The 54,546-nt window shown below is 68.6% G+C and carries 44 protein-coding genes and 3 pseudogenes; 22 read left to right on the top strand and 25 right to left on the bottom strand.

Annotated features, from left to right (window positions below; translation table 11 throughout):
• Positions 1-361 precede the first annotated feature (361 nt).
• Complete coding sequence (locus ACGFR7_RS35100; protein WP_393327415.1) at positions 362-535, top strand: hypothetical protein; 174 nt, start codon at positions 362-364, stop codon at positions 533-535.
• 352 nt (positions 536-887) lie between these two features.
• Here ACGFR7_RS35100 and ACGFR7_RS35095 read toward each other — a convergent pair whose 3' ends face one another.
• From ACGFR7_RS35095 to ACGFR7_RS35065, 7 genes and pseudogenes are all read right to left on the bottom strand, one after another.
• Positions 888-1,505: an ATP-binding protein gene (locus tag ACGFR7_RS35095; protein WP_393327412.1), complete on the bottom strand. Its 618-nt coding sequence runs from the start codon at positions 1,503-1,505 to the stop codon at positions 888-890.
• A 212-nt stretch (positions 1,506-1,717) separates the two neighbouring features.
• Positions 1,718-2,454, bottom strand: a pseudogene (locus tag ACGFR7_RS35090) (class I SAM-dependent methyltransferase).
• A gap of 56 nt (positions 2,455-2,510) precedes the next feature.
• Positions 2,511-3,902: a hypothetical protein gene (locus ACGFR7_RS35085; RefSeq protein ID WP_393327423.1), complete on the bottom strand. Its 1,392-nt coding sequence runs from the start codon at positions 3,900-3,902 to the stop codon at positions 2,511-2,513.
• A gap of 2 nt (positions 3,903-3,904) precedes the next feature.
• Positions 3,905-4,669, bottom strand: coding sequence for a hypothetical protein (locus ACGFR7_RS35080; protein ID WP_393327410.1), 765 nt, complete (start codon positions 4,667-4,669; stop codon positions 3,905-3,907).
• A gap of 40 nt (positions 4,670-4,709) precedes the next feature.
• Positions 4,710-5,294, bottom strand: coding sequence for a hypothetical protein (locus ACGFR7_RS35075; RefSeq protein WP_393327407.1), 585 nt, complete (start codon positions 5,292-5,294; stop codon positions 4,710-4,712).
• A gap of 164 nt (positions 5,295-5,458) precedes the next feature.
• Entirely contained in the window at positions 5,459-5,758 is a 300-nt protein-coding gene (locus tag ACGFR7_RS35070) for a hypothetical protein (protein ID WP_393327405.1), read from the bottom strand.
• A 79-nt stretch (positions 5,759-5,837) separates the two neighbouring features.
• On the bottom strand, positions 5,838-6,347 hold the full coding sequence (locus tag ACGFR7_RS35065) for a nucleoside-diphosphate kinase (RefSeq protein ID WP_016578924.1): 510 nt from the start codon (positions 6,345-6,347) through the stop codon (positions 5,838-5,840).
• A gap of 401 nt (positions 6,348-6,748) precedes the next feature.
• On the opposite strand from ACGFR7_RS35065, the gene ACGFR7_RS35060 reads away from it, so the two are divergent.
• The 3 genes from ACGFR7_RS35060 to ACGFR7_RS35050 all read left to right on the top strand — a co-directional run bounded on the left by ACGFR7_RS35060 (position 6,749) and on the right by ACGFR7_RS35050 (position 8,519).
• The gene (locus ACGFR7_RS35060; protein WP_052861815.1) at positions 6,749-7,408 is read left to right on the top strand and encodes an NUDIX hydrolase; all 660 of its coding nucleotides are present in this window, start codon (positions 6,749-6,751) and stop codon (positions 7,406-7,408) included.
• The gene (locus ACGFR7_RS35055; protein WP_393327400.1) at positions 7,405-7,818 is read left to right on the top strand and encodes an NUDIX hydrolase; all 414 of its coding nucleotides are present in this window, start codon (positions 7,405-7,407) and stop codon (positions 7,816-7,818) included. Before ACGFR7_RS35060 ends, ACGFR7_RS35055 begins: the two co-directional genes overlap by 4 nt.
• Positions 7,819-7,961: 143 nt before the next feature.
• A complete protein-coding gene (locus ACGFR7_RS35050) occupies positions 7,962-8,519 on the top strand; it encodes a flavoprotein (RefSeq protein ID WP_393327398.1) in 558 nt (185 codons plus the stop codon).
• Here ACGFR7_RS35050 and ACGFR7_RS35045 read toward each other — a convergent pair.
• From ACGFR7_RS35045 to ACGFR7_RS35030, 4 genes and pseudogenes are all read right to left on the bottom strand, one after another.
• Positions 8,520-10,228, bottom strand: a pseudogene (locus ACGFR7_RS35045) (relaxase/mobilization nuclease domain-containing protein). It abuts the gene before it with no gap.
• Positions 10,225-10,566, bottom strand: a complete 342-nt coding sequence (locus ACGFR7_RS35040) for a plasmid mobilization relaxosome protein MobC (RefSeq protein ID WP_393327395.1) — start codon at positions 10,564-10,566, stop codon at positions 10,225-10,227. The pseudogene ACGFR7_RS35045 and the gene ACGFR7_RS35040 overlap by 4 nt, the downstream one beginning before the upstream one ends.
• An 846-nt stretch (positions 10,567-11,412) precedes the next feature.
• Complete coding sequence (locus ACGFR7_RS35035; protein WP_393327392.1) at positions 11,413-12,111, bottom strand: ATP-binding protein; 699 nt, start codon at positions 12,109-12,111, stop codon at positions 11,413-11,415.
• Entirely contained in the window at positions 12,108-13,001 is an 894-nt protein-coding gene (locus ACGFR7_RS35030; RefSeq protein WP_393327420.1) for a hypothetical protein, read from the bottom strand. Before ACGFR7_RS35030 ends, ACGFR7_RS35035 begins: the two co-directional genes overlap by 4 nt.
• A gap of 260 nt (positions 13,002-13,261) precedes the next feature.
• Here ACGFR7_RS35030 and ACGFR7_RS35025 point away from each other — a divergent pair, with 260 nt between their 5' ends.
• From ACGFR7_RS35025 to ACGFR7_RS35015, 3 genes are all read left to right on the top strand, one after another.
• Entirely contained in the window at positions 13,262-13,546 is a 285-nt protein-coding gene (locus ACGFR7_RS35025; protein WP_393327389.1) for a helix-turn-helix domain-containing protein, read from the top strand.
• Between the two features lie 421 nt (positions 13,547-13,967).
• The gene (locus ACGFR7_RS35020; RefSeq protein ID WP_393327387.1) at positions 13,968-14,270 is read left to right on the top strand and encodes a helix-turn-helix transcriptional regulator; all 303 of its coding nucleotides are present in this window, start codon (positions 13,968-13,970) and stop codon (positions 14,268-14,270) included.
• A 128-nt stretch (positions 14,271-14,398) separates the two neighbouring features.
• Entirely contained in the window at positions 14,399-15,571 is a 1,173-nt protein-coding gene (locus ACGFR7_RS35015; protein WP_393327385.1) for a tyrosine-type recombinase/integrase, read from the top strand.
• Positions 15,572-15,692: 121 nt separating this feature from the next.
• Here ACGFR7_RS35015 and ACGFR7_RS35010 read toward each other — a convergent pair whose 3' ends face one another.
• Complete coding sequence (locus ACGFR7_RS35010) at positions 15,693-17,222, bottom strand: helix-turn-helix domain-containing protein (RefSeq protein ID WP_393327382.1); 1,530 nt, start codon at positions 17,220-17,222, stop codon at positions 15,693-15,695.
• Between the two features lie 97 nt (positions 17,223-17,319).
• Between ACGFR7_RS35010 and ACGFR7_RS35005 the strand changes: the two genes are divergently transcribed.
• Together ACGFR7_RS35005 and ACGFR7_RS35000 are read left to right on the top strand one after the other, a co-directional pair.
• A complete protein-coding gene (locus ACGFR7_RS35005) occupies positions 17,320-18,330 on the top strand; it encodes a DUF1648 domain-containing protein (RefSeq protein WP_393327380.1) in 1,011 nt (336 codons plus the stop codon).
• Between the two features lies 1 nt (position 18,331).
• Positions 18,332-18,691, top strand: a complete 360-nt coding sequence (locus ACGFR7_RS35000) for a GntR family transcriptional regulator (RefSeq protein WP_328383791.1) — start codon at positions 18,332-18,334, stop codon at positions 18,689-18,691.
• 186 nt (positions 18,692-18,877) lie between these two features.
• On the opposite strand, the gene sigJ is transcribed toward ACGFR7_RS35000, so the two are convergent.
• The gene (gene sigJ, locus ACGFR7_RS34995) at positions 18,878-19,762 is read right to left on the bottom strand and encodes an RNA polymerase sigma factor SigJ (RefSeq protein ID WP_393327377.1); all 885 of its coding nucleotides are present in this window, start codon (positions 19,760-19,762) and stop codon (positions 18,878-18,880) included.
• A 285-nt stretch (positions 19,763-20,047) separates the two neighbouring features.
• Positions 20,048-20,221 (bottom strand): annotated as a pseudogene (locus ACGFR7_RS34990) (DUF4232 domain-containing protein); the annotation flags it as partial.
• Between the two features lie 337 nt (positions 20,222-20,558).
• Here ACGFR7_RS34990 and ACGFR7_RS34985 point away from each other — a divergent pair.
• Positions 20,559-21,281 (top strand): dienelactone hydrolase family protein, encoded by a 723-nt coding sequence (locus ACGFR7_RS34985; protein ID WP_393327374.1) that lies wholly within the window; start codon positions 20,559-20,561, stop codon positions 21,279-21,281.
• Positions 21,282-21,676: 395 nt separating this feature from the next.
• Here ACGFR7_RS34985 and ACGFR7_RS34980 read toward each other — a convergent pair whose 3' ends face one another.
• On the bottom strand, positions 21,677-22,579 hold the full coding sequence (locus ACGFR7_RS34980) for an aminoglycoside phosphotransferase family protein (RefSeq protein WP_393327373.1): 903 nt from the start codon (positions 22,577-22,579) through the stop codon (positions 21,677-21,679).
• Positions 22,580-22,929: 350 nt separating this feature from the next.
• Entirely contained in the window at positions 22,930-23,859 is a 930-nt protein-coding gene (locus tag ACGFR7_RS34975; protein WP_393327370.1) for an NADP-dependent oxidoreductase, read from the bottom strand.
• Between the two features lie 87 nt (positions 23,860-23,946).
• On the opposite strand from ACGFR7_RS34975, the gene ACGFR7_RS34970 reads away from it, so the two are divergent.
• Entirely contained in the window at positions 23,947-24,327 is a 381-nt protein-coding gene (locus ACGFR7_RS34970) for a winged helix-turn-helix transcriptional regulator (RefSeq protein WP_393327367.1), read from the top strand.
• A 383-nt stretch (positions 24,328-24,710) separates the two neighbouring features.
• Here the strand turns inward: ACGFR7_RS34970 and ACGFR7_RS34965 are convergent, their stop codons facing one another.
• The 5 genes from ACGFR7_RS34965 to ACGFR7_RS34945 all read right to left on the bottom strand — a co-directional run bounded on the left by ACGFR7_RS34965 (position 24,711) and on the right by ACGFR7_RS34945 (position 29,523).
• On the bottom strand, positions 24,711-25,061 hold the full coding sequence (locus ACGFR7_RS34965) for a hypothetical protein (protein WP_393327364.1): 351 nt from the start codon (positions 25,059-25,061) through the stop codon (positions 24,711-24,713).
• A gap of 127 nt (positions 25,062-25,188) precedes the next feature.
• A complete protein-coding gene (locus tag ACGFR7_RS34960; RefSeq protein ID WP_393327361.1) occupies positions 25,189-25,824 on the bottom strand; it encodes a hypothetical protein in 636 nt (211 codons plus the stop codon).
• Between the two features lie 5 nt (positions 25,825-25,829).
• Positions 25,830-26,879: an ATP-binding protein gene (locus ACGFR7_RS34955; protein WP_393327358.1), complete on the bottom strand. Its 1,050-nt coding sequence runs from the start codon at positions 26,877-26,879 to the stop codon at positions 25,830-25,832.
• Positions 26,876-28,402 carry a Mu transposase C-terminal domain-containing protein gene (locus tag ACGFR7_RS34950; RefSeq protein WP_393327417.1) on the bottom strand — a complete coding sequence of 509 codons (1,527 nt, stop codon included), beginning with the start codon at positions 28,400-28,402 and terminating at the stop codon, positions 26,876-26,878. Before ACGFR7_RS34950 ends, ACGFR7_RS34955 begins: the two co-directional genes overlap by 4 nt.
• Before the next feature lie 368 nt (positions 28,403-28,770).
• Positions 28,771-29,523, bottom strand: coding sequence for a TnsA-like heteromeric transposase endonuclease subunit (locus ACGFR7_RS34945; protein WP_393327355.1), 753 nt, complete (start codon positions 29,521-29,523; stop codon positions 28,771-28,773).
• A gap of 293 nt (positions 29,524-29,816) precedes the next feature.
• Here ACGFR7_RS34945 and acnA point away from each other — a divergent pair, with 293 nt between their 5' ends.
• Entirely contained in the window at positions 29,817-32,531 is a 2,715-nt protein-coding gene (acnA, locus tag ACGFR7_RS34940) for an aconitate hydratase AcnA (protein WP_393327352.1), read from the top strand.
• Between the two features lie 166 nt (positions 32,532-32,697).
• Here the strand turns inward: acnA and ACGFR7_RS34935 are convergent, their stop codons facing one another.
• Positions 32,698-36,141: a GH92 family glycosyl hydrolase gene (locus tag ACGFR7_RS34935; protein WP_393327349.1), complete on the bottom strand. Its 3,444-nt coding sequence runs from the start codon at positions 36,139-36,141 to the stop codon at positions 32,698-32,700.
• A 434-nt stretch (positions 36,142-36,575) separates the two neighbouring features.
• Between ACGFR7_RS34935 and ngcE the strand changes: the two genes are divergently transcribed.
• From ngcE to ACGFR7_RS34890, 9 genes are all read left to right on the top strand, one after another.
• Positions 36,576-38,015 (top strand): N-acetylglucosamine/diacetylchitobiose ABC transporter substrate-binding protein, encoded by a 1,440-nt coding sequence (gene ngcE, locus ACGFR7_RS34930; protein WP_393327346.1) that lies wholly within the window; start codon positions 36,576-36,578, stop codon positions 38,013-38,015.
• Between the two features lie 89 nt (positions 38,016-38,104).
• Positions 38,105-39,028, top strand: coding sequence for a carbohydrate ABC transporter permease (locus ACGFR7_RS34925; protein ID WP_393327343.1), 924 nt, complete (start codon positions 38,105-38,107; stop codon positions 39,026-39,028).
• Positions 39,028-39,993 carry a carbohydrate ABC transporter permease gene (locus ACGFR7_RS34920; RefSeq protein WP_393327340.1) on the top strand — a complete coding sequence of 322 codons (966 nt, stop codon included), beginning with the start codon at positions 39,028-39,030 and terminating at the stop codon, positions 39,991-39,993. Before ACGFR7_RS34925 ends, ACGFR7_RS34920 begins: the two co-directional genes overlap by 1 nt.
• A 404-nt stretch (positions 39,994-40,397) precedes the next feature.
• Positions 40,398-41,597: an ROK family protein gene (locus tag ACGFR7_RS34915; protein ID WP_393327338.1), complete on the top strand. Its 1,200-nt coding sequence runs from the start codon at positions 40,398-40,400 to the stop codon at positions 41,595-41,597.
• A gap of 140 nt (positions 41,598-41,737) precedes the next feature.
• On the top strand, positions 41,738-42,832 hold the full coding sequence (locus ACGFR7_RS34910) for a sugar ABC transporter substrate-binding protein (RefSeq protein WP_393327335.1): 1,095 nt from the start codon (positions 41,738-41,740) through the stop codon (positions 42,830-42,832).
• Between the two features lie 427 nt (positions 42,833-43,259).
• The gene (locus tag ACGFR7_RS34905; RefSeq protein WP_393327332.1) at positions 43,260-44,060 is read left to right on the top strand and encodes an ATP-binding cassette domain-containing protein; all 801 of its coding nucleotides are present in this window, start codon (positions 43,260-43,262) and stop codon (positions 44,058-44,060) included.
• Positions 44,057-45,382, top strand: a complete 1,326-nt coding sequence (locus ACGFR7_RS34900; RefSeq protein ID WP_393327329.1) for a sugar ABC transporter permease — start codon at positions 44,057-44,059, stop codon at positions 45,380-45,382. Before ACGFR7_RS34905 ends, ACGFR7_RS34900 begins: the two co-directional genes overlap by 4 nt.
• 226 nt (positions 45,383-45,608) lie before the next feature.
• Positions 45,609-47,624 carry a 1-deoxy-D-xylulose-5-phosphate synthase gene (gene dxs / locus ACGFR7_RS34895; RefSeq protein ID WP_393327327.1) on the top strand — a complete coding sequence of 672 codons (2,016 nt, stop codon included), beginning with the start codon at positions 45,609-45,611 and terminating at the stop codon, positions 47,622-47,624.
• A gap of 246 nt (positions 47,625-47,870) precedes the next feature.
• Positions 47,871-49,349, top strand: a complete 1,479-nt coding sequence (locus ACGFR7_RS34890) for an amino acid permease (RefSeq protein ID WP_393327324.1) — start codon at positions 47,871-47,873, stop codon at positions 49,347-49,349.
• 205 nt (positions 49,350-49,554) lie between these two features.
• Here the strand turns inward: ACGFR7_RS34890 and ACGFR7_RS34885 are convergent, their stop codons facing one another.
• The 3 genes from ACGFR7_RS34885 to ACGFR7_RS34875 all read right to left on the bottom strand — a co-directional run bounded on the left by ACGFR7_RS34885 (position 49,555) and on the right by ACGFR7_RS34875 (position 53,474).
• Positions 49,555-49,947, bottom strand: coding sequence for an NTP pyrophosphohydrolase (locus tag ACGFR7_RS34885; protein ID WP_393327321.1), 393 nt, complete (start codon positions 49,945-49,947; stop codon positions 49,555-49,557).
• Positions 49,948-50,115: 168 nt separating this feature from the next.
• Complete coding sequence (locus ACGFR7_RS34880; protein WP_393327318.1) at positions 50,116-52,251, bottom strand: 3-hydroxyacyl-CoA dehydrogenase NAD-binding domain-containing protein; 2,136 nt, start codon at positions 52,249-52,251, stop codon at positions 50,116-50,118.
• On the bottom strand, positions 52,248-53,474 hold the full coding sequence (locus ACGFR7_RS34875; protein WP_393327315.1) for a thiolase family protein: 1,227 nt from the start codon (positions 53,472-53,474) through the stop codon (positions 52,248-52,250). The genes ACGFR7_RS34880 and ACGFR7_RS34875 overlap by 4 nt, the downstream gene beginning before the upstream one ends.
• 247 nt (positions 53,475-53,721) lie before the next feature.
• Here ACGFR7_RS34875 and ACGFR7_RS34870 point away from each other — a divergent pair, with 247 nt between their 5' ends.
• Positions 53,722-54,405 (top strand): PepSY domain-containing protein, encoded by a 684-nt coding sequence (locus tag ACGFR7_RS34870; protein ID WP_393327313.1) that lies wholly within the window; start codon positions 53,722-53,724, stop codon positions 54,403-54,405.
• Positions 54,406-54,546: the final 141 nt, after the last annotated feature.

Here is a 54,546-nt window from a genome sequence, read left to right as displayed (position 1 = left end):
TCCTCCGGCTCGCACGCCAACGCATCAGCGTCCTGTTCGCCATGCTCCGCGACGGCACCTTCTACGAACCCCGAACGCCCAAGGACATCGAGCTCACCGCATAACCCCAGCAACCACAAACCACCGCAAACCCGACCCAGACGCCTTGACGAAAGACATAGAGGCACCCCCCGAACAGGGCGCCATGATGACGCTGACCGAAGGCTTTGCTGAAGCACCGGGCGCTACGTCGGTCATCTTGCTCCCCGGCCGGTTGGTGACTGCGGGACAAGCTGCTGGTTCGTACGCCCATGGCGTTCCCGTACGGGTGATGGCACGGCAGAAACCCCGTTTGGGGACCCGGCTTTCATAGCGTGCTGGAGTGACGGTCGAGTACGAGAGCCATGGGTTGCCTCTGGACGCGTATCAGCTTTCGCCGGCTGATCGCCGTCGTCAGGGGGCGGCCGAGGACATAGCCGCGTGGGTGGAGCGGCAGGCCGCCAAGTCCCCTCCCTTGTCTGCGGAGCAGTTCCGCCAGGTGCAGGAGCTTTTTTGATAGCCATACGGCACCACCCGCTTGCGAGTACATTAGATGGCGCGTGCGTCTCTACTGCGGGCATATTCAAGAGGGTCGAACGGCACTGCCGCGAAACCCGCCCCGATGTGGGTATGCAAGATGAATGCTGCTCGGAGTGCGGCAAGAACCCTGCAGTGGTCGTGGCTTTTGAGGTGCTCGGGCCAGCGGCTGAGCCGCCGAATGCGCCGCGGGCGAAGTCTCGGAATGCGGTGTCACGGCGTGGCAGCGCAGGTCGCCGCACGAAGGCCGAACTGGAGGCGGAGAATTCCGCGCTCCGTGCCGAAGTCGAGCGTCTCCGCCGCACAGCGGGTGGCTAGCTTGTCCCGTGGGCTCACCGATCCGCTGCCTCCTGATCACGGACCTGCGGCCGCTGCTCATTACCAGGCCGCAGGGCTGAGAGTCTGCGCGGAACGGCCCGCGCATGGCGCCCATGACCAGTACGGCTTCCTGCGCGTACGGTCGTCAGGGGCTGGCGGGCTGCGCCCAAACGCCGGGCGATAGCTCGGGCGGCCCGTCGGGGGCGGAGAATGAGCCGTTGACGGGTGACCCGCTGCGGAGGCATGGCGATCTCCGCCCAGACGCATTTGCCGCAGGTGGTGTGCTCGGCCCCGTGGCAGAGGGACAGGCGGTCGATCAGTGCCATACCGCGCCCGGACTCGTCCTCCGAATCCGCCCAGTGCGGAACAGGGAGGACGAGCGAACCGTCGTAGACCTCGACGAGGATTCGCCGTCGGCTGAGGTTGGCGGACACCGTGATGGTGAGCACCGTGCCGGTGCCGTGCCGCACCGCGTTGGTGACCAGTTCCGAGGTGATGACGGTCAGTGCGGTATCGGAGGACTCGTCGAGGCGGAGCCCCCACTCTTTCACCAGATCCTGGAGACGGTGACGGCTGATCGGCACCGAGGTCGGATCGCGGACCAGAAGGAAGCTTTGGCTATGGCAGCGCATGACAGAGACCCTTCGACGGTTCTTCAGACCGGGGCTTGAGGCGAGGGGAGCCCCTGAGCGGCAGGCCGACGTGATCACGGGGGATGCCGCCCTCAGCGGGGCCGGCTGTGCGTGGGTGGGCGCCGCATGCCGACCGTTGCCGGTACGACAGCACGCAGGGGGAGTGCGGCCGGGGAAGTCGCTATCCGGGCGGTCAGTGGTCTACGTCGTCGCTACTTCGTGGCGACGACGTAGACGCTTCCCCAGCGACGCTTCGGATTGGCGATCTTGGTGTCGAAGGTCCACGGCTCTACGGTGGCGAAGCCCGCTTCGGTGAAGAGCTGGACGAGCTTCTCGTAGTCGTAGGCCCAGAGATGCGGGGTGTACTTGGGGTCGTCGTCCTGGTCGCGGAAGACGAGGTTGACGAGGTCGAGCCGGGTGTTGATGTCGTTGCGGCAGTCGCGCCTGGCATACCAGCGCTCGACCATCTCGTCGGCGGGGTTCAGCGGCCCGGGGTACTGGCTGAGAGCGAAGGCGGCGTCGGGGACGCCGGTGATGATCTTGCCGCCCGGTGTGAGTGCGCGGTGAGCCTCGCGGACGTAGTTCTTGGCGGAGCGGGGGTAGTCGATGTGCTCCAGGAAGTGCTCGGAAAGATCAGCTCGACGGTGTCGTCGTGCAGAGGGATGCCTTCGCGGACATCCCAGAGCAGGTCGGCCGGCGGGACGGCGTCGATGTTGAAGAAGTCCTCGATGCGGTGAGTTCCGCCGCCGATCTGGACCTTGGTGGGCTTTTGGTCGATGCGGCTGTCGGGCCAGACCCGTCGGCTGGCGTGGTGGTTACGGTGGAGTTCGATCTCCCAGGCCGCTGTGCGGAGTGATCGGGCCAGGCCGTGGGTGGTGGAGGGCGCGCTCAGTACGGCGTCGATCTGCTCGCCGAGGAGGTCGACGGAGGGCATGCCGAAGTAGCTCATGGCGGGGCTCCTGGGAAGAAGAGGCAGCAGAGCAGCTGCTGGTGAAGGTGCAGTGGTTACGCGGCGCTGGGCGCCGGGGCGGTCCACTGGTTGTTGCGCATGAGGGTGTACTTGATGTCCACCAACCGCGGGGCGATGGTCAAGGAGAGCTGCTCGGCCGGGTGGAGGTGGCCGGCGTCGTCCTGTTCGGCGCGCCAGACGCGGTAGTCGAGGTTGGGGTAGGCGGGGTTGATGCCGATCTCGCCCTTGGGCATCGTGCCGTTGAACGGGGTGACGATGTCCATGTGGTTCCAGTAGTTCCAGGCTTGCAGGGCCTTGTACTGGTCGAAGTAGAAGTAGAAGTCGGGGTAGCGGCCGAAGGTGCGCAGTTCCCGGTGGATGAGGTGGCCCAGCAGGGGGCCGAGCTGGGTGGAGAGGGCGTCGAATTCCCAGCGCTTGTGATGCCAGGCTTCCGGGGCCTCCCCAGGGGCGAAGAGCCGGGCAGCGATGATGTGGCTGATTCGTTCGACCAGGTAGTCGGCCGCGTGGTTGATCTCGATGGTCGGGTCGACCTGGTGGATGAGCTCGGCCAGCCGGCCGGGCCTGGGGCGGAACCTCGCGAGGTCGAACTTGCCGGCCATGTCCGGGTAGGAGGCGAAGAGCATCTCCTTGTACAGCCAGTTGTTCAGCTCTCCGATGTCGGCCAGGCGTCGCGTGTGCTGCGAGGTCGAGTGGAGCATCAGGTACTCCGCCAGCGCCTCGAAGTACAGGTAGCCGAGGATCGGTAATCGAGGGATGGTCTCGTCGAGGAGGCCGAGAAAGGGCCTGGGGGCGATGTGCGTGCCTCGGTAGGCCACGGCCGCCGCGGTGGCGAGGAAGGCGGCAGAGTTCTTCACCCTGGCTACGACGGTCTCGCGTAAGCGGTGGCGCTCGCCCTTGCTCAGCAGGTATTCGAGGTGGCAGTAGATCCGTAAGTGGATGAGGCCCAGCCGGAGGTAGTCCACTCCCGCCAGGCCCTGGTACGCCTGCGGTGGGGTGTTGATCTCGAAGATCAGTGGGGTGGGTACGCGGTCGGTGACGCCGAGCTTGGCCAGGAAGGCCGGCGCCTCCTTGGTCAGGACGTACGCAGCCAGATTGTGCATCCGCAGGCCCCGGTCCGTAGCCGTGAGCGGGGCGCAGTAGACGCTCCCGACGAGGCAGCCGCCGGACGGGTAGAGGACTCCTTGCTCGTTGATCTGTTCAAGGGCGTGGGTGACGTGGAGGAGGTGCAGTCTGCTGTTGCCGTTGAGGGCGTCGAAGAGGGAGTTCTGGCGCAGCAGGCACCCGTTCGGTGTGGCGGCGAGACGCTCGTCCCAGGCTGCCGACTGCTGGGCCAGCGGGTCGTTTGTGTCGGCAGCGCTGGGGATGAGGGTGGTGTCGTAGAAGGCGTGGGCGTCGGCCCAGAGGTGGTAGGCGTCGAGGAAGTCCATGGTCACGCCAGCTCCTTCTCTGCGAGCGCGTACAGGACGGCCGCCGGGCTGTGGGCACCGGCAAGGTGGGCCTTCTCGGAGATGCTCACGAGGTCGAAAGCGAGGCTGCGGAACGTGTCGAAGGCGGGCTCTTTGACGTGCTGGGCGTTCGGCCACCACCTGGTCTTCGGCAGGCGGTACCGGTCCAGGGCATCGGCGGCCTTCACCACGTCGCAGATGATCTGGCTCCGCAGATAGTCGGCCTGGTCGTCAGGGCTGAATGCGCCGTAGGGCACGTCGTGCAGTCGTATGGCGGTGGCGGCCCTTGTGACACGGCGTGGTGTGGCCGTGAGGTCGAAGCGGCCCCAGACGGTGTCCGCGTTGGCGGCGAGCCATATCGCCGCGCGTTCCCCGTGTCCGCGGTCGTCCTTGTCGTGATGGCGCTGGCAGTCGTGGACGGCGGCGGCAACGATGGCGGTGGTGGTGTCGGCGTCGTCCAAGCCGTTCGCTTCGGCGAGGATGGCGGCCAGTGCTGCGGTGCGCATGGCGTGCCGAACGCCGTGGATCGAGTCGTACAGCCGAGGCTCGGTCATCCAGTCGCGTGGTAGCCCGGTCCGCCGCAGGAGGTACTGCGCGATCGGCCGAAGGGCCGGTTGTGGTGAGGGCTGGAGGTCAGGCCGATTGGCGGTGATCCAGTCGATGGTGGCCCGGTCCATGTACTGGTGGAGTGGTAGCTGCCCTCGGGCAGCCAGGTCGATCAGGCTTGCGGTCGTTGGGGTCGTGCTCATCAGTGCCCACCCCCTCGGTGGTCTCCGCGATGACGTGCTTCTACCGGATGGGCGCGGCCTGCCGCTCGCGCTCCTTGCGTTCCTTCTCAGCGGCTTCGAAGGCGGCGGTGAACTCGGCCAGCTCCTGCTCGGTCATCAGGGTGACGCCCAGCTCATTGGCGACGTCCGGAATCTTGGCGGCTGCCTCGGCACGAGCGGCGTCGGGGGCGTCGTCGTCCAGCAGGACCTCGAATTCGGCGTGGTAACCCCATGCCTCGCTCCACTTGACCGCGATCTCGACACCGTCGAAGCGGAAGTTGTGCCGAAGATTGGACGCCTCGTGCATCGCTCCCTCGAACCCGAGAGCGTTGAACACCTTCACCGCGGCGCCCACGTCGGCCGGGGCGATGGCGAACTCCGTCTCTGCGAATGCGACGCCCTGGCCGATCTTGCTTCCCTTGAGGGTGATCTTGGCAGTGCCGACAGCCGTGTTGTCGGTGACCTTCAGCAACTGGTCCGGCAGCACGTAGAAGTAGATGTGCTTGTCGTCGGGCCCCAGGTCCTCGCCGTCCCTCCGCAGACGGCCGACGAGCTGGTCACGGGTCTCCTTGCCGAAGCGGGCACGCATCTCGATCTCGATGGGCATGGGCGTATCGCCTCCTGAATCAGGCATGACGGAGCCAGCCGGACCGGCGCCAAGGAGGTGGGTCGCCGGTTCGGACGGCTGCTGCTTCTTCGGTTGTGGGTCAGGGGCGGGGCGGTGCGGCCGTCACTCGGCCCGGCTCACCACCCCGCCGGATGGATCACTGGTCAGTCCAGGCCGCCGAAGCGTTCCCGGACTACGCCCTCGTGCAGGTAGGTGGGGAGCTGAACACCGCCCACCGAGGTGCGGCTGGTGGCCACCTGCTCTTCGGTGTCGCTGGGGAAGCCCTCCAGGAGTCGCAGGCACTGCTGCACCCACTCACGGGACTTGGGCCGGTCTCCCAGGTCGCGGTGGCGTACGGCCAGGGCGTATGCGGTCTCGGTGGCGGCCCACCGGTCTGTCGTCAGTTCGCGCTGGAAGACGGACTCCAGCTCCTCGGCGGAGGCCAGGCGGGTCTGGATGGTCATGGTTTCCCCTCTGAAGTTCGGTCGTGCACTGGTGGTGCTCAACGCATCGGCGTCCCCGCGGTGACGCTGTAACCCGCCGCTAGTAGGTGTAGATCTCCGCAAGGGTCTTGTAGTCGTGCAGCTCGTCCTTGTCGAACCACAGCTCAAGCTCCTGCTGCGCTTCCTCCTTGTTGCCGGAGGCGTGCACGAGGTTGGCCACGGCCTTGCCCGAGGCGATGCTGCCCGCGGCGCTGTAGTGCGAGAAGTCGCCTCGGACCGTCCCCGCCGGCGCCTGGTTCGGGTACGTGCTGCCGACGATCTTCCGCACCGTGGCGATGGCGTCGAACCCTTCCAGCACCAGCGCGATGACCGGCCCCTGCTGCATGAACGTCGACGTGACGCGATAGACCTCCGACCCCAGCCGCTCCTCCAGATCGAAGTAGTGGCGCCGGGTGAACTCCTCGTCCATCGACTTCATCTTGGTGCCGACGATCTTCAGTGCGGCTTCCTCGAAACGGGTGATGATCCTTCCCGCCAGGCCACGCACGAGCGCATCGGGCTTGAGCAGGACGAGCGTGCGCTCAACGGGGTGTGCCTGATCCTCAGCCATGGAGTCCCTTTCGCTTATATGCATGAAAATTGACGACTGATCAGTCGCCAGATAGCTGAGGTTACCGGCGTCTACTCGCTCGACCGGACGCTCGGACCACCCCTCGAATGGCGGGCACCGGAAGGCGGAGCGATAGGGCTGAAATCAGGGATCTGTTTCAGCCAAGTTCGTTGGCCTGACTACCCGTTGGGGGCGCTCACCTAGACTCTCCCTTTGGTCGCTCGGTGCTCTTGGGCGCAGTCGGATTGGCCGCTCAGGGCGATTCCTGCGGCTCACTCCGCCCTGGTGACCATCATTCTTCCGAGTCACCTACGGGACGGCCATGAACCGCCAATGCAGCCGGAGTGCACCTTCAGTGCGCGACTTCCTGCACTGAGGACGGTGGCGAAGGAGGGGGAGACGTGGATGTGATCGAACTCTGGAATGGCCGTCACGCCTGCCTGCTGCAGTCCGCCCTGCGCCTTACCAATGAACAGTTCGCGGCCCGGCTCGGCATCGCGGTACGGACCGTGGCGGCCTGGCACTCCGACCCGGCCGTAGTGCCGCGCAAGGAGATGCAACAACTCCTCGACACCGTCCACGAGAAGGCCCCGCCAACAGCACGACAGCGGTTCGCGCTCCTGGTCTCCGCTGAACGCGGCTCATCCGCACCGGGCCCAGCAGGTGCGCAGGCCCTGCGCGTCGCGATCGCCGTGGTCATACGTGACAGCGAGGTGCTGCTCGTCTGCCGGCGAGACGATGACGCAACGGGCCTCAGCTGGCAGTTCCCGGCAGGCGTGATCAAACCAGGCGCCAGGGCCGAGACAGCGACCGTGCGAGAAACGCTGGACGAGACCGGTGTGCATTGCGCGATCCGGCAACATCTCGGAAACCGGCTTCACCCGGTGACCGGCGTCCAGTGCGAATACTTCCTGTGCGAGTACCTCGCGGGCCAGGCCACCAACTCCGATGCCGTCGAGAACATCGACGTGATGTGGGTTCCCAGAAACGCGGTGACCCGTTTCATCCCCGTCGATACGATCTTCCCACCCGTGCTTGCCGTCCTGGAGGAGCAGACGTGACGCAGCAGACCGCCGATGAGCGACCCGGCATTGCAGCGGCCATCATCGTGCACGAGGGACGCGTTCTGATGGTCCGGCGCCGGATCAGCGAGGGGAAGCTCTCCTGGCAGTTCCCGGCTGGAGAAGTCGAGCCCGGCGAAACCCGCGAGGACGCCGCCGTGCGGGAGACCAAGGAGGAGACCGGACTGAACGTCTCCGCCGTCGAGCTGCTGGGCGAGCGAGTCCACCCGGCAACGGGCAGGCTGATGTCCTATACCGCCTGCGAAGTGCGCAGCGGAACCGCGCATGTCGCGGATACCGAGGAACTGGCCGAGCTTGCCTGGGTGGCCCACGGACAGATCCCCGACTACGTCCCGTACGGACTGTTCGGGCCGGTGCAGGTGTACCTGGATTCAGCTCTCGCCAGCTAGTCGGCGACCCTACGTTGTCTCCTGCGTACGGCCTGAGAGGCGACACAGGAAAGCCGGATGTCCTCCTTCGGGACGAGCGGGAAGGACATCAGCAGCGCCGTGTCTGAACTGCATGACTTCTGCCAACAGCTTGGACTCCCCGCGTGAGCGATCAGCCTGAACAGCAGACCAAGAAGCGGTTCCTGTACGTCGTCGTGTGCGCGGCAGGAATCGCCGGTGACGTTGGCAAGCTGATCACGGCTGCCCAGGAAGCGCACTGGGACGTCGGCGTCATTGCCACCCCACAGGGACTCGGCTTCATCGACGCCAACGCCGTGGTGGCCCAGACCGGCTACCCCATCCGCTCGGCCTGGCGCTCACCCGGCGACCCCCGCCCCCTGCCGCCCGCCGACGCCATCGCAGTTGCTCCAGCCACGTTCAACACGATCAACAAGTGGGCGGCAGGTATGTCCGACACCCTGGCCGTAGGCATCCTGTGCGAGGCGTACGGCTTCGGTCTCCCCACCGCGGTCCTGCCGTACCTGAACTCGGCCCAGGCTGCTCACCCCGCGTACCGGCAGAGCTTGGACCGGCTGCGCGAGATGGGCGTCCTGATCGGTGGGGCCGAGCCTCATCGACCGAAAGCCGGCGGTGGGGCCGACCGCTTCCGGTGGGAGGAGGCGCTGGAGCTGCTCACACCGGCGGTGTCGGGGCGGGCGTGATCAACCGTGTCGCGGTCGGGGCGTCAACAGGCGGACGGCTGCCGCTGCGGCAGGAGCCGTAGCGGGGCTGCTACGCGGACGCTGCGGCCGGGGCGCGGGCGGGGTGATGTAGCCGAGGTGGTGCAGCCGCCAGACCAGGACGTCGCTGATCGACTCGGCACTGTCGAGTTCGCGGGGTGCGGCGGCTTGGGTCAGCAGAGCGGCGGTGTCATGACCGGCGCGCTCGGCCTGGTCGAGGACAGCAGTCAGCGCGTCCCGGCCAGGCTCGGCTTGGAGACGGGCGGCGAGGTGGGGGAGAGCAGTGCGGATCGTGGCGGCGTGGCGACTCCGGGCCGAGGCGGGCAGACGTTGTCCGTAGGCACGCATGGCGGTCAGCGGACCGGCGGCGGTTGCTTGGTAAGCGGTGCGTAGGCGGTCTGCGGCTGCTGAGCGGCCTCGGCCTGTTGGGCATGGCCGCGGGCGGCGTGCCAGCGGGCAGCGGCGATGACGGCCAGGATCATGACGTCGAGGACCAGGGCGGTGGCGGCACCGTCCTGACCGTGGCCGAGGGCGGGCCCAGAGTGGACGATTTGGTTGGCTGCGCGGCGCAAGGCGTACATCTCCTCGTTCTTGGCGCGGATGTGGGAGCGAGTGGCACGCTCGAAGTACCGAGCGGCTTCTCGCAGTTCTGCCTGTGTGGGGCCGAGCGAGGTTTGGGCGAGGGCGTCGAGGACCTCGCCGACTCCAATCAGCTGGGCGGCTGCCGCACTGTCGTCGTCGGACGACATCGACGCCAGGGCCGAGTCAGTGGCCTCGGCGGCGACGTGGCGGGCGCGGACCGGTGCCGAGGCTCCGCTGCGTCCCAAGATCGCAGGAGGCTCGGGCATGTCCGTCGTGGCCGCGAATCGCTTTCGGATCCTGGGCAGGGACAGGTCCGGGGCGAGCTTGGAGCCGGAGAACCAGACCGGCTCGTTGTCTTTGTTGCGGTCGCCGACCTTGGCGACCGAGTAGCCGAGCACATCGCCGGAGGGCGCGATCCGCTTCTTGACGCGTACGCCCTCTGCGGCGAGTCGGTCGAAGAACTCGGCCTCATTCATCGCCCCGGCCAGAGCCCGATGGACGCGTTCACGAAGGAGTTCGCGTGAGGTGGTGTCCTGACCGCGACGTTTGGCCTTGTGGCGTTCGGCGCTGGTGGGGCGTTTGGCGGCGGTGCCGTCCCCTGGAGCGATGCGGCGGAGGTCGTAGTCGGCCTCGATGCGGCGAGCCTCGGTCTGGGCGCGGCGGGCTCCGTTGTGGAGGCGCGGGCGGCGGCCGTCGTCGCGGACGAGGGTGGCGATGATGTGGATGTGGTCGTCGGCGTGACGGACGGCCGCCCACCGGCAGGCTTGCTCGTCGCCTTCGGGGGCGATGCCGGTGGCGGCGACCGTGCGGCGGGCGATGGCGGCCCAGTCTTCGTCGGACAGCACCGGGTCCTCGGGGCTGGCCCGCACGGAGATGTGCCACACGTGCTTGTCGGGGCGACGGTTCTTGGTCAGGGCGTTGACGGGCTGGTCGAGCAGGCGCTGCAGCTGCTCATAGGTGGCGCTGAGGTCGCGGCCGGGGTCGGGGGTGAGCGGGTCGAAGGCGGCGACCAGGTGCGGGTCGATGTGCTCCTCGTGGGTGCCGGGGCCGTAGAGGTAGCGGATCAGGCCGATCGTTTCGCTGCCGCGCTTGTGGATGCTGGGGATCACGCCGACTCGCCGCCGTCGCGGTGGGTGAGGAAGGCATCGGCGGCATTGTCCATGCGGCGGGCCGCGTCGTGGACCGCCTTGGCGGTGGCGTCGAGGTGAAATGCGTCGGTGCCGGAGTTGAGGGCCTTGGCGACCTGGTTGAAGAGGCCGTGGATGCGGCCCAGGTGCCGGCGGGCGGCGAAGATTTCGTCGAGGACTTCCCGTTCGGTGGCGATCTCGGCTGCGGTGCGGGTCAGGTCGCGGGCAGCCTTGTCGACGGCGTAGGCGAGGAAGGCGGCGTTGGTCATCTTGCAGTGGGCGGCTGCGGTGGTGAAGCGCGCGTACTCGGGCTCGTTCATGCGGCAGCTGGGCTGGCGCAGGCGCTTGAGCGGCTTCGGCTGACGGGTGCGCTGACGCTTCGGCGAGAGGGCCTCGGGCCGCCGTTCCCCTCCAGTTTGCGGTCCGCCCTCGGCCGCAGCTTGCCGGTCCGGTGCCTCCTGGTGCCGGTCCGCTCCCGCCACCTCCGGGGCGGGAACTCCGGGAGCATTGCTCCCGGGACAACTTGCTGCGTCTGAGGCCGGGGTGGCGGTTTCCGCGCTGGGGTCGGTGGGGCCTTCGGGGGTGCGACTGGTGCATGGGGTCTCTCTGGGCGGTGGGGCACGTGGGGGTTCGGGCTATGAGTGCACGGTGGTTGCGTGCAGGAGGGCTCGTTCGGATTGGGGGAGGGCGCGGTCGTCTTCTGGTTTGGGATGGGGATGGGGACCGGTCCCCGCAGCTCATGGCGTTTGGGGACCGCGCGTTTGGCGGTTGGTTTCCTCGTCCGGGCGAGGACGGGAAGCGGCGGTGCCGCGATGGTCCCCGCCCCCGGTGCACGTCTCCGGCTCCTTGTTTCGGGGACCGGGCCCGGGGGCCGCGCGAGCGGTGGCCTGCGTCTTTGCTGGGACCGGTCCCCGCATCTGCTGTGTCCGATGGGGACCGGTCCCCGAAGCGTCCGGGGACCGGTCCCAACTTTCGACCGGGACCGGTCCCGGTTCGTGGCGGGACCGGTCCCCGACGGAGTGTCAGGGGGACCGTCCGAGGCGGGGACCGCGAGCGGGACCGGTCCCTTTCGAGTCCCCGCTCGGTCCCCTGCGTTGGTGGTGCACGGTCCTGAACCGTCTGGGGCTTCCGGTCCCTTGTGTGGTGGGGACTGGTCCCCGGGACCGTCAGTTTTGGGACTGGCGCCTGCGGTCGGGGCCGGTGAGGATGACGCGTTCGGTCATCTCGACGAGGCGGGAGGCGATGCGGTCTCCGAGGGCGGTGCGGAGGGCGTCGGTGGGGAGGTTGGTGGTGATGAGTGTGGGGCGCATGTGCTCGTACCGGTGGTTGATGAGCCGGTAGGTGAGCTCCTCGGTCCACTCGCTGTTCTTGGCCGCGCCGAGGTCGTCGAGGAGCAGCAGCGGGCAGCGGGCGAGGGTCTGCAGGTCGCGTTCGGCGTCGTGGCCGGAGCGGGGGCGCAGGCGGGCGTACAGGTCGGCAGCGGTGACTGCCTCCCAGCGCAGCCGCACTCCGGAGGCGAGCAGGGTGCGGACGGCGCCGTATGCCTGGTGGGTCTTGCCGGTGCCGGTGGGGCCGACGATCAGCAGGGACGGGCCTTCGGCGATGCCCGGTGCGCCGCTGGGGCCGGGACGCCCAGCGGCGGCGATTGCCTTGGTCCAGGCGGTGACCTGCCGGTGGTCGCCCAGGGCGTGGCGGTATCGGGCGGGGATGCGGGCATCGGCCAGCTCCAGGGCCGTGACCGGCTCGCTCGGCGGCTCCTGCGTGCTTGCTGCCTCGGGGTCGATGCCGCGTGCGGTGAGGATGGCGCCGAGCCGCTCGGCGAGCGGGCCGATGCGGTCCGGGGCGTGGGCGAGGGTGGCGGTCACAGGTCACCCCCGTAGGCGGCGGCGACGTCGGCCGGATTCGTCCACGACCGGTGGGCGGCGCCGGATGAGGTCGGGGCGGCGTTCATAGCCTCGTGGACGAGGCTGGGCAGGGTGCTGGGGTGCAGGCCCTTGGCTCGGTGACGGTCAAGACCCGCACGTATGTGTGCCGGGTCGATGCCCTCGTCGAGGAGCTTTTTGACTTCGCTGCCGAGGTGTCCGAGCACACCCGCAGGCGGTCGGTGGCTGCAGGCGGCCGCGTACTCGCCTATGAGGTCCTTCGCCGAGACGGTCTGGGGTGCGGGGGCGCTCGCGCCCCCCAACGGGGTAGTTCCTAGATCCCTGTTCCTAGATCCTAGATCCGGACCGTGAGCACTCGTCGAGGGCTCCGTGAGGCATCCCTGCATTGGCGATGAGGGCTCACTGAATAGGTTCTGACCTGCGGATTCGTCGCTCATCGCGTCCTGCGTGACACCTCCGGGTGCCGGCGCGGAGGGCTCAGTGAGGGGTGTGTGCGTCGGCGGTGAGGGCTCACGCGGAATGCCCTGATCGTGGTGGGGGCAGGCAGGGTGGCGTACCCCGCTGGGACGGTTGACCTTCTGGTGCTGGGCGAAGGTGACGACGTGTAGGTACTGCTTGCCGTTGGCGCCTTGGTAACGGCAGATCAGCTCGGCGGTATGGAGCTGGGCGAGGTCGTCTTCGACGCCCAGAGCGCCGTGTTCGGGGCGCAGGGACCACAACAGGCCGGCGATGACGGCGGGCTGGTCGCGGAACCGGCCGTGGTCGTCTGCCTGGGTGAGCAAGCCGAAGAACGTCCGCTCGGCGGACAGGGAGACCGCCGCGAGGGACTCCGAGTGGAACGCCTCGGGCTTGATGGTGCGGATACGGGCGATGTCGATCGACCACCTTCGTCGCAGATCGGGGGCAGGGAATTCGGCGGTGCCGGGGGCATGGACAAGACAGCCACACCAGGGGCGTAAAAGTCCAGAGTTGGTTCTAGAACTCTGTACTACTTCCGGGCTGGTCGAAAAACAGTAGACGCGGACCTCCGGTTGCCGAAATCGGCCCTTCGAAATCTCCGACGGTCGGCACATCGCTCACGGCAGACGGGAAAGGGTTCCCGTCGCCGGAGAACGCAAGCTACAACACATCCATGCCACCGCGTTCCCTTGAAATCGGCCCCGCAGGAAAGACCGCCGCTCGGGCCATCGTGCGCGCCCGCACCGCCCGCGGCTACTCCCAGCGTCAGCTCGCCGCCCGCGTCCACGCCCTCGGCCGGCCCATGACCGCCACCGCGCTCTCCCGCATCGAACGCACCGTCCGACGCTGCGACATCAACGACCTCGTCGCCATCGCTACCGAGCTCGGAGCCGCCCCGCACACCCTCCTCGCCAGCTCTCCGCGAGACCGGGGCCATGCGGAGCGGGCGGAAACATAGCCGACGATCGCCGGTTGGCCAAACCGGCGATGCTCCGCATCATTGAATATCCCGGCACCCCGTCGTGCCTTCTTTCGGTAATCCGCTCTATCCGTGCGAGGAAACCCTTTGCCCCGACCCCTCATAAGCCCTGCCCGAAACCCCATCGACAACGAGGAAGCGGGGTGCTGATGAATGGCTCCAGCCGCTCGCGCGAAAAAATGACCGTGGACGAACTCTGCGCCGAGCTTCAGGTCTCCCGGTCAGCTCTCCATGACTGGCACTAAAAGGGTCAGGCGCCCAGCTGGGTGAATCTTCCAAAACGCCATTCTGCGTATCCTCCGCAATCATCTGGAGAACCGGCCCACCGATTGCCAGTGCCGCGCATGACGAACCGGTCCTTCAAGGTCCGCTCCCTCCCGTACCTCACAGAGAACCTCCTATGCCTGCCCGATCTTTGCGTGCCCCCACAGCTTCCCCGGGCGCCCTACACACGGCCTTCCTGACCGTGAAGGACGCCGCCGAGTACCTCGGCCTCTCACCCCACACCCTCTACGTCTGGCGCCACCGTCGACAGGGACCTCCGAGCTTCCGCATGGGTCCACGAGGCCGCGTGATGTACCGACTGGAAGCCCTCGATGCCTGGGTCCGCGAGCAGGAGCAGGCCGACTCGCGCTCAAACGAGGCTCTCAACCCGCTGAACGCTCCTCGTCAGGAACGGTCCACCCGCCTCACCAGCGCCTGACGCTCCAAGCGCCGTAGAACGCCGTCTCCATCCTCTACATCAAGGAGTTCCACCTGACCGGCTACATAGAAGACCGGTGGCTCAAGAAGCGCCCCAACCCGACGACCGGCAAGCGCGAACGCACGACCATGTACGGCAAGTGCACCCGCTACCGCGTCAAGGGCATCCCCGGCGTCAAGGACCGTTCCTTCGACGTACTCCAGGACGCCAAGACCTGGCTCGCCCAGGCTCAGACCGACGCACGTCGGGGCGAGTTCGTCGATCCACGCGATGGAGCCATCTCCCTCAAGGACTACATCGCGACTCACTGGTGGCCCACCCAGGGTGGCGACCCGTCCACCCTCGAACGCATCGAGCAACGGGTCCGCCGGCACATCGTCCCGCACCTCGGTGCCCTGCCGCTCAACAGCGTCGGTACCGAGGCGCTGCGGAGTTGGAAGAAGCGACTCGAGAAGGACCTGGGCCCCACCTCCATTCGTCTCGTCTGGGCCACGCTGTCTGGTGTTCTCCAGGCTGCGGTCGAAGACCGACGCCTCGCACGTAACCCGTGCCGTGCGAGCACAGTTCGCCCTCCGGCGGCTGCACCGGGCCGGGTCGAGGCATGGTCGCCCGAGCGCGTGCTGGCCGTACGCGCAGCTATCCCGGACCGCTATCGCGTGCTTGTCGAGATTGGTGCTGGACTCGGCCTGCGTCAGGGAGAGGCGTTCGGCCTGTCGATGGAGGACATCGACTTCGACGCGGAGATCGTCCATGTCCGGCGCCAGGTCAAGATGGTGCGGACGAAGCTCTGCTTCGCGCTTCCCAAGGGGCGCAAGGTACGCGAGGTGCCCCTGCCTTCAAGCGTGGCCAAGGCGCTGCGGCAGCATGTGGAGTTCCTCGCACCCGTGCCGGTCACCATGCCGTGGGACGATCCGCGCCCGCCGCAGACCCCGGTAGAAGCCAAGCACCGTCGGCCCAGGACGTACAACCTTCTGGTGACGGGCCGAGAGAATAAGGCGATCAATCGGAACTACTTCAACTCCTACGTCTGGAAGCCCGCCCTGGCCGAGGCCGGCGTGATCGCCGCGCTGGAGGAGAGCGCACCGGACGGATCCCGAGCCTGGGAGCCCTCCCGGGAGCACGGTTATCACGCCCTGCGTCACTTCTACGCCTCCGAGCAGTTGGAGGCCGGCGAGTCGGTCGTCTCCCTGGCCAGGTGGCTCGGCCACTCTGACCCCGGCTTCACGCTCCGGAAGTACGCGCATTTTCTGCCCCGCGCCGGTGCGCGCGGCGGCGCCGCCATCGACGCGGTCTTCGCGTAGCCGCAAGCCGACCGGCAGAAGCTCGGTCCTGGCGCAAAGTCCCAGAGAAGTCCCAGAGTGCCGCCGCATCCCCTCCTGGCCCATCCACGCAGGTCAGAAAGAGTGCGGCGGCATCCGTGGTTCAGATGTCCCGGAAGATCTCGATCTGCGCCCCGATCGAGTTGAGGCGTTCGGCCAGGTCCTCGTAACCCCGGTTGATGACATAGACGTTGCGCAGGACGGAGGTGCCCTCGGCGGCCATCATGGCCAGGAGGACGACGACGGCCGGGCGCAGGGCCGGGGGGCACATCATTTCCGAGGAGCGCCAGCGGGTCGGGCCGTCCACCAGGACCCGGTGCGGGTCGAGCAGTTTGACCTGGGCGCCGAGGCGGTTGAGGTCGGTGAGGTAGATGGCGCGGTTGTCGTAGACCCAGTCGTGGATGAGGGTCTGCCCCTGGGCGCTGGCCGCGATGGCCGCGAAGAAGGGGACGTTGTCGATGTTGAGGCCCGGGAAGGGCATCGGGTGGATCTTGTCCAGCGGGGCCTGGAGCTTGGAGGGGCGGACCGTCAGATCGATCAGCCGGGTGCGGCCGTTGTCGGCGGCGTACTCCGCGCTGCGCTCGTGGTCCAGGCCCATCTCCTCCAGGACCGCCAGTTCGATCTCCAGGAACTCGACCGGGACCCGCCGGATGGTCAGCTCCGACTCGGTGACCACTGCCGCCGCCAGCAGGCTCATTGCCTCGACCGGGTCCTCGGACGGCGCGAAGTCCACATCGCGTTCGATGTGCGCGGCGCCGTGGACGGTCAGCGTGGTGGTGCCGATTCCGTCGACCCGGACGCCCAACTCCTCCAGGAAGAAGCAGAGATCCTGGACCATGTAGTTGGACGAGGCGTTGCGGATGACGGTGACGCCGTCGTGCCGGGCGGCGGCCAGCAGCGCGTTCTCCGTGACGGTGTCGCCGCGCTCGGTCAGGACGATCGCGCGCTTGGGGGCGACGCTGCGGTCCACCTCGGCGATGTAGGTGCCGTCGGTCGCGGTGATCTCCAGGCCGAAGTGGCGCAGTGCCGTCATGTGAGGCGTGACGGTACGGGTGCCGAGGTCGCAACCGCCCGCGTACGGCAGCTTGAAGTGGTCCATGCGGTGCAGCAGCGGGCCGAGGAACATGATGACGCTGCGAGTGCGGCGGGCCGCCTCGGTGTCCATCGAGTCGAGGTCGAGCTCCGTGGGCGGGACGATCTCCAGGTCGTTGCCGTCGTTGATCCACCGGGTCCGTACGCCGATGCTGCCCAGCACTTCGAGGATGCGGTAGACCTCCTCGATACGGGCCACCCGGCGCAGAGTGGTGCGGCCGGCGTTCAGCAGCGTGGCGCACAGCAGCGCCACACAGGCGTTCTTGCTCGTCTTGACATCGATGCTGCCGGACAGCCGGCGGCCGCCGACCACCCGCAGATGCATCGGCCCGGCATAACCGAGCGAGACGATTTCACTGTCGAGTGCTTCGCCGATACGGGCGATCATCTCAAGGCTGATGTTCTGATTCCCGCGCTCGATGCGGTTGACCGCGCTCTGGCTGGTGCCGAGAGCTTCGGCGAGCTGCGTCTGTGTCCAGCCACGGTGCTGCCGGGCGTCACGGATGAGCCTGCCGATACGTACGAGGTAGTCGTCTGCCATGGCGTGACCGTATCTCAGATATGAGATGGGTGTGCAATTGTCGATGGCCTGGTTGTTCTACTACTATGCGAACAACTGAGAGGTGGTCGCCACGCCCATGAAGAGTGCCCCGCGTTCTTCCTCGCCCTCAAAGCCCCGTCCGTGGGCCCTGATTACCGTCCTGCCGTTCATCGCTGCCGCCGCGGCCATCGCCGCCGTCTACTTCTCGATCTCCGCCCGTTTGCCCGAGCCGCTGGCCACCCATTTCGGTGATGGCGGCACCAAGGCCGACGGTTTCACCTCCGCCCGCGCCTTCCTGACGCTCACGCTCACACTGCTGCTCGTCTTCGGTGCCGTCCTCGGCCTCCTCGTGCGACTGCCGGAGCCTTCAGAGGGGACGCCCTGGCTGATCGCCGGCGGCTATGCCCTCGCGGCCGCCATCGGTTATCTCACCTGCCTGACTCTGTTCGGCAACGCCGGCGTCACGGATACCTCGACGGTCCGGCTGCCGCTGTGGGAGCTGGCCGCAGCACTCGCCGTCGCTCTGCTCGCCGGCGCGCTGGGACGCCTGCTGGCGGGCCCGGTGCCCCTGCCGTCCGACCGGGCAGCGGGCCGGACGGCGGGCCAGGCGCCCCGGCTCGACCTCCCGGCGGGTATGTCGGCGGGCTGGTCACGCACCATCAGCTCGCCACCGATCGTCGTGCTCGGCGTCCTGCTGCTCGGCGCCGGGCTCTTCTTCCTCGTGGTCGCCGAGTGGCTGACGGGCATCAGCCTGTTCATCGGCGCGATCGCGGTCCTGCCCTGTGCCGCCGCGCGGGTCACCGTCGACCACCGTGGTCTGACCGTCTCGTCGACCGTGCTGCCGCCGCCCCTCCGCATCCGGCACCTCCCCCTCGACCGCATCACGGAGGCCACCAGCCGTCCGATAGGCGCCTTCCAGGAGTTCGGCGGCTGGGGCTATCGCATCCGGGCCGGCGGCAGCGGCCTCGTACTGCGCTCGGGCGAGGGCATCGTGGCACGGCTGAACAATGGCAAGGAGTTCGTGGTGACGGTCGATGATGCCGCTACCGCCGTTGCCCTGCTCAATACGTACCTGGACCGCGCGCGCTCGCGGAAGAAGGGAGACTGAGGTGCTCTTCCGTGTGGACCCCGGCTCGCCCGTCCCGCTCGGCGACCAGATCGCGGCCTCGGTCCGCGGCGCCATCGCCGACGGCACGGTGGACGCCGGGGAGCGGCTGCCGGCCGCCCGTGCCCTCGCCGTGTCGCTCGGCGTGAACGTCCATACCGTGCTGCGCGGCTATCAGCGCCTCAAGGAAGAGGGCCTGATCGAACTCCGGCGCGGCCGCGGTGCCGTGGTCACCGGCGCGGCATCGCCGGCCCGCGCCCGCCTCGGTGAGACCGCCCAGCGGCTGATCGCCGAGGCCCGCAACCTGGGACTCTCCGATGAGGAGATCGTGACGGTGGTCCGTACGGGGCTGTCGGGGTCCTGAGGCGGGCCGGTGGCCGGGGAAGTCCGGGGCCAAGGCCGGGCGCAAGCCCGGTGACGTGGCCGCGTCGCCAGCCGCTGGCCGCCAGCCGCCAGCCGCCAGCCGCCAGCCGCCAGCCGTCAGCGGCCAGCCGCCAGCCGCCAGCGGCCAGCCGCCAGCCGCCAGCCGTCAGCCGTCAGCCGTCAGTCGTCAGTCGTCGAGGACCGTCAGATCCAGCCGGCTCAGCCGGGTGAGGTCGGCGAGGATGTTGATCTCGATGATTTTCCCGTGCGCGACCGTGAAGCCCATGACGGAGAACGGTCGGCCGCCCTGTGTCGTGACGAGCCCCGGCGCGCCGTTGACCAGCGCCGGCCGGGAGAACGCGGCGAACCGGGAGAAGGTGAGCGCCCGCTCGACCACCGCGCGCGCTCCGCGGACCAGCGTCGATACGCCCTCGGGCGCGTCACCGGCGTCGGCGCGCAGCACGACGTCCGGATCGAGCACCGCGAGCAGCGCCTCGAAGTCGCCCCCGCGCGAGGCGGCGAGGAAGGCGTCGACCACTTCCCGCTGGCGGGCGAGATCGGTGTCGGGGGCCGGGGCGGTGCCCTGGACGCGGCGCCGGGCGCGGCTGGCGAGCTGCCGGGCGGCCGCGGGGGTGCGGTCGACGAGTGGCGCGATCTCGTCGAAGGGCACCGCGAACATGTCGTGCAGGACGAAGGCCAGCCGCTCGGCGGGGGTGAGGGCTTCCAGCACGACGAGCAGCGCCAGCCCGACCGAGTCGGCGAGCAGCGCCTCGTGTTCCGGGTCGACGGTGTCCAGGCGGTCCACGATCGGCTCGGGGACATGGACCTCCAACGGGTCCTCACGCCGCGCCTTGCGCGTCCGCAGCTGGTCCAGGCACACCCGCCCGACGACCGTCGTCAGCCAGCCGCCCAGGTTCTCCACACCGTCCGCACCGGACCGGCTCAGCCGCAGCCAGGCTTCCTGGACGGCGTCGTCGGCCTCGCTCACCGAGCCGAGCATGCGGTAGGCCACGGCCCGCAGATGACTCCGGTTCTCCTCGAACCGCTCCGCCAGCCACTCGTGGTCGTTCATGGGCCTCATTCCTCCCCCGTCGAGTTCCGTCACAGTAATGACGGAGGTCACGGGCCGGATGTGACACGCGCGAGCGGGAGGACGGCGGGCAGGCCCGCCCCTGGGCCCTGCCCCTGTGGCCCGCGCCCCAGCGGCAGGGCACCAAGGGCCGCTGGACGCGGACGTCGGCGGGACCGCTCTGACCGCGCCTGGCCGGTTCCGGCCGGTTCCCGTGCACCGTGCCCGGCCGGTTCCCGTTGGGCCGTGCCCGGCCTGTCCAGGGAAGCCCGGAGGCTGTCCGGTTGGTTACCGCCCGACCGGGTTGAGGTAGGTGGCCGGGTGGGTGGCGCCGTCCTGCTTGAGGATCTGGCCGCCGAAGGGCCACTTCAGGGTGGAGTGCTCCGTCTCGTTCGGCGGGGTGACCAGGAACTTCGCCGGAACGAACTTCTCCTTCTGCGGCGTGGACCCGGCCACCCGGAGCCGTGACCTCGTTCGGGGGCCGGGCCCGGCGCAGCGGGTCCGAAAAGGAGCCCAGGACGCGCCCGGCCCCTCACGGACGCCTGTGGCGGCGGCATCGTCGCCGGTGTACCCGGCCCGGACCGGCCTGCAGGCGAGTGGTTGCGTGGCATCCGCCGGAGCCTCCGCAAAACCCGTTGGCGGGCCACGGCGACCACTGCTACGTTCCCGGAGGCCGTGCGAAAGAAACGAGGAGGTGGTACCCGTGAACGCAGTATCGACATGGGTGCTCCCCTCCGGGGTCACGGTCGGGCGATAGGTCGTCCGGGAGTGCCGTTCAGTACTCCCGAAAGGCACGACCATGCACTTCACTTCCGAACAGCGCCTCGACGACGGCGTCCTCGAACGCGAATTCACCCTCGGCGAGATCCCCGGCACCCTGTGGACGCCTGAATCCGCCGCACCGGCCCCGCTGATCCTTATGGCCCACAACAATGGCCTGCCCAAGCGGGAACCCCGGCTGGTGGCCCGTGCCCGGCACTCCGCGGCGTACGGCTACGCGGTGGCCTCCATCGACGCCTCCGGGTGCGGTGACCGGCCCCGTTCCGCCGCCGACGAGCAGGCCCGCGCCGACCTCCGCCGGGCGATGCGGGCCGGCGAGCCGGTCGACGAGATCTTCGAATCCTTCATCGGCCCGCTGGTCGAAAAGGCGGTCCCGGAATGGCGGACCACCCTGGACGCCCTCCTTTCGCTGCCCGGGATCGGCGGCCCCGTCGGGTACTCGGGGTGGACCGCCGTCGGCATTCGGCTGGCGGTGGTCGAGCCGCGCATCGCGGCCGCCGGCTTCTTCGCCGGGGGTTACGTGCCCCGCGCCCAACGCGAGGAGGCCCGGCAGATCACCATTCCGCTGCTGTTCCTGCTGCAGTGGGACGACGAAGGGAACCCCCGCCGGCGGGCCCTGGACCTGTTCGACGCCTTCGGCACCGAGCAGAAGACGCTGCACGCCAATCCGGGCGGGCACACCGGCACCCCGTGGTTCGAGGTGGAGGACGGGGACCGGTTCTTCGGCCGGCACCTGAAGTGAGGCCCGGCCGCCGGGCCGGCAGCGGCCGGTAGGCGCTGTCGGCCAGGGTGCCGCTCATCGAGGACGGGTTCCGGCCCTCCTCGATGAGCGGTGGCCGGCAGCCGCACAACCGCCCCGACCGCGGCGGTCCCGGCCATCGGCGGTGCCGGCCGGTCGGGGCGGCGCGAGGGCATGGACGCCTGGGTTTGGTGCCACATGCCTCGATGGAATGACAGGGCGAACGGCTTCACAGTCCGCGGACGACACCGGCGATCTCTCGCAGCGAAGGCTGAGTGTTCTCACCGAAGGCTGAGCACCGAGTCGCGCGAAACCGAACGGACGGGGGCCGAGCAGAGCCTCGCGAGTCGCGGGAGGCTGCGGATAGGCCGGAGAACATGGTGAGCGGCGCTCCGTGTCTACTTCAGATCGCCCCTCAGGACACGATCGAGCGCTGCCCGGCCTGCGGGTCCCCATGCCGGCTTGCCGCCGGGAAGGCCCCGGTCTCCGTTCTGGCCCATCAGCATGAGGAACAGGCTTTTCAGGGCAGCCAGTCCGCGGGCGCGCCGGATCGTCGCCGCGTCAGCATGCGCGTACACGTCGAAGAATCGCGAGGCGGCGCCCGCGGGAAGGACCACCCATGCGGCCGCAAGATCCCAAGCCGGATCGCCGGCGAACATGTCACCGAAGTCGATCACGCCCGAGAGCGTCCCGTCCGAGACGACGACATTTGCGGGATGAAGGTCACCGTGCACCCACACCGGCGGGCCCTCCCACTCGGGGGCCGCTACGGCATCGTCCCAGACGGCCCGGACCTCGTCGGCGATGCTGCCCGGGACAACGGCTGGAAAGAAGTGGTCGAAGCCGTCCGTGCACTTCTTGGGGTGAGCGCCGCGGTCCGAACTGGTCGGCGCCTCGGCGGGCGCCTCCAGATGGAGCGCCCTGAGGAAGCCCGCCAGAGTGTCGGCCGCGTGGTCACCGCGGCTGATCGAGGTGTAGTCCAGCGGCTCGCCGGAAACCCACGTCATGACGGTCCAGGGCTTCGGGAAGCGCGCGGACGGTTCCCCGATCCGCACAGGGTTCGGGACCGGGAGCGGCAGGCGCGGGGCCAGGACGGGCAGCCATCGGCACTCCTTGCGCTGGAGATCCGGGGCACGTTCTGTACGCGGCATCCGCACGGCCAGCTCGTCCCCGAGGCGCCACTGCTGGTTGTCCCATCCGCCCGCCACTTCGTGGATTGGCAGCCCCGCAAGGTCTGGATGCTGCTCCTGCAGCAGGTCGTGGACCAGGTCCGCAGTGGTCTCGATCTCGGAGTCGGTCATGCGAAGCCACAGTACCGGGGCAGGCGGAGCGGCTCTCGCTCTCGCCGAAGAAGTCCAGATCGCAGCCGCCGGGAACGGGATCCCCCACGGACTCCCCGGACAGTCGCTCAACCTTCGTTGAGAAAACCCGGCGGTCACCGATCTTCGCTGACAACGCTCAACCCTCGCTGCGACAGGTCGGACACCTGTCCTGTCTCAACGAAGCTAGTCCTCCGGATGACGGTGACCTGCGTGGACTGAGTTGGATGAGCCAGGTCGACTCGGTTCGTCGAGTCGAAGGGGCCGGAGCCGACCCACGGGACTCAGAGGAAATCTCAGTGGAGACCGCTCACGCGAGGCCCGCTGAGGGATCAGACGGTGAGGACGAGCTTGCCTTGGAGGTGACCGCCGTCGAGCATCCGGTGTGCGTCGGCTACGCGCTCGAATGGGAACGTCTCCTGCACGTGGACCCGGAGCTTGCCCTGTTCGACGAGTTCGACGAGACCTCGCAGGGCGACCGGATCGGGATCGACCGCGATGCCGCTGAAACGCATGCCGGCCGCCCGGTAGTTGGCGGCGAGTTCCGCATCGCCTTCGGCGACCGCCGTCACCAGGTGACCACCCGGGCGGAGCACTTCGAGGGAGCGCTCGACGGTATCGCCGCCGATCGTGTCGAGCACGACGTCGATGTCGCGGACCGTCTCGGTGAAGTCGACCGCCGTGTAGTCGATCACCTCATCGGCGCCGCATCCCTCGACGAACTTCCGCTTGCTCCCGCCGGCGGTCGTGATCACGTGCGCGCCGAGCGCCTTCGCAATCTGGATCGCGACGTGGCCGACCCCGCCACCACCACCGTGGACCAGGACGCGGTCGCCCTCGGTCACGTCGCCGAGGTCGACGAGGCCCTGCCACGCCGTCAGCCCCACGACCGGCAGCGCCGACGCCTCGACGTATGAGAGCGACGCCGGCTTGTGTGCCAGGTGCAGCGCCGGAGCCGACACGACCTCGGCGTACGCACTCGCCGCCCGCGGGAACAGCGGCATCCCGAACACCTCGTCGCCGGGCCTGAACCGCCACGTCTGCGGCGCCTGATCGACCACTCCGCTGAGGTCCCAGCCGAGGATGAACGGCGGCCGGCCGATCAGCGGGAACTCACCGGCGCGCAGGCGCGCCTCCAGCGGGTTCAGCCCGATTGCCTTGACGCGGACGAGAACCTCGGTCGGAAGGGGCTGAGGCTCGGGCGCGTCCACGATGGTGAGCACCTCGGGACCGCCGAGCGCCTGCTGAGTGATGACTCGCATGACTCTCCTGCTCAGGAAGGGGGAGAACCCAGGCTATGAACCTGATAGGAACCAGCAGGTGCCATAGGCGCAGGTACCTTTGGCACCATGAGCGGTTTCGTTCCCGGTGATCCCTTTCTCGCCGACTGTCCGGCGCGTCTGGCGGTCGAGCTCATCGCCGACAAGTGGACCGTGGTCGTCCTCTACGGCCTCAGCAAGGGCCCGGTGCGCCACGGCGAGTTGGTCGAGCTGATCGGCGGCATCTCCCGCAAGATGCTCACCCAGACGCTCCGACGGCTCGAGGCACACGGACTCATCCGCCGCCGCGCCTACGCCGAGGTACCGCCCCGCGTCGAGTACGATCTCACCCCGCTCGGAATGACGCTGATCGATCCGATCCACATGCTGACCGAGTGGGCGAGGGCGAACGGCGACGCAGTGCTCGAAGCGCTCGACGCCGACCCCGAGCCGGTCGCCCACAGCGACTGAGGCTCCGCTCGGGACGGCCCCTCCAAAACCACCCCAGCCGGTACAGCCATCCAGCACCCCCGGACAGAACACCTGGCGCCCTCAGCCGCGCGACGAGGTTCGCTGAGACAGAAGGACGAACGACTCGATTCGTTGAGAAACGACTCTGTCCTTTGACAGCGAAGTTAGTCGGCTGGAGTGCGCTGACCTGCCTCGACTGGTTTGGTGGCAAACGATCACTTGAGGCGGGTTGTCCTGTCTCGCGTGATCTGACCAGCGGGCAGAGCCGTGTCCTGCGGCGACCGGACCGGCACCGATTTTTGCTGCCTGGCTTCCACCGGGGCGTGGGTCGAGGGGCCTGCCAAGGTCAGCCAGGGCTCAGAGCGTGATCCGTCGGACCGACCTCACAACCAGCGCTGGGCTGCTTCGACGCTGTCTCCGACGCTGGTGTTGAACGCGATGGCGGCCTGGGGAGCGTGTCGGCGGATCAGGTTCACGATCTGTTCGAAGAGCGGAAGCAGTGGCTCAGTCTTGCGGATACCGCCCCCGACGACGATCACGTCCCATGGACGTTGGGCTAAGGACGCCACGAGTGTGGACTCAGCCGACTCGTCGAACACGACCAGGGCCATGGCAGCGTCGATGCCATGCTCGCCAAACCGTGCCAGCTCCTTGTCCAGGGAGGCGCGCAGGGCCTCCCCATCGACGCCGGGTATCGCTTGCGGATCGTAACCAACCACGAGTACGGAAGACATGTTGTCAACCTACTGGACGTATCCCGAGCTTGATCCAGCGGACAGGCCCTGATGAGGCGGCCGACCGAGGGTGAGGCAGCCTTCGCGAGGCACCGAAACGATCTTATGGATCAGGTCACTTGGCGCATCAGGCGAATCGGACCTGACGGGACCGGAAGTAGACGTTGATGGAGGAGTAGGACACGGAGATGTCGTGGTCGTCCATGAGGCGGGCCCAGACCTCTCTGAGGTCGAGGTGTTCGGCGAGCATGGCGTCGATCAGGGCTCGTGTGGAGTCGTTGATCGCGGGGGCGGGCCGTCTGGCCGCGCGTCTCTTCCTGGGGCCGCTTCTGGACTTGTAGGTGCTCGGTGCTGGCATCTCCAGGACGGTGCGGATGGTCCGGGATGGGAGATTGTGGTGTCTGGACAGGTCACGGATGGTTGCGGTCCCGGACTGAGCGGTCTCGCGGATGCGAAGTGCCAAGTCCGGGCGGTCGGCCAGAGGGACAGTGCGGGGATAGCGGACGTTCGGCTTGTTGCGTCGTCGCGGCGACGCAACATCAGCCAGGGCTTGTTGCAGTGTGCGCTCGGGGTAGCCGGAGACCACCGCGAGGCGCGAGAGGCTGGGCTTGCCGAACCAGAGCGGGGGGCCGCTGATGAACCGGTGCAGGTAGCTGGGCTTGAGGTGGTTGGCGCGGGCCAGGCGGCGGATGTAGGAGTCGGTTGTCTCGCCGAGCCGTGGTGAGGCTTTGACGGGAAGCCGGGCGAGGCGGTCTGACGACATGCCGGTCACCGCTTCGCGGCTTTCGTGCGCGGGGACGCTGCGATTTCTGCGGCGTGGTCCAGTGGGATCGCGTCGATCGCTTCTTTCGTCACGCGTTCGGTGCCGCTCAGGATCGCGTCGATCGCGGCGCCCCGGATCGCGTGGGAGAGGGCGCCGATCATGCCGTCCGTCCGGTTGTGAAGGTAACGGTCCAGCTTGGCCAGGCTGCCCGGTGGGTGGTCGTGCAGGAGCAAGGTCTCCTCCATGGTTGCGACCAGTCCCTTCCACTCGTCGCCGTAGGCGAACCGCCGGGTGGGAACGAGAGTGAAGCGCCCCGCGATCTGGGCGCCCCGCGTGCCGGCCAGGAGATCACTGGTCTCCAGGCCGATGCCCGCGTAGACGAACGTGGCGGGGATGCGCTCGGAGAAGTACTTCAGGGTGTCGGAGACCTCACCGCCGGACCGGGTGACCTGCGAGACGTTGTGGATTTCGTCGACGAGCACCAGACCCGTGCGGGTGTCCGTGCAGACACCGACCACGGCCTCGATGATGTCCGTCATGTTCGACCGGCCCCGGACCGGCAGGCCCAGGAAGCGGGCGAACTCCGCGGCGACCATGCGGGCAGTCGCGGCCGGAGGGACGGTGATGTAAACCACGGGGATGCGGTCGGAGACATTCGGGTGGCGGGCCCGGTCAAGGAGTTCATGCGAACGTCCGAGCTGGGTGATGGCACTGGTCTTGCCCGTGCCGGGAAGCCCGGAGACCATCAGGCCGCGGCGGGCGCTGATCGCGTGCCGGTTGAGCAGGACCAGCCGACGGCCGCAGACCACCGTCTTCTCGACGAACGAGGTGGCGACCACGAGCATCCGGGCGTGATGGTCGAGCCGGTCATCGTCGTAGAGGTCCCGTTCGGCCGGGGACAGACGCCTCAGCGCGTCAGCAGACAGGAGAACCGGGGGCGTGGGCGGGTTCTCGATGAACTTCCGCCACCCGTCCAGCGTGGTCAGCTGCCGGTTGGCCTCGGCGTCGACCTCGCTCAACGCGATATGCCGGGCTGCTGGTCCGGAGAGGGTCACGTGGGCCTCCAGGGGTTGGCGAGCGGATCGAACAGGCCCAGCGGGATGACCTTCGCGACCTCGGCGTCAGCCTCGTCGTCGGGCATCGGCTCGGCCGCAGACAGGTCAGGAACCGGCCGGTCAGCGGCGGTGGCTCGGGTGCGGGCGGCGACCCGCCGGTCCCGCTTGGAGCGTTTGACCGGACGGTCTTTCCCTTCGGCAGGGCCGTCGTGGGCCCGCCGCAGCAGGGCAGCGGCGGCATCGGCGATCTGCGCCTCGCTCCCGTCCGGGACCTGCTCGCGGGCGTGGTCCCAGGCCATCTCGCCGAACGGGACGCCGACGCGGTGCAGGTGCTTCCAGAACACTGTGATCCACCGGGCCGGTTCGCTGCGGCGGTCGCGTACCCAGACACGGGAGACGTCGTAGGGGTCGTAGTGGATCTCCCACAAACCCTTCTTCTCCACCACCCCGGAGTGCTGGCGGCGCAACGGGGTCAGCTCGGCGTCGTCGTAGGTGCGGTGGTTGATCCGGATGCCGTAGGAGTTGATCGCCTGCCAGCGCTCGGGCAGCAACTCGACGTAGTCCTCGCCGCTGAACGGGGCCGGAACGTAGCCGCACGATTCCAGCAGCATCGCGTACTTCTCGTTCGGCGTGAACGCGCGTTTCGGTGAGTCCGGGTCCCGCAGCGCGTCGTGCGGGCGGTTCTGCCAGATGACGATCCACTCGTCCAGCAGGCTCTGAAGCTCGGGCAGGGACCACAGCGGCCCGTTCTCCAGGCCCCGGCCCCGGCGGTCCACCGACCGGCCGGTGTATCCCGCGACGAACTGCGCGAACAAAGTCGCCACCGAACCCAGCGTCTTCTCGATCGCGCCCTTCTCGAAGGGCGACGCCTTGTGCGTCGGCTGGAGGCTGATGCCCAAGTAGCGGCAGGACGCACGGAAGTTGTTCGAGATGAAGACCTTGCCGTGGTCGCAGACGATCGTGTCCGGCACGATCACCGGCCTCCCAGCCGCGTGCTGAAGCCGCTCGTCCAGGGCCGTCAGCCGCCGGTGCGGCAGCACCGATCTCGACATCCGAAGAGCTTCCGGCCAGCCAGGACGCATCATCTCGGGGGTGATGCTCCGGGCCAGAAGAGCGGAGGCGTCGGCCGCCTTCGTCGTCGGCCGCAGGACCGCGGCGGCCAGTGACCTGGTCGCCAGGTCGATCATGGCCGTCAGCTCGACCTTCCCGGTAATGCCGTCGTCCAGCCGGACCAGGACATCTAGCGGCGTGGAGTCGATCTGCATCCACTCGCCCGGCGCGCAGGCCGGCACCTCCCCGAACGGTCCGGCCGGACGCGCGTTCACCGAACGGCGTGTGGTCGCGGAGCCCGTCGCATGGGTGCCGGTGGCCAGCTTGTCGAACAGCCGGTAGAGCGTGCGCTGCGAGGGAACCTCGATCTCCTGCGCATCCTCACGGGAGGCCAGGATCTGCGTCGCCCGCCAGACCACGAAACCGATCGTCTTCGACGACGCCTCGGCCGTCTCACCGATCGCCTGCCGCATCGCCTCGACCACCGCCGGAGCCACCCGGCCGAAGGACGGCATCTGCTTGGCCGACCGGCCGTCGGCCAGTCCGACCAGCCCGTCCCGCTGATAGCGCTGGCGCCGCTGATTGACCCCGCTGGCCGTCATCGCATGCCCGGCCGCCGTCAGCTCGGCAGCCTTGGCCCGCTCCCGCTGAGCCAACGAGTTCCGTTCCGGGTCGAACTCCGGGCGCGGCACCGTCCCCACAGGAGCATCCGGCGGCAGGCCGTCCAGCACCTCCAGAATGTGCCTCTCCCACCAACGAGCCTGCTCCGCAGCCGTCTCTGGGAACTCCGCGATCCTGGCCGACGCAGGCACCCGCCGTTCCCGTTCCTTCCCGGCCCCCGTCACCGAACGCTTCCATCCGCCAGGCGCACTACGGTGGACGGCCCCAGCAGCGTGAACGCCAGCCCGTCGGCGGCCAACTCGCGCAGCCAGAGGAGATGGAACAGGACAGGGAGCGTCTCAAGCCGGTCACCGGCCGCATCCGCACCAGCCATCAACGGGACCGGTTCCGCGAAGACCTCACGGAGCAGGTCCACGACCGGCCCGCGACGGCACCGGGGATGCCGGTAGCGCGACAGCCACCGCACGTTCGCCAGCAGCACTTCCTCCGGAACCCCGACCCGCTCGAAAACCCACCCCGCCTGACGGCAGGCCATGTGCGTCACCTCGAACGCCTCCGCGTCCCTCGCCTCGATCCGCTCATCGGCACGGACATCCACGACCACCGCCGAGCCGTCCGCGCGGCGCACGAAGTAGTCCGGAGCATGCCGACGCTCACGCTCACCGTCGTGCCAGTGCAGCCAGAACGGCTGCGAGGCGATCCCCACCACCCCGGGATCGAAGTCCATCAGCACAAGCCGGTCCCGCTCCAGCCACGACTCGAAACCCACGTGCCGCCCGGTCGTCGCCGCCCAGTACCAGCCCGGGAAGTGACGCTCACCACGCGACCAGCGAAACGGCCGCACCGCGGCCGCTTCCTCGAACCGCCCCGTCACACAGTCCAGCAGCGGACGCCGCCGACACTCCCGTCGAGCGTCCATGTACGACAGCTCGACGTACGGCTCCGCAAGATCCACCCCCGCCGGTACGGCCACCCAGCACCCCCAGTACGTCCCCTCGTACGACTAGGTTCGCTGGCAAGGAAGCCAGAACGACTGGGTTCGCTGTCAAACGCCTCGATTGGATGACAGAGGACAACACCGGCAGGGCATGACCAGGCCGCGACGATGTACTAGAGTTATCTCGACATCGAGATATCTGCCGAGAGGCGTACCGTCGCCACGCCAGTAAGGCGTGCCTAACTTAGGCATACCTTAGCGGATGGTCAAGGAGCTGTGACGGCAGCATTGCGGTGGTACGCGCGAATTCATGCATGAAGGAGACTGTCGTGTCGGCGAACAGCTTCGACGCCCGCAGCACGCTGCAGGTGGGCGACGAGTCGTACGAGATCTTCCGGCTGGACAAGGTCGAAGGCGCCGCGCGTCTTCCCTACAGCCTGAAGGTGCTGCTGGAGAACCTGCTCCGTACCGAGGACGGCGCGAACATCACCGCCGACCACATCCGGGCGCTCGGTGGCTGGGACTCGCAGGCCCAGCCCAGCCAGGAGATCCAGTTCACGCCGGCCCGCGTGATCATGCAGGACTTCACCGGCGTGCCCTGTGTCGTGGACCTCGCCACCATGCGTGAGGCCGTGAAGGAGCTCGGCGGCGACGCCGACAAGATCAACCCGCTGGCCCCGGCCGAGCTGGTCATCGACCACTCCGTCATCGCCGACAAGTTCGGCACCAGCGACGCCTTCGGCCAGAACGTCGAGCTGGAGTACGGCCGCAACAAGGAGCGCTACCAGTTCCTGCGCTGGGGCCAGACCGCCTTCGACGAGTTCAAGGTCGTCCCGCCCGGCACCGGCATCGTCCACCAGGTGAACATCGAGCACCTGGCCCGTACGGTCATGGTGCGCAACGGCCAGGCCTACCCCGACACCCTCGTCGGCACCGACTCGCACACCACCATGGTCAACGGCCTCGGTGTGCTGGGCTGGGGCGTCGGCGGCATCGAGGCCGAGGCCGCGATGCTGGGCCAGCCGGTCTCCATGCTCATCCCGCGCGTCGTCGGCTTCAAGCTGACCGGTGAGCTCAAGCCCGGCACCACCGCCACCGACCTCGTGCTGACCATCACCGAGATGCTGCGCAAGCACGGTGTCGTCGGCAAGTTCGTCGAGTTCTACGGCGAGGGCGTCGCCGCCACCTCGCTGGCCAACCGCGCCACCATCGGCAACATGTCGCCGGAGTTCGGCTCCACCGCCGCGATCTTCCCGATCGACGACGAGACCCTCAACTACCTGCGTCTGACCGGCCGCGACGCCCAGCAGGTCGCGCTCGTCGAGGCGTACGCCAAGGAGCAGGGCCTCTGGCTCGACCCGGCCGCCGAGCCCGACTTCTCCGAGAAGCTGGAGCTGGACCTCTCCACGGTCGTCCCGTCGATCGCCGGCCCGAAGCGCCCGCAGGACCGCATCGTCCTCGCGAACGCCGCGCAGCAGTTCGCCGTCGACGTGCGCAACTACGTCGCCGACGACGAGGAGGCGGGCAAGGAGTCCTTCCCCGCGTCCGACGCGCCGGCCTCCGCCAACGGCATCCCGACGAACCCGGTCACCGTGACCGCCCCCGACGGCTCGACCTACGAGATCGACCACGGTGCGGTGACGGTCGCGGCCATCACCTCCTGCACCAACACCTCGAACCCGTACGTCATGGTCGCCGCCGCGCTGGTCGCGAAGAAGGCCGTGGAGAAGGGCCTGACCCGCAAGCCGTGGGTCAAGACCACCCTCGCCCCGGGCTCGAAGGTCGTCACCGACTACTTCGACAAGGCCGGGCTCACCCCGTACCTCGACAAGGTCGGCTTCAACCTCGTCGGCTACGGCTGCACCACCTGCATCGGCAACTCCGGCCCGCTGCCGGACGAGGTTTCCAAGGCCGTCAACGACCACGACCTGGCCGTCACCTCGGTGCTCTCCGGCAACCGCAACTTCGAGGGCCGGATCAACCCCGACGTCAAGATGAACTACCTGGCGTCCCCGCCGCTGGTCGTCGCCTACGCCATCGCGGGCTCCATGAAGGTGGACATCACCAAGGACGCGCTCGGCGTGGACCAGGACGGCAAGCCGGTCCACCTGGCCGACATCTGGCCGACCGAGGCCGAGGTCAACGACGTCGTGGCCAACGCCATCGGCGAGGACATGTTCAACAAGTCCTACCAGGACGTCTTCGCGGGTGACGCCCAGTGGCAGGCGCTGCCGATCCCCACCGGCAACACCTTCGAGTGGGACGCCGAGTCGACCTACGTGCGCAAGCCCCCGTACTTCGAGGGCATGACGATGGAGACCACCCCGGTCTCGGACATCTCCGGCGCCCGCGTGCTGGCGAAGCTGGGCGACTCGGTCACCACCGACCACATCTCCCCGGCCGGTGCGATCAAGGCCGACACCCCCGCCGGCCAGTACCTCACCGAGCACGGCGTCGAGCGTCGTGACTTCAACTCCTACGGCTCGCGCCGGGGTAACCACGAGGTCATGATCCGCGGCACCTTCGCCAACATCCGCCTGCGCAACCAGATCGCGCCGGGCACCGAGGGCGGCTACACCCGCGACTTCACCCAGGACGGCGCCCCGGTGTCGTTCATCTACGACGCCTCGCAGAACTACCAGGCCGCCGGCACCCCGCTGGTCATCCTGGCCGGCAAGGAGTACGGCTCCGGCTCGTCCCGCGACTGGGCCGCCAAGGGCACCGCGCTGCTCGGCGTCAAGGCCGTCATCGCCGAGTCCTACGAGCGCATCCACCGCTCGAACCTCATCGGCATGGGTGTCCTGCCGCTGCAGTTCCCGGAGGGCGCGTCCGCCGAGGCACTCGGCCTCACCGGCGAGGAGACCTTCTCCTTCTCCGGCGTGACGGAGCTGAACGACGGCACCACGCCGCGCACGGTCAAGGTGACCACCGACAGCGGCGTCGAGTTCGACGCGGTCGTCCGCATCGACACCCCCGGCGAGGCGGACTACTACCGCAACGGCGGCATCATGCAGTACGTGCTGCGCTCGCTGATCCGCAAGTGAGCAGGGCCGCCGGCAGCTGACCGGCGGCACAGGACGGGCCGCACTCCCCAGGCCGGGGAGTGCGGCCCGTCCGCGTATCCGGGGGCCGGCTGGACCCGGGTCCCCCAAAACGCCCTCTCCGCAGCTCTGGCGGGGCGAGCCCCGGGCAGGCCGCCGGTGCGGGTGCTCAGCTCAGTAGTTCCACCTCCGCCAGGGTGGCTTCGGTACCGGTGCGGAGCCGGTAGTGGCGGAAGTCGCCGGGCCGTTCGATGGCGAACACCCGCGTCTGGCGGTCCCAGGTGAAGTGTTCGTTGGCGCGGTGGTCGACCGCCTGCCAGTGCTGGCCGTCGCTGGAGCCCTCCAGCTGCCAGCCCGACGGCGCCGTGGTGTGCGCCGCGGAGGTCAGGGTGTACGACGTGATCCGGGCGGGCGAGGTCAGCGTGGCCGAGGCGGTGCTGAAGGTGGCCGAGGTTCCCGAGGTGTTGTCGAACAGCGGGCCGGCCGTGGGGTCCGAGCGGTCGGCGGGCGGGGAAGGCACCTTGTCGTCCTGGGTGATCGACGTGGGGGCGGCGTCCGCCGCGGTGCCCCAGGCGGAGGGGTGGTCGCCCATGGTGAAGTCCAGGGTGCCGCCGCGGGCCAGGAGCCGGTGCGGCAGAGCGGTGGAATTCCAGGGCTTACCGTTCACCCGGAGTCTTTGGACATAGAGGTTGCGCGCGTTGTTGCGCGGGGCCTTGATGGTGAGGTCGTGGCCGTTTTCCAGGTGGACCGTGGCCCGGGTGAACAGCGGGGAGCCCACCGCGTATTCGCCCTGGCCCATCACCAGCGGATAGAAGCCGAGCGAGCTGAAGACGTACCACGCGGACATCTCGCCGTTGTCCTCGTCGCCCGGATATCCCTGGCCGATCTCACTGCCGAGGTAGAGCCGGGACATCGCCTCGCGGACCTTTTCCTGGGTCTTGTAGGGCTGCCCCGCCGCGTCATAGACATAGGCGATGTGGTGCGAGGGCTGATTGCTGTGCCCGTACATGCCCATCCGGGTGTCGCGGGCCTCGGTCATTTCATGGATCACCTGGCCGTAGGAGCCGGCGAATTCCTTGGACGCGGTCTCCGGGGTGGAGAAGTAGGCATCCAGCTTCTTGGCCAGGCCCGGGCGGCCGCCGTAGAGGTTGGCCAGGCCGCGGGTGTCCTGCGGTGCCGTGAAGGCGAAGGTCCAGGCGTTGGTCTCGGTGTAGTCGTTGCCCCAGACCCGGGGGTCGAAGGCGTCCGGCGGCAGCCGCCGGTTGCCCCGGGCGTCCTTGCCCTGGAAGAAGCCGACCTTGTCGTCGAAGAGCTTGACGTAGTTCCGGGCACGGCCCAGGAAATAGGCGGCTTCTTCCTTGTAGCGGGGTTTTTTGGTCTTCTCGTACAGGGCCTTGCCCATACGGGCGATGCCGAAGTCGTTGAGATAACCCTCCAGCGCCCAGGACATGCCCTCACGGGTATCGGTGCTCGTATAGCCGAGGAAGGGCGCGGTGCTCATGCCCTTACGGCCGACGCCGGGGTTCGGCGGGGCGACGGTGGCGTTCTTGACGGCCGCGGCATAGGCCGCCTCGGCGTCGAACTTCACCCCCTTGGCATAGGCATCGGCGAATGCCACATCGGAACTCGTCCCGGTCATCAGGTCCGCGTAGCCGGGCGAGGACCAGCGGGAGATCCAGCCGCCGTCCTTGTACTGCTGGACGAAACCGTCGACCATTTTCCCCGCGCGTTTCGGGGTGAGGAGCGAATAGGCGGGCCAGGTGGTCCGGTAGGTGTCCCAGAAGCCGTTGTTGACGTACACCTCGCCGTCGACGATCTTCGAGCCGGTGTGGGTCGGGGTGTCCTGGCCGGTCTGCGGCGAGAAGGGGGACGCGTAGCGGCTGCGCGAACCGACCTTCTCGAAGCCGGAGTTGGGGTAGAGGTAGAGGCGGTAGAGGTTGGAGTACAGGGTGGTGAGCTGGTCGCGGCTCGCCCCCTGGACCTCGATCCGGCCCAGGAGGTCGTCCCACTGCGATTGCGCCCGGTCCCTGACGCCGGCGAAGGTCGCGTCGGCCGGGATCTCCCGGCTCAGATTCGCCCTGGCCTGGTCCACGCTGATCAGCGAGGTGGCGATCCGCATGGTCACGGTGCGGTCCGCCCCGGGCTTGAAGCGGAGATAGCCGGTGACGTCCTTGCCCCCGGTGCACGCACCGGCTCCACCGGTGCGGCTGGTGCCGCACCCCCCGCCCGCGAGTCTGCCGCCGCCGGTGACCGGGGCGTCGAAGACGCCGTAGACGAAGAGCCGGGTGGCGCCCACGGACAGTCCGCTCCTGACGTCCGAGAAGCCGGTGACGATGCCGCGCTCGGTGTCCAGGCTCAGCCCGCCCTTGTTGTTGACATTGTCGAAGATCAGGCTCGCCTGGTCACCGGGGAAGGTGAAACGCATCAGGGCGGCGTGGTCGGTCGGGGTGATCTCCGTCTTGAGGCCGTTGTCGAAGGTCACGCCGTAGTAGTGCGGCTTCGCGGTCTCGTTGGCGTGGTGGAACGGCAGCGCACGGCCGGTGCGGGAGGCATCCGGGGTTCCGGCCACGGCGGACGGCATGACCTGGAAGGTCTGCCAGTCTCCCATCCACGGGCTCGGCTCATGGCTGGCGCTGAAGGCCTGGAGGGTGGGGAGGTTGTCGGCGTTGTTCTTCCGCGCGTACTCGTAGAGCCAGTCGGCGGAGCCCGCGTCGGTGACCGGGGTCCAGAAATTGAACCCGTTGGGGACGGCGGTGGCGGGGAAGGTGTTGCCGCGCGAGAAGCTGCCGCTGGAGAGCGTGCCGCGGGTGGTGACGGCGTAGTCGGAGAGGTGCGCGAGCGGCTTCTGCGGGGCCTTGGGGCCGAGGGCGATGTCGTCGACCCAGCCGCGGAAGGCCGGTGCGGTCCGCGGTGCCCGGGGCGCGTCGTAGGCGACCAGGATCCGGTCGACGGTCTTTCCGGCGGCGACCGTGCCGATCCGTGACTCCCGGCTGTTCCACTGGTTGGCGTAGAGCGTCTTGGCGGCGGCCTGGCCCTGCGGGGTCAGCGGCGCGCCGTACTGGTCGACGGCGGACAGCTCGCTGAGGTAGGTGCCGTCGGTGAAGGCGAGGTCCACGGCGGTGTGGGTCGCCGGATAGTCCGGATCGCTCTTCGCCATCTCGGGGAAGATCTTGTACGAGAGCGAAGTGGTCGCGGTGACGGGGAGATTGACGTCGAAGACCTTGTTGTACGAGTAGCCGCGGCCGCCGGCGGTGTGGGTGCCGGAGTAGCGCAGCGCATGGGTGCCGCTGAAGCCGGCGTGCGCCTTGGCGGTGGGGGAGTCGCCCGGGCCGGTGTCGGTCCTGGTGTTCATGCCGGGCGCGGCGGGTGCGGTCTGCGGGCTGACCCCCGAGGCCCGGGGCGTGCCGTCGGGGCCGGTGTCGACGCTGTCGGTCCAGTCCGGCTGCGGTTCGCCGGATTCGAAGGAGGAGTGGAACTCCGTGGCTCCCTGGGGCTTTCGGGGCGGCGCGGCCTGTGCCGGGCCGGACACGGTGATGACGAGTAGCGCGGCCGCCGCGAGGGCGGTGGGGCGGGTGATCCCCCGCAGTGGACGGTGCCGGTATCCGATCCGCACGCGAGCCCTCTCAACAAGAGTGACATCGTTGTCAGTTACATGACGCCAAGATAAACAGAGATAAGTAAGGTGCGTGGGGTCTTTGGTGTCAAGGGTGTCGCTGAGATCGGTGGGCCGCGGTGTCGCCGGGCGGTCCGACAGGGTGACGTCCGGGCAATCCGATGCATGGCGGGGAGGTCTCAACTAGGGAAAGACTGCCGTCCAAACCTGCATTCGATCTTGCCCCTGAGGCCGGAAGTGGACTATACCTGTCGGCGTCCGACCGGCCGTACGACCACGGCGGCGGAGCCGGGGGGAAGGCGGGAACGGATGACTGCCCCGCATTTCTCTAGCGTGCCCGGTGCACATCCCGTACAACTCAGCTTCATCTGACCCGCGGTGCCGGGGTGGTTCCGGTACACCGCCTGAGTCCTGAAGAAGGCGAGGACTTGCGCATGGGATCCACCTCTGAATTCAACCGTCGCGATCTGGTCAAGCGAGCCGCGGCCCTGGGGATCATCGCCGTACCGTCCATGGGGGTGTTGTCGGCGTGTGCCGGCGGCGGTGGCGGTGACGACCACAAGGTGGAGAAGGGCAAGAAATCAGCCAAGAATCCACTTGCGGTCAATGAGTCGGCCGGCCTCGATGTGGTCATCTTCGACGGCGGATTCGGCGACAAGTACGCCAAGGACGCGCAGGGCGAGTACCTCAAGGCCTTCCCGAAAGCCGACGGCAAGGTCAAGCTCTCGTCGACCCAGAAGATCCAGTCGACACTGCAGCCGCGTTTCAACGGCGGAAACCCGCCCGACCTCGTCGACAACTCCGGTGCGGAGCAGATGGATTTCGGCACGCTGGTGGCCAAGGACCAGCTGACCGACCTCACCGCGCTCCTCGATGCCCCCTCCATCGACGATCCGCACAGGAAGGTGCGCGACACCCTGCGCCCCGGCGTGGTCGAGATGGGGCAGTTCGGCGGCAAGGAAACCTGGATCCTCTACTACGCCTACACGGTCTACGGCGTCTGGTACTCCAAGAGCAATCTGCAGAAGCTGGATGCGGAATACCCGGAGACCTGGGACGACATGCTGGCGCTGTGCGCCAAGGCCAAGAAGAAGGGCATCGCCGGCTGGACGTACCCGGGCAAGTACCCGTACTACCTGCCCTTCAGCCTGTACCCGTTCATCGCCAAGATCGGCGGTGAAGAGGTCCTGCGGAAGATCGACAATCTGGAGCCGAACGCCTGGAAGGACCCGGCGGTCAAGGCGGCCTTCGACGCCTATTACGAGCTCTACAAGAAGGGCTACGTCCTCAAGGGCTCGCCCGGGCTGGACCACCTGCAGTCGCAGAAGGCCTGGGCCGAGGGCAAGGCACTGTTCATCCCCAACGGTTCCTGGGTGGAGAACGAGTCGGCCAAGCAGATCGCGAAGAACCCGCAGTTCGATCTCTCGGTCGGCGCCCCGTCCAGCCTGTCCGCCTCCGACAAGATGCCGTTCGGCACCCTCTGGGCCTCGGGCGGCGAGCCGTACATCGTGCCGAGGAAGGCCCGCAACGCCGAGGGCGGTATGGAATTGCTGCGCATCATGCTCGGCAAGAAGTCCTCGCGGAACTTCATCCAGCAGGTCTCCTCCCTCACCTCGCTCAACGGCGGAACCGAGGGACTGAAGCTTCCGCCCGGTCTGGCATCGGCGCAGGTGGCGCTGCAGAAGGCCGGCCAGAACATCGTCAATCCGCGGTTGCAGGACTGGTATGTGGCGCTTGAGAAGGAGCGGATCGGTGTCGGTGCGCTGGGCGAGATGATGGCCGGCCGGATGACACCCGACGAGGCCATCAACAAGATCCAGAAGTACGCGGACGACACCCGCGACGACTCCAGCGTCAAGAAGTACAAGCGCTGACCGATGAGTTCGTGAGGCACCTCCCGGCGTGGGCCGGGGCGCGTCACCGGCTGTGGGCACCCGCAGGGAGAGAACGGGATTCGGTAGTCATGAAACACGGTAAGTACCGTTTCATCGCGGGGTTCTTGGTCCTCCCGCTGGCGATTTACGCGATTTTCGTGATCTCGCCGTTCGTGCAGGCCATTTACTACTCCTTCACGGACTGGACCGGACTGAGTCCGGACATGAAGATGGTCGGCTTCGCCAACTATGCGCGCCTGATCAAGGACGATGTCTTCTGGTCCGCCGTGGGCAACAGCGTGACGTTGTTGCTGCTCCTGCCGGTGGTGACGCTCTCACTCGGGCTCTTCTTCGCCTTTATGCTCAACGTCGGTGGCCGCCGCCGGAAGAAGGCGGTCATCGGCGGGGTGCGTGGCTCGGGTACCTACAAAATCCTCTACTTCTTCCCGCAGGTGCTGTCGGTCCCGATCGTCGCGCTGCTGTTCCAGTTCGCCTACAACCCGGAGAGCGGTGCGCTCAACGCCTTCTTCAAGGCGATCGGGCTCGACAATGTGCAGCCGGACTGGCTGGGCGATCCGCAGATCGCGCTGTGGTGCGTCATGGCCGCGATGGTGTGGGCCAATGTCGGCTTCTACGTCGTGCTCTTCTCCGCGGGAATGAGCTCCATTCCCAAGGACTTCTACGAAGCCGCGCTGCTGGACGGCGCGAACCGCCTCAACACGTTCTTCCGGATCACCCTGCCGCTCTTGTGGGACACCGTCCAGACCGGCTGGATCTATATGGGCATCCTCGCCCTGGACGTGTCGGCCTTCGCGTTCGTGCAGATCATGAGTGTCGGCCCGGGCGGTCCCGACTATTCGACCGAGGTCCTTCCGCTGTACGTGTACCAGAAGACCTTCCGCGACGGTCAGGCCGGATACGCGACGGCCATCGGCGTTTCCCTGCTGATCGTGACCCTCATCTTCTCGGCCATCGTGATGCGGCTGGGACGACGCGAGCGACTGGAGTTCTGATGAGTGCGCAGACGGATCCCGCGGACCTCCCGGGTGTGACGAAGGAGCAGGCGCCCGCCGCGGCGGCCTCGGGAGTGCCCGGACCGCGCCGCGGACAGAGCCGCAAGGGCGGTGCCCGCGCCGACGGCAAAAGCAGCGAGGGCAAGGTCCTCAACGTCTTCTCGCACGGAGTCCTGGTGATCTGGGGCCTCTTGGTCACCATGCCGCTGCTGTGGGCGGTGGTGAGCTCCTTCAAGGACGACTCCGAGATCTTCGGCTCGCCCTGGGGGCTGCCCTCGGTCCTGCACTTCGACAACTGGTCACGCGCCTGGGACAAGGCGAACATGGGCCAGTACTTCCTCAACTCGCTGATCGTCGTGGGCGGTTCACTGATCGGCACGATGCTGCTGGGCGCGATGGCGGCGTATGTGCTGGCCCGCTTCGACTTCCCGGGCAACCGCTTCCTGTACTTCCTGTTCGTGGGCGGGATGGGCTTCCCGGTCATCCTGGCGCTGGTCCCGTTGTTCTTCGTCATGAAGAACATGGCGCTGCTGGACACCTACCACGGCCTGATCCTGGTCTATATCGCCTACTCGCTGCCGTTCACGGTCTTCTTCCTCAGCGGGTTCTTCAAAACCCTGCCCACCTCGGTGGCCGAGGCGGCGCTCATCGACGGCGCCTCGCACACCCGCACCTTCTTCCAGGTGATGCTGCCGATGGCCAAGCCCGGCCTGATCAGCGTCGGGATCTTCAACTTCCTCGGGCAGTGGAACCAGTACCTGCTGCCGACGGTGCTCAACGTCGGGGACCCGGACAAGAAGATGCTGACCCAGGGGCTGGTGGCGCTGGCGGTGAGCCAGGGCTACAAGGGGGACTGGTCCGGGCTGTTCGCGGGGCTGACGATCGCGATGCTGCCGGTGCTCGCCGCGTACATCATCTTCCAGCGGCAGGTGGTGGCCGGTCTGACCGCCGGCGCCCTCAAATAGGGGAGCGGGACGGGGCGCCGTACCGGCGCCGTACCGGGGAGTGGACCGGGACGCCGTAGGGGGGCAGGCCCGGGGCGCCGTACAGAGGAGCGGGCCCGGGGTGTCGTATACCGGCCGTCGGCGGGCGATGTGTTTGCGCCGACTCCGGGTGGCGCCCGGTGCGTGCCAGGGGGCGGCTCCGCTGCGGCGGGGCCGCCCCCGCGGGCGTCCCTGCGGACCCTCTCCTGATCATGTGTGGGCTCAACGCCTTGACGAGACTTCCCGGCTGGAGTTCTGCTTAGAGTTCACATGTTGAATCGAGGGCCGTCCTACAAGGGTGTGGGTGCGGCCGGCGGGCGGTCGTTGTACCTCCCCCAGTCACCACTGGGAGGTACCCCCGGCCCCAGACGGGAGTGGATGAGTCGATGGAGACTCCGGGGTCGCAGTCCTCGCTGCACCGGGCCAATCTGGAGCGGGTCGTACGTGCGGTGCGTATGGCGGGCTCCCTCACGCAGGCGGAGATCGCCCGGAGCACGGGGCTGTCCGCGGCCACCGTTTCCAACATCGTTCGTGAGTTGAAGGACGGCGGGACCGTCGAGGTGACCCCGACCTCGGCGGGCGGGCGGCGGGCGCGCAGCGTCTCCCTCTCCGGCGACGCGGGCATCGTCGTCGGGGTCGATTTCGGGCATTCCCATCTGCGGGTGGCGGTCGGCAACCTCGCCCACCAGGTGCTCGCCGAGGAGTCCGAGCCGATCGATGTGGACGCCTCCGCCGCAGAGGGCTTCGACCGGGCGGAAGAGCTGGTCAACCGGCTGATCTCGGCCACCGGACTCGACGCGGGCAAGGTCATCGGCGTCGGTCTGGGCGTACCGGGGCCGATCGATGTGGAGTCCGGGACACTGGGCTCGACGGCGATCCTGCCGGGCTGGTCGGGGACGAACCCCAGCCAGGAGCTGTCCGGGCGCCTCGGGGTGCCGGTCTACGTCGACAACGACGCCAACCTCGGCGCGCTGGGTGAGCTGGTGTGGGGCGGGGGCCGCGGGGCCGCCGATCTCGCGTACATCAAGGTCGCCAGCGGTGTCGGCGCGGGCCTGGTGATCAGCGGGCAGATCTACCGGGGGCCGGGCGGCACGGCGGGCGAGATCGGGCACATCACGCTGGACGAGTCCGGCCCGGTGTGCCGCTGCGGCAACCGGGGCTGTCTGGAGACCTTCACCGCGGCCCGCTACGTGCTCCCGCTGCTGCAGCCGAGCCACGGGCCCGATCTGACCATGGCGCGGGTGGTGCAGCTGGCCCGCGAGGGCGACCCGGGCTGCCGGCGGGTGATCGCGGACGTAGGCCGTCATGTCGGTAGTGGTGTGGCGAACCTGTGCAATCTGCTCAATCCCAGCAGGGTGGTGCTCGGAGGTGATCTTGCCGAGGCCGGTGAGCTGGTCCTGGCGCCGATCCGTGAATCGGTGTCGCGGTACGCGATCCCCAGTGCGGCACGGCAGTTGGGCGTCGTCCCGGGCACGCTCGGGGGCCGTGCGGAAGTGCTGGGCGCGCTGGCGCTGGTGCTGAGCGAGATGGGCGATTCGACCCTGCTCGACGGGGCGCAGTCCGTGGACGCTCCGGCGCCGGCATGAAAGCGCTGAGTTCATGCAGCTAACGCATGGCACCGTTGTCATCTCGTTAAGGATTTACTCCTTGACGGTCGGCTGGCGGCCGAGTTGACTTCCAGCCACCTCGGCCGCAACGACGCGGCCTCGTCAGGGAGGCAACCCCAATGAACGTTTGGACGCGTCGCGTCGTCATAGGCACCGCCGCCGTCTCGATGGCGCTCTCCGTGGCCGCGTGTGGTAAGGCCGGTGACAACGCCAAGGGCGGCGGTGGCGACAACAAGACCATCGGTCTGCTCCTGCCGGAGAACAAGACCACGCGTTACGAGACCTTCGACCGTCCGCTGATGGAGGCGAAGATCAAGGAACTGTGCAGCGACTGCACGGTCAAGTACAACAACGCGGCGCAGGAGACCGAGACCCAGAAGAAGCAGTTCGACGCGCTGATCACCCAGGGCGTGAAGGTGATCATTCTGGACTCCGTCGACTACAAGGCGACCAAGTCCTGGGTGAACCAGGCCGCCAAGAAGGGCGTCAAGGTCGTCGCCTACGACCGGCTGGCCGAGGGCAAGCTCTCCGCCTACGTGTCCTACGACAACGAGAAGATCGGCCGCCTGCAGGGCCAGGCCCTGGTCAAGGCGCTCGGCGACAAGGCCAAGGACAGCAATGTCGTCATGATCAACGGTTCGCCGACCGACCCGAACATGCCGTTCTTCAAGAAGGGCGCCCACAGCGTCCTCGACAAGCAGGTCAAGAAGGTCGCCTACGAGCAGGACATCCCGGACTGGTCGACGGACGAGGCCAACAAGAAGATGGGCGCGGCCCTCGACTCCCTCGGCAAGGACGGCATCCAGGGCGTCTACTCCGGCAACGACGGCATGGCCGGCGGCATCATCACCGCGCTCAAGCAGAAGGGTGTCAAGGTCCCGGTCGGCGGCCAGGACGCCGAGCTCGCGGGCCTGCAGCGGATCCTCAAGGGCGAGCAGGCCTTCACGATCTACAAGCAGATCAAGCCGCAGGCCGACTCCACGGCCGAGATCGCCGTCAAGCTGCTCAAGGGCGAGAAGATCGACTCCCTGACGGACCGCAAGGTCGACAGCCTCAGCGGAGAGGTCAAGGGCATCCCCGCCAAGCTCTACGACGCGCAGATCGTGACCAAGGACAACATCGCCTCCACGATCATCAAGGACAAGGTCTACAAGGCGAGCCAGATCTGCACCGGCGACGTCAAGAAGGCCTGCGCGGCGGCCGGCATCAAGTAGGACCCCGGCTACCGGCTACCGGCTACCGGCTACCGGCTGCGGGCTACCGGCTGCGGGCTACCGGCTTCCTGCCCCGGGCCGTAGGCCACGCCTCCCGGCCACGGCCCCACGGCCCCCGGCCCACCGGCGCACCTCTCCACCCCGGTCCCCCGCCGGGCGGGGCCGCGCGGCACCGCCCGCAGCCCCTGCCCAGGCCTTACCCAGACCTCCGGCCTCCGGCCTCCGGCCGCACCCCGGCCCGCGGCCCCCGGCCCCACCCCGGGCCCGCGGCCCGGCCGTACTCCGTCCGGCCTCGTCCCGGTCCCCGCCCCGCACTCCTCCCGGCCCCGCTCCATACCCCACCCCTCCCTCCCGGTGCCGGACCGTTCCTCGCAAGCCCCCCGCTCCACGCACCACCATCCCCGCCGTAGTGACGGCGGCGAAGGAGATGATTCACGTGTCCGCTACGCCTGTGCTGGCGTTGCGCGGAGTCTCCAAGCGGTTCGGCGCCGTCCAAGCACTCACGGACGTCACCCTGGAGATCCACCCCGGTGAGGTGGTCGCCCTCGTCGGCGACAACGGCGCCGGCAAGTCCACCCTCGTCAAGACCATCTCGGGCGTCCACCCGGTCGACGACGGCGCCATCGAATGGGAGGGCGAGGCGGTGCGCATCACCAAGCCGCACGACGCCCAGGAACTCGGCGTCGCCACCGTCTACCAGGACCTCGCGCTCTGCGACAACCTCGATGTCGTCGCCAACCTCTACCTCGGCAACGAGATCCGCACCGCGGGCATCCTCGACGAGATCGCGATGGAGAAGCGCGCCAAGGAGCTGCTGGACACCCTGTCCATCCGCATCCCGAGCGTCCGTATCCCCGTCGCCGCGCTCTCCGGCGGTCAGCGGCAGGTCGTCGCCATCGCCCGCGCACTGATCGGCGACCCCAAGGTCGTCATCCTCGACGAGCCCACCGCCGCCCTCGGGGTCGAGCAGACCGCCCAGGTCCTCGACCTCGTCGAGCGGCTGCGCGAGCGCGAGCTCGGCGTCATCCTCATCAGCCACAACATGGCCGATGTACAGGCCGTCGCGGACCGGGTCGCGGTGCTGCGGCTGGGCCGCAACAACGGTGTCTTCGATGTCGAGGGCACCTCCCACGAAGAGATCATCGCCGCCATCACCGGCGCCTCGGACAACGCCGTGACCCGCCGCAAGGCGCGTACGGACCAGGTGAAGAAGGAGGCCGGCGCATGAGTGATCTCACCAAGCAGCCCGCCGCGGGCGAGGACGAGGCGGCCGCGACGCCGGGCCAGGAGACCCCCGCCCCGGCCGCCGACACCCCCCAGCCGGCCGCCGTCGACCCCCGCCTGCTCGTCCGCGAACAGGGCTTCGCCGGCTACCTCAACGACTTCAAGCGCCGGGTGCGCGGCGGTGAGCTGGGCTCGCTGCCGGTCGTCATCGGCCTGATCGTCATCGCGGTCGTCTTCCAGCTCAAGAACAGCAGTTTCCTGTCCGCCGACAGCCTCGCGAACATCGGTGTCTACACCTCCGGACTCGGCATCATGGCCGTCGGCATCGTCTTCGTGCTGCTGCTCGGCGAGATCGATCTGTCCGTCGGCTCGGTGGCGGGCGTCGGCGCGGCCGTGTGGGCCGTGCTCAGCGTCACCCATGGGGTCAACGACTGGCTCGCCGTCCTGATCGCCCTCGTGGCCGGCGTGGTCATCGGCGCTCTGCACGGCTTCTTTTTCGCCAAGATCGGTGTGCCGGCCTTCGTCGTCACCCTGGCCGGTTTCCTCGGCTGGAGCGGTCTGCAGATCTGGATGATGGGCAACGAAGGCTCCATCAACACGCCGAGCGGCAGCGTGGTGGAGAACCTCACCGGTTACTACTTCGAGGACAAGGCCGCGGCCTACGGTCTCGCGCTGATCGCGGTCCTCGCCTACGCCGGATCGCTGCTGCTGGACAGCAAGCGCCGCAAGGCCGCCGCGCTGCCCTCCCGGCCGCTCAGCGAGATCCTGCTGCGCACCGGCGTGGTCGCCGTGATCGCCTTCGTCGTCGCCTACGTCCTGAACGAGCCGGCCGGCGCCCGTGGTCTGCCGCTGGCCCTGGTGCTGTTCCTCGCGGTCCTGGTCCTCGCCGACTTCGTGGTGCGCCGCACCCCCTACGGACGGCAGATCTTCGCGGTCGGCGGCAACGCCGAGGCGGCGCGCCGGGCCGGCATCAATGTGAACAAGATCCGGATCAGCGTGTTCGCCATCTCCGGCATGCTCGCGGCGTTCGGCGGCCTGTTCATCGCCAGCCTCTCCGGCGGCGCCACCAAGAACCTGGGCTCCGGCAACACCCTGATGAATGTGATCGCGGCGGCCGTCATCGGCGGTACCAGCCTCTTCGGCGGCCGGGGCAAGATCTGGTCCGCCCTGCTGGGCATGCTGGTCATCCAGTCGATCCAGCAGGGCCTGAACCTGCTCGGCATGGCGAGCGAGATCCAGTACATGATCACCGGTGCGGTGCTGCTCGCCGCCGTGGTGATCGACTCGGTCTCCCGCCGGACGCAGAAGACGGCCGGACGCACCTGACCGCGCCTGTCGCCCGACGGCGCCGGCCCCCACCGGGCATGATCCGGTGGGGGCCGGCGTATGTGCGGCGGGCCCCGCGGGCGGCGCGCCGGAGCCCGTTTCACCCGAGTGACATACATCGCAAGGCCCGGGCGTCGGCGCGGCGGGCGCGACATTAGACTCATCTGATCGGCAAGCTCGATCCACGGCAGCAAGCAGCAGGCAGCAACGCAGCAAGGAGGCAGGGGTGCAGGAGGTGCCGCGTAACGCGCGTCCGGCCGGGGTGGTGGCGGGCGACGGGAGGGCGCTGCTTTCCCGTATCAGGGGACCGCGCGATCTGGACCGACTGGACCCGGAGCAGCTCGAGCGGCTGGCGGGGGAGATCCGTACCTTCCTTGTCGACGAGGTGTCCAAGACCGGCGGACACCTCGGGCCGAACCTCGGCGTGGTCGAACTGACCATCGCCCTGCACCGTGTCTTCGACTCCCCGAAGGACAAGGTGCTCTTCGACACCGGGCACCAGTCCTACGTCCACAAGCTGCTCACCGGCCGTCAGGACTTCTCCAGGCTCAAGGCGAAGGGCGGCCTGTCCGGCTACCCCTCCCGCGCCGAGTCCGAGCACGACGTCATCGAGAACAGCCACGCCTCCACGGTCCTGGGCTGGGCCGAGGGCATCGCCAAGGCCAACGAGGTGCTGGGGTCGGACGACCGGGTCGCCGCGGTCATCGGTGACGGCGCGCTGACCGGCGGCATGGCCTGGGAGGCGCTCAACAACATCGCCGCCGCCAAGGACCGCCCGCTCGTCATCGTCGTCAACGACAACGAGCGTTCCTACGCCCCGACCATCGGCGGCCTCGCCAACCACCTGGCGACGCTGCGCACCACGGACGGCTACGAGCGCTTCCTGGCCCGCGGCAAGGACCTGCTGGAGCGCACGCCCGTCGTCGGCAAGCCGCTCTACGAGACCCTGCACGGCGCCAAGAAGGGCCTGAAGGACTTCATCGCCCCGCAGGGCATGTTCGAGGACCTGGGCCTGAAGTACGTCGGCCCGATCGACGGCCACGACCTCGAGGCGCTGGAATCCGCCCTGACCCGCGCCAAGCGCTTCGGCGGCCCGGTCATCGTGCACTGCCTCACCGAGAAGGGCCGCGGCTACCAGCCCGCCCTCCAGGACGAGGCGGACCGCTTCCACGCCGTCGGCAAGATCCACCCCGACACCGGCCTGCCCATCTCCTCGGGCGGCAAGGACTGGACGTCCGTCTTCGGCGACGAGATGGTCGAGCTCGGCAAGGAGCGCAAGGACATCGTCGCCATCACGGCGGCCATGCTCCAGCCCGTCGGACTGGACAAGTTCGCCAAGGCCTTCCCCGACCGCGTCTACGACGTCGGCATCGCCGAGCAGCACGGTGCGGTCTCCGCGGCGGGCATGGCCACCGGCGGCCTGCACCCGGTCTTCGCCGTCTACGCCACCTTCCTCAACCGCGCCTTCGACCAGGTGCTGATGGACGTGGCGCTGCACAAGTGCGGGGTCACCTTCGTACTGGACCGGGCCGGTGTCACCGGCACCGACGGCGCCTCGCACAACGGCATGTGGGACATGTCGATCCTGCAGGTCGTCCCCGGTCTGCGGATTGCCGCGCCGCGCGACGCCGACCAGGTCCGCGCCCAGCTGCGCGAGGCCGTCGAGGTCGATGACGCACCCACCGTGGTGCGGTACTCCAAGGGCGCGGTCGGCCCGGCCGTCGAGGCGATCGGCCGGGTGGGCGGCATGGACGTGCTGCGCGAGCCCGCCGAGGCCGTCAAGCGCCCGGACGTCCTGCTGGTCTCCGTGGGCGCGCTCGCCCCGATGTGCCTGGAGATCGCTGACCTGCTCGACAAGCAGGGCATCTCCACCACGGTCGTCGACCCGCGCTGGGTCAAGCCGGTCGACGAGGCGCTGCCGGGCCTCGCCGCCAAGCACCGGGTCGTGGTCACCGTCGAGGACAACGTCCGTTCCGGCGGCGTCGGTTCGGCTGTCGCGCAGGCCCTGCGGGACGCCGGGGTGGACCTGCCGCTGCGCGACTTCGGCATCCCCGAGCGGTTCCTCGACCACGCCTCCCGCAAGGAGGTCATGGCGGAGATCGGGCTCACCGCACCGGACATCGCCCGCCAGGTGACCGGTCTGGTCTCGAAGATCGACGGTCGCTACGACACCGAGTCCGCCGGCACCGGGTCCGCCGGCGCCAAGGGTGCGGCCGAGCCGGCCGAGGTCGCCAGCGACTGATTGCTCAGACGGCACCCGATGGGCCGGGCCGGTCATCCGTACGGATGTTCCGCCCGGCCCATCGGCATGGACGCGGCCACACCCCATCGAGTGAATCCCTGCCGTCCGGAGGCCCGCCGAAGCTGACAGTTTCCGGTCATTGCGGAGACTCGGTCAGTTCAGGAGAGTCGCGAGGGTCGTCCAGGCGGAGGTTCGCCCATGAGCACACAGCACGACACACCACATGATTCACGCCGCAGTCGCGGCATGTTCCGGACGAAGACTGTGGAGCAGTCGATCCTGGACACCGAGGAGCCGGAGCACACGCTCAAGAAGTCCCTGTCGGCGCTCGACCTGACCGTCTTCGGCGTCGGTGTCGTCATCGGCACCGGCATCTTCGTCCTCACCGGCAAGATCGCCAAGGAGCAGGCCGGGCCTGCCGTGGCCGTGTCCTTCGTCGTCGCGGGCGTGGTCTGTGCGCTGGCGGCGCTGTGTTACGCGGAGTTCGCCTCCACCGTGCCGGTCGCCGGTTCGGCCTACACCTTCTCGTACGCCTCGCTCGGCGAGCTGCCGGCCTGGATCATCGGCTGGGACCTGATCCTGGAACTCGCCCTGGGTTGTGCGGTGGTCGCCGTCGGCTGGTCCGGCTATGTGCGCTCACTGCTGGATTCCGCCGGGCTGCACCTGCCCGCTGGGCTCTCCGGCACCCATGAGGGGCGCTTCGGCTTCGACCTGCTCGCCACCATCCTCGTGCTGGTGCTGACCGGCATCCTGGTGCTGGGGATGAAGCTGTCCTCACGGGTGACGGCAGTGGTCGTCGGCATCAAGGTCACCGTCGTCCTGCTGGTCATCATCGCCGGATCCTTCCTCATCAACGGTGACCACTACGAGCCGTTCATCCCGCCCAGCAAGCCCAGCGAGGCCGGCGGCGGACTGGCCGCGCCGCTGGCAGAGCTGATCTTCGGCTTCACCCCGTCCAACTTCGGGGTCATGGGCATCTTCGCCGCGGCGGCCGTGGTCTTCTTCGCCTTCATCGGCTTCGACATCGTGGCCACCGCCGCCGAGGAGACCCGCAACCCGCAGCGTGACGTACCACGCGGCATCCTCGGCTCACTGGCCATCTGCACGGTCCTCTACGTGGCCGTGTCGGTCGTCGTCACCGGTATGGAGAAGTACAGCAGGCTCTCCACCGACGCCCCGCTCGCCGACGCCTTCAAGGACCTCGGGCACCCCTTCTTCGCCGACCTGATCAGTTTCGGCGCCGCCGTCGGCCTGACATCGGTCTGCATGATCCTGCTCCTCGGCCAGAGCCGGGTGTTCTTCGCGATGAGCCGGGACGGGCTGCTGCCACGGGTCTTCTCCCGGTCCCACCCCCGCTACGGGACGCCCTACCGGTCCACCGTCGTGCTGGGCGCCATCGTCGCCCTCGTCTCCGGCTTCACCTCGATCGACGAACTCGCCGAACTGGTCAACATCGGCACCCTCTTCGCCTTCGTGGTGGTCGCCATCGGTGTCGTCCTGCTCCGCCGTTCCCGGCCCGACCTGCCCCGCTCCTTCCGTACCCCGTGGGTGCCGGTGGTGCCGGTGCTGTCGGTGCTCGCCTCGCTGTGGCTGATGCTCAATCTGCCCGCGGAGACCTGGGTCCGGTTCGCGCTCTGGATGGTCGTCGGCTTCGGCGTCTACTTCCTGTACGGGCGCTCGCACAGCCGCCTCGGGATCCGCAGCCGGCAGACCGGCAAGGGCTGACACCCGGCCATGGACCAAGGGCCGGCACCTGGCCCGCATCAAGGGCCAAGACCCGGCCCAGACGACGGGCTGAGACCCGGCCGCACACCGAGGACTGACACCCCCGGCCGCGGATCCGGCCCCGGCAGCCCCGTATGCCGCTCGTCGTGGTGTACGGGGCGGCCGCTCCTCGTCCACGCGGCAGACAGGACGTTGAGGACAGGCCCTACGCCTCGCCGCGCCCCCGACCCCACACCGCCCGCGGGCCCGTCACCCGGGCCCCCAGTGCCTGGACGCGTGCGCGCAGCTCGCGGTCCGCGGTGACCACCAGGCAGTCCCGGTCGCCGCACGCCTCCGCCACCAGTCGCACGATCCGGTCGTCACCGCTGCCGCTCGCCGCCACCACCCGTACGTCCTCGGCGGACTCGACGCCGCGCGCCGCGCCCTCCACCACCAGGACCAGCTCCACGGGGGGCGCGACCAGCCCCGGCAGCCCCGTGCCGGCGTACGCGGACAGCGCGTCGCGCAGCCGCTCCGCCGCGCCGTGCCGGTCCCGCCACCAGCCGTCCGGCACCGAGCCCACGACATTTGCGGCATCGACGATGAGCATGGAATCCATGCCGCCACCCTCCCATGCCACGGTGGCGCCGTCCGGACGGTCCGGACCGTCAGCCTCCGGATCGTCCGGATCGTCCGGACCGGCCTGCGGACAGCGCCGGACGCTCCCGCACACGAAAGCGCGGGCCGGCTCCGCCGAGCCGGCCCGCGCCTTGGTGATCGTGCGTCCTTACGCGGGAACGCTCGCGATGCCGGGGGCCAGGAACTTCTTGCCCCGCACCCGCTCGGAGACGCCCGCGCGGTCCAGGTACGGCGTGATGCCGCCCAGGTGGAAGGGCCAGCCGGCGCCGGTGATCAGGCACAGGTCGATGTCCTGCGCCTCGGCGACCACGCCCTCGTCCAGCATCAGGCCGATCTCCTGTGCCACCGCGTCCAGGACGCGGTCGCGGACCTGCTCCTCCGTCAGCACCGAGTCGCCCTGCTTGAGGAGGGCTGCGACCTCGGGGTCCAGCTCCGGCTTGCCGGAGTCGTAGACGTAGAAGCCGCGCTTGCCGGCCTCGACGACGGCCTTGAGGTTCGGGGAGACCTTGAAGCGGTCCGGGAAGGCACGGTTGAGCGTTTCGGAGACATGCAGACCGATCGCCGGGCCGACCAGCTCCAGCAGCACCAGCGGCGACATCGGCAGACCGAGCGGCTCGATGGCCTTCTCCGCGGTCTCGACCGGGGTGCCCTCGTCGATGACGTTCTGGATCTCGCCCATGAAGCGGGTCAGGATGCGGTTGACGACGAACGCCGGGGCGTCCTTGGTGAGCACCGCGGTCTTCTTCAGCTTCTTGGCGACACCGAACGCGGTGGCCAGCGAGGCGTCATCGGTCTTCTCGCCGCGGACGATCTCCAGCAGCGGCAGGATCGCGACCGGGTTGAAGAAGTGGAAGCCGACGACCCGTTCGGGGTGCTTCAGCTTCGAGGCCATCTCGGAGACGGACAGCGAGGAGGTGTTGGTGGCGAGGATGGCGTGCGCCGGGGCGACGGCCTCCACCTCCGCGAACACCTGCTGCTTGACGCCGATCTCCTCGAAGACGGCCTCGATGATGAAGTCGGCGTCCGAGAAGCCCTCGGCCTTGTCGAGGACACCGGAGACCAGGGCCTTGAGGCGGTTGGCCTTGTCCTGGTTGATCCGGCCCTTGCCGAGCAGCTTGTCGATCTCGGCGTGGACGTAGCCCACACCCTTGTCGACGCGCTCCTGGTCGATGTCGGTCAGCACGACCGGCACCTCCAGGCGGCGCAGGAACAGCAGGGCCAGCTGCGAAGCCATCAGACCGGCGCCGACGACACCGACCTTGCTGACCGGACGGGCCAGGTTCTTGTCCGGCGCACCGGCGGGCCGCTTGGCACGCTTCTGCACCAGGTTGAACGAGTAGATGCCGGCGCGGAGTTCGCCACCCATGATCAGGTCCGCCAGGGCCTGGTCCTCGGCGTCGAAACCGGCCTGCAGGTCGCCGTTCTTGGCGGCGGCGATGATGTCCAGCGCGCGGTAGGCGGCCGGGGCGGCGCCGTGCACCTTGCCGTCGGCGATGAACTTGCCCTTGGCGACGGCCTGGTCCCAGGCCTCACCGCGGTCGATCTCGGGACGCTCGACGGTCACGTCGCCCTTGAGGACGTTCGCGGTCCAGATCAGCGACTGCTCCAGGAAGTCCGCGCCCTCGAAGATCGCGTCCGCGATGCCGAGGTCGAAGACCTGCTTGCCCTTGAGCTGCTTGTTCTGGTTGAGCGAGTTCTCGATGATGACCGAGACGGCCTTCTCCGCGCCGATGAGGTTCGGCAGCAGGGCACAGCCGCCCCAGCCCGGGACGAGACCGAGGAAGACCTCGGGCAGCGAGAAGGCCGGGAGGGCCTTGGAGACGGTGCGGTAGGAGCAGTGCAGACCGACCTCGACGCCACCGCCCATCGCGGCACCGTTGTAGTACGCGAAGGTCGGTACCGCGAGCTGCGCGAGCCGCTTGAAGACCTCGTGGCCGCCCTTTCCGATGGCCAGCGCGTCCTCGTGCCGCCCCAGCAGCTCGACGCCCTTGAGGTCGGCGCCGACGGCGAAGATGAACGGCTTTCCGGTGACGCCGACGCCGACGATGTCGCCGTCCGCGGCCTCCTTCTCGACCTGGTCGATCGCGGCGTTGAGGTTCGCCAGCGAGCCGGGGCCGAAGGTGGTCGGCTTGGTGTGGTCGAAGCCGTTGTCCAGCGTGATCAGCGCGAACTTGCCCGCGCCGTACGGCAGATCGAGGTGGCGGACGTGCGCCGAGGTGACGACCTCGTCCGGGAACAGCTCGGCCGCACCCTTCAGGAGTTCGGCGGTGGTGGTGCTGCTCACTTGTCGCCTCCGGCGTCCTTGTGGTTCGGGTTCTCCCAGATGACCGTCGCGCCCATGCCGAAGCCGACGCACATGGTGGTCAGGCCGTAGCGGACCTCCGGCTGCTCCTCGAACTGCCGGGCCAGCTGGGTCATCAGCCGGACGCCGGAGGAGGCCAGCGGGTGACCGAAGGCGATGGCGCCGCCGTACTGGTTGACGCGCGCGTCGTCGTCGGCGATGCCGTAGTGGTCGAGGAAGGCGAGCACCTGCACGGCGAACGCCTCGTTGACCTCGAACAAGCCGATGTCACCGATGCCCAGGCCCGCCTTGGCGAGCGCCTTCTCGGTGGCCGGGATCGGGCCGTAGCCCATGACCTCGGGCTCGACGCCCGCGAAGGCGTAGGAGACCAGGCGCATCTTGACCGGGAGGTCGTGCTCCTGGGCGAAGTCCTCGGAGGCGAGGATCGAGGCGGTGGCGCCGTCGTTGAGACCCGCGGCGTTACCCGCCGTGACGCGGCCGTGCGTACGGAACGGCGTCTTCAGACCGGCAAGGTTCTCCAGGGTCGTCCCCGGGCGCATCGGCTCGTCGGCGGTCACCAGGCCCCAGCCGGTCTCGCCGACCTCCGCGTTGGTGTTGCGCACCGAAATCGGCACCAGGTCCTGCTGGATCTTGCCGTTCGCGTACGCCTTCGCCGCCTTCTCCTGCGAGCGCACGGCGTACTCGTCGGCGCGCTGCTTGGTGATGTGCGGGTAGCGGTCGTGAAGGTTTTCCGCGGTCATGCCCATGAACAGGGCGGACTGGTCGACGAGCTTTTCGCTCACGAACCGCGGGTTGGGGTCGACGGCCTCGCCCATGGGGTGGCGCCCCATGTGCTCGACACCGCCGGCGATGACGGCGTCGTAGGCACCGAAGGCGATGGAGCCCGCGGTGGCGGTCACGGCGGTCAGCGCACCGGCACACATGCGGTCGATGGAGTAACCGGGCACGGACTGCGGGAGGCCGGCCAGGATGCCGGCGGTCCGTCCGAGGGTCAGACCCTGGTCACCGATCTGGGTGGTGGCGGCGATGGCGACCTCGTCGATCTTCGCGGGGTCCAGGGCCGGGTTGCGGCGCAGCAGCTCCCGGATGGCCTTCACGACGAGATCGTCGGCGCGGGTCTCGTGGTAGATGCCCTTCGGGCCCGCCTTGCCGAACGGGGTGCGGACGCCGTCGACGAAGACGACGTCCCTAGCGGTACGAGGCACGTTGGCTCTCCTCCAGGTGCGGGATGGCACTGCTGCGGGGCGCCCCGGGGGACGCTTCACACCGACATGCTACTTACGGGTAACCAGACTGCACACCCCCACCGCCCGGAGCGGTGAACGTCACACCGGACGGAGGGGGTGTTCGCCGGGCGGCGGCATGGCAAGTGGCGGAACGAGGCGACCGAAAACGGCCGAACGCGGTCGGGTCTTGGCGCAATTCATCCCATCACACACCTAAAGTGCCCATATGGAGACGAATATGAGTGGTGTCGTGACCCGGTGCGGGCGCCCGGCGGGGCCGCGCGCGATCGGTCTGGTCTGCGCCGTCGCCGCCGCGGGCGCGCTGCTGTCGGGCTGCGGCAGCGACAAGGCCCCCCAGAAGGACGCCGGCCCCCCGCGGGCCGTGCCCGCCTCCGCCCCCGCCTCCCCGAGCAGTTCGCTCAACTCGGACCAGGCGCAGCGGAAGGCCCTGATCCCCAAGGCCAAGGTGGGCTACCAGCAGGCCCTGAAGGCGGCCGTGGCGGCCGTCCCTTCCTCGAAGGCGATCGCCGCGGAGCTCAAGGGCTCACCCACCAGCCCCTACTGGAGCACCTCGGTCGCGTCGTCCGACGGGACGGTGCATGACGGCCGCGTCGATGCGATCACCGGAAAGCTGACGCAGTCGCGCACCGAGTCGGACGACTCCGGCGACAAGCAGCATCTCGCCGCCCAGCTGGCCAAGGCCAAGGTCACGGCCCAGGAGGCCGCGGAGACGGCCACCGAGAAGACGAAGGGCACCGTCACCACCATCGAACTCGGCAACGCGGAGAACGGGAGCGACGCGGTGGCCTGGACCGTGGGCGTCGTGACCCCCGCCGACTGGAACCAGACGACCTACGGGATCGACGCGACCAACCGCAAGGTCCTGTGGACGCACCCCAACAACGACTAGCGGGACCTGGAAGTGGGGGGGGGGGCCCCCCCGGGGCCCCCCCCCCCCCGCGCCGCCCCCCCCCCCCCCGGCCCCGGCCCCCCCCCCCCCCCCCCCGCGGGGGGGGGGGGGGGCCAGGGCGCTCAGCCCCCGGGCGGCGGC

Origin of the sequence: Streptomyces sp. NPDC048516, from assembly GCF_043199875.1 — a bacterium.
Taxonomy (GTDB): Bacteria; Actinomycetota; Actinomycetes; order Streptomycetales; family Streptomycetaceae; genus Streptomyces.
Note: the sequence above shows the minus strand (reverse complement) of the source record. Positions and strands in the feature narration are given on the sequence as shown.

Coding starts and splice junctions, on each gene's coding strand:
- ACGFR7_RS35095 (WP_393327412.1), bottom strand. CDS start 1,505: ATGCGCTGCCATAGCCAAAGCTTCCTTCTGGTCCGCGATCCGACCTCG.
- ACGFR7_RS35085 (WP_393327423.1), bottom strand. CDS start 3,902: ATGGACTTCCTCGACGCCTACCACCTCTGGGCCGACGCCCACGCCTTC.
- ACGFR7_RS35080 (WP_393327410.1), bottom strand. CDS start 4,669: ATGAGCACGACCCCAACGACCGCAAGCCTGATCGACCTGGCTGCCCGA.
- ACGFR7_RS35075 (WP_393327407.1), bottom strand. CDS start 5,294: ATGCCCATCGAGATCGAGATGCGTGCCCGCTTCGGCAAGGAGACCCGT.
- ACGFR7_RS35070 (WP_393327405.1), bottom strand. CDS start 5,758: ATGACCATCCAGACCCGCCTGGCCTCCGCCGAGGAGCTGGAGTCCGTC.
- ACGFR7_RS35065 (WP_016578924.1), bottom strand. CDS start 6,347: ATGGCTGAGGATCAGGCACACCCCGTTGAGCGCACGCTCGTCCTGCTC.
- ACGFR7_RS35040 (WP_393327395.1), bottom strand. CDS start 10,566: ATGAACGAGCCCGAGTACGCGCGCTTCACCACCGCAGCCGCCCACTGC.
- ACGFR7_RS35025 (WP_393327389.1), top strand. CDS start 13,262: ATGCCACCGCGTTCCCTTGAAATCGGCCCCGCAGGAAAGACCGCCGCT.
- ACGFR7_RS35020 (WP_393327387.1), top strand. CDS start 13,968: ATGCCTGCCCGATCTTTGCGTGCCCCCACAGCTTCCCCGGGCGCCCTA.
- ACGFR7_RS35015 (WP_393327385.1), top strand. CDS start 14,399: ATGTACGGCAAGTGCACCCGCTACCGCGTCAAGGGCATCCCCGGCGTC.
- ACGFR7_RS35010 (WP_393327382.1), bottom strand. CDS start 17,222: ATGGCAGACGACTACCTCGTACGTATCGGCAGGCTCATCCGTGACGCC.
- ACGFR7_RS35005 (WP_393327380.1), top strand. CDS start 17,320: ATGAAGAGTGCCCCGCGTTCTTCCTCGCCCTCAAAGCCCCGTCCGTGG.
- sigJ (WP_393327377.1), bottom strand. CDS start 19,762: ATGAACGACCACGAGTGGCTGGCGGAGCGGTTCGAGGAGAACCGGAGT.
- ACGFR7_RS34985 (WP_393327374.1), top strand. CDS start 20,559: ATGCACTTCACTTCCGAACAGCGCCTCGACGACGGCGTCCTCGAACGC.
- ACGFR7_RS34980 (WP_393327373.1), bottom strand. CDS start 22,579: ATGACCGACTCCGAGATCGAGACCACTGCGGACCTGGTCCACGACCTG.
- ACGFR7_RS34975 (WP_393327370.1), bottom strand. CDS start 23,859: ATGCGAGTCATCACTCAGCAGGCGCTCGGCGGTCCCGAGGTGCTCACC.
- ACGFR7_RS34970 (WP_393327367.1), top strand. CDS start 23,947: ATGAGCGGTTTCGTTCCCGGTGATCCCTTTCTCGCCGACTGTCCGGCG.
- ACGFR7_RS34965 (WP_393327364.1), bottom strand. CDS start 25,061: ATGTCTTCCGTACTCGTGGTTGGTTACGATCCGCAAGCGATACCCGGC.
- ACGFR7_RS34960 (WP_393327361.1), bottom strand. CDS start 25,824: ATGTCGTCAGACCGCCTCGCCCGGCTTCCCGTCAAAGCCTCACCACGG.
- ACGFR7_RS34950 (WP_393327417.1), bottom strand. CDS start 28,402: ATGCGGCAGGCGATCGGTGAGACGGCCGAGGCGTCGTCGAAGACGATC.
- ngcE (WP_393327346.1), top strand. CDS start 36,576: ATGGGATCCACCTCTGAATTCAACCGTCGCGATCTGGTCAAGCGAGCC.
- ACGFR7_RS34925 (WP_393327343.1), top strand. CDS start 38,105: ATGAAACACGGTAAGTACCGTTTCATCGCGGGGTTCTTGGTCCTCCCG.
- ACGFR7_RS34920 (WP_393327340.1), top strand. CDS start 39,028: ATGAGTGCGCAGACGGATCCCGCGGACCTCCCGGGTGTGACGAAGGAG.
- ACGFR7_RS34915 (WP_393327338.1), top strand. CDS start 40,398: ATGGAGACTCCGGGGTCGCAGTCCTCGCTGCACCGGGCCAATCTGGAG.
- ACGFR7_RS34910 (WP_393327335.1), top strand. CDS start 41,738: ATGAACGTTTGGACGCGTCGCGTCGTCATAGGCACCGCCGCCGTCTCG.
- ACGFR7_RS34905 (WP_393327332.1), top strand. CDS start 43,260: ATGATTCACGTGTCCGCTACGCCTGTGCTGGCGTTGCGCGGAGTCTCC.
- ACGFR7_RS34900 (WP_393327329.1), top strand. CDS start 44,057: ATGAGTGATCTCACCAAGCAGCCCGCCGCGGGCGAGGACGAGGCGGCC.
- ACGFR7_RS34890 (WP_393327324.1), top strand. CDS start 47,871: ATGTTCCGGACGAAGACTGTGGAGCAGTCGATCCTGGACACCGAGGAG.
- ACGFR7_RS34885 (WP_393327321.1), bottom strand. CDS start 49,947: ATGGATTCCATGCTCATCGTCGATGCCGCAAATGTCGTGGGCTCGGTG.
- ACGFR7_RS34870 (WP_393327313.1), top strand. CDS start 53,722: ATGGAGACGAATATGAGTGGTGTCGTGACCCGGTGCGGGCGCCCGGCG.